Annotated in this window: 61 protein-coding genes and 1 tRNA gene (2 of these 62 only partly in view); 46 read left to right on the forward strand and 16 right to left on the reverse strand. The window is 43.9% G+C overall.

Annotated features, from left to right (window positions below):
* On the reverse strand, positions 1-647 hold the 5' portion of the coding sequence (locus tag NPE20_RS04995; protein WP_256537506.1) for an IS110 family transposase. Its footprint begins 415 nt before the window's first position; only the first 647 of its 1,062 coding nucleotides appear in the window; it begins with the start codon at positions 645-647; the stop codon falls past the left edge of the window.
* Between the two features lie 137 nt (positions 648-784).
* Between NPE20_RS04995 and NPE20_RS05000 the strand changes: the two genes are divergently transcribed.
* The 29 genes from NPE20_RS05000 to NPE20_RS05140 all read left to right on the forward strand — a co-directional run bounded on the left by NPE20_RS05000 (position 785) and on the right by NPE20_RS05140 (position 25,494).
* Positions 785-1,054, forward strand: coding sequence for a helix-turn-helix domain-containing protein (locus tag NPE20_RS05000; protein ID WP_256537507.1), 270 nt, complete (start codon positions 785-787; stop codon positions 1,052-1,054).
* Positions 1,055-1,286: 232 nt separating this feature from the next.
* Positions 1,287-1,784 carry a hypothetical protein gene (locus tag NPE20_RS05005; RefSeq protein ID WP_256537508.1) on the forward strand — a complete coding sequence of 166 codons (498 nt, stop codon included), beginning with the start codon at positions 1,287-1,289 and terminating at the stop codon, positions 1,782-1,784.
* Positions 1,785-1,794: 10 nt separating this feature from the next.
* Entirely contained in the window at positions 1,795-2,100 is a 306-nt protein-coding gene (locus tag NPE20_RS05010; RefSeq protein ID WP_256537509.1) for a DUF4134 domain-containing protein, read from the forward strand.
* On the forward strand, positions 2,097-2,405 hold the full coding sequence (locus NPE20_RS05015) for a DUF4133 domain-containing protein (protein ID WP_256537510.1): 309 nt from the start codon (positions 2,097-2,099) through the stop codon (positions 2,403-2,405). Before NPE20_RS05010 ends, NPE20_RS05015 begins: the two co-directional genes overlap by 4 nt.
* Entirely contained in the window at positions 2,392-4,851 is a 2,460-nt protein-coding gene (locus tag NPE20_RS05020; protein ID WP_256537511.1) for a TraG family conjugative transposon ATPase, read from the forward strand. The genes NPE20_RS05015 and NPE20_RS05020 overlap by 14 nt, the downstream gene beginning before the upstream one ends.
* A complete protein-coding gene (locus NPE20_RS05025; protein WP_256537512.1) occupies positions 4,848-5,159 on the forward strand; it encodes a hypothetical protein in 312 nt (103 codons plus the stop codon). The genes NPE20_RS05020 and NPE20_RS05025 overlap by 4 nt, the downstream gene beginning before the upstream one ends.
* Positions 5,159-5,827 (forward strand): conjugal transfer protein TraI, encoded by a 669-nt coding sequence (locus tag NPE20_RS05030; protein ID WP_256537513.1) that lies wholly within the window; start codon positions 5,159-5,161, stop codon positions 5,825-5,827. The genes NPE20_RS05025 and NPE20_RS05030 overlap by 1 nt, the downstream gene beginning before the upstream one ends.
* Positions 5,814-6,443, forward strand: a complete 630-nt coding sequence (locus tag NPE20_RS05035) for a hypothetical protein (protein ID WP_256537514.1) — start codon at positions 5,814-5,816, stop codon at positions 6,441-6,443. Before NPE20_RS05030 ends, NPE20_RS05035 begins: the two co-directional genes overlap by 14 nt.
* On the forward strand, positions 6,430-7,077 hold the full coding sequence (locus NPE20_RS05040) for a TerB family tellurite resistance protein (protein WP_256537515.1): 648 nt from the start codon (positions 6,430-6,432) through the stop codon (positions 7,075-7,077). Before NPE20_RS05035 ends, NPE20_RS05040 begins: the two co-directional genes overlap by 14 nt.
* Positions 7,078-7,088: 11 nt before the next feature.
* The gene (traJ, locus tag NPE20_RS05045) at positions 7,089-8,300 is read left to right on the forward strand and encodes a conjugative transposon protein TraJ (protein WP_256537516.1); all 1,212 of its coding nucleotides are present in this window, start codon (positions 7,089-7,091) and stop codon (positions 8,298-8,300) included.
* Positions 8,301-8,305: 5 nt separating this feature from the next.
* Positions 8,306-8,926, forward strand: coding sequence for a conjugative transposon protein TraK (gene traK, locus NPE20_RS05050; protein ID WP_256537517.1), 621 nt, complete (start codon positions 8,306-8,308; stop codon positions 8,924-8,926).
* Complete coding sequence (locus NPE20_RS05055) at positions 8,923-9,150, forward strand: hypothetical protein (RefSeq protein ID WP_256537518.1); 228 nt, start codon at positions 8,923-8,925, stop codon at positions 9,148-9,150. Before traK ends, NPE20_RS05055 begins: the two co-directional genes overlap by 4 nt.
* A gap of 1 nt (position 9,151) precedes the next feature.
* Positions 9,152-10,177, forward strand: coding sequence for a conjugative transposon protein TraM (locus NPE20_RS05060; protein ID WP_256537519.1), 1,026 nt, complete (start codon positions 9,152-9,154; stop codon positions 10,175-10,177).
* On the forward strand, positions 10,174-11,202 hold the full coding sequence (locus NPE20_RS05065) for a hypothetical protein (protein WP_256537520.1): 1,029 nt from the start codon (positions 10,174-10,176) through the stop codon (positions 11,200-11,202). Before NPE20_RS05060 ends, NPE20_RS05065 begins: the two co-directional genes overlap by 4 nt.
* A complete protein-coding gene (locus NPE20_RS05070) occupies positions 11,186-11,464 on the forward strand; it encodes a hypothetical protein (RefSeq protein WP_256537521.1) in 279 nt (92 codons plus the stop codon). The genes NPE20_RS05065 and NPE20_RS05070 overlap by 17 nt, the downstream gene beginning before the upstream one ends.
* Positions 11,465-11,605: 141 nt before the next feature.
* On the forward strand, positions 11,606-12,364 hold the full coding sequence (locus tag NPE20_RS05075; protein ID WP_256537522.1) for a hypothetical protein: 759 nt from the start codon (positions 11,606-11,608) through the stop codon (positions 12,362-12,364).
* 245 nt (positions 12,365-12,609) lie between these two features.
* Positions 12,610-13,212: an RNA polymerase sigma factor gene (locus NPE20_RS05080; RefSeq protein ID WP_256537523.1), complete on the forward strand. Its 603-nt coding sequence runs from the start codon at positions 12,610-12,612 to the stop codon at positions 13,210-13,212.
* 71 nt (positions 13,213-13,283) lie between these two features.
* On the forward strand, positions 13,284-14,255 hold the full coding sequence (locus NPE20_RS05085; RefSeq protein ID WP_256537524.1) for a FecR family protein: 972 nt from the start codon (positions 13,284-13,286) through the stop codon (positions 14,253-14,255).
* Between the two features lie 142 nt (positions 14,256-14,397).
* A complete protein-coding gene (locus NPE20_RS05090; RefSeq protein ID WP_256537525.1) occupies positions 14,398-17,862 on the forward strand; it encodes a SusC/RagA family TonB-linked outer membrane protein in 3,465 nt (1,154 codons plus the stop codon).
* Positions 17,863-17,875: 13 nt separating this feature from the next.
* A complete protein-coding gene (locus NPE20_RS05095) occupies positions 17,876-19,345 on the forward strand; it encodes a SusD/RagB family nutrient-binding outer membrane lipoprotein (protein ID WP_256537526.1) in 1,470 nt (489 codons plus the stop codon).
* A gap of 84 nt (positions 19,346-19,429) precedes the next feature.
* Complete coding sequence (locus tag NPE20_RS05100; protein ID WP_256537527.1) at positions 19,430-20,743, forward strand: purple acid phosphatase family protein; 1,314 nt, start codon at positions 19,430-19,432, stop codon at positions 20,741-20,743.
* Between the two features lie 9 nt (positions 20,744-20,752).
* Positions 20,753-21,730 carry a purple acid phosphatase family protein gene (locus tag NPE20_RS05105; RefSeq protein ID WP_256537528.1) on the forward strand — a complete coding sequence of 326 codons (978 nt, stop codon included), beginning with the start codon at positions 20,753-20,755 and terminating at the stop codon, positions 21,728-21,730.
* A 263-nt stretch (positions 21,731-21,993) separates the two neighbouring features.
* A complete protein-coding gene (locus NPE20_RS05110; RefSeq protein ID WP_256538671.1) occupies positions 21,994-22,296 on the forward strand; it encodes a DUF4134 domain-containing protein in 303 nt (100 codons plus the stop codon).
* A gap of 52 nt (positions 22,297-22,348) precedes the next feature.
* Positions 22,349-22,609, forward strand: coding sequence for a hypothetical protein (locus NPE20_RS05115; RefSeq protein ID WP_256537529.1), 261 nt, complete (start codon positions 22,349-22,351; stop codon positions 22,607-22,609).
* Entirely contained in the window at positions 22,606-23,100 is a 495-nt protein-coding gene (locus tag NPE20_RS05120) for a helix-hairpin-helix domain-containing protein (RefSeq protein ID WP_256537530.1), read from the forward strand. The genes NPE20_RS05115 and NPE20_RS05120 overlap by 4 nt, the downstream gene beginning before the upstream one ends.
* A 3-nt stretch (positions 23,101-23,103) precedes the next feature.
* Positions 23,104-23,712 carry an alpha-ketoglutarate-dependent dioxygenase AlkB family protein gene (locus NPE20_RS05125; RefSeq protein WP_256537531.1) on the forward strand — a complete coding sequence of 203 codons (609 nt, stop codon included), beginning with the start codon at positions 23,104-23,106 and terminating at the stop codon, positions 23,710-23,712.
* 51 nt (positions 23,713-23,763) lie between these two features.
* Positions 23,764-24,861 (forward strand): S1/P1 nuclease, encoded by a 1,098-nt coding sequence (locus tag NPE20_RS05130; protein WP_256537532.1) that lies wholly within the window; start codon positions 23,764-23,766, stop codon positions 24,859-24,861.
* 5 nt (positions 24,862-24,866) lie between these two features.
* Positions 24,867-25,103, forward strand: coding sequence for a hypothetical protein (locus NPE20_RS05135; RefSeq protein ID WP_256537533.1), 237 nt, complete (start codon positions 24,867-24,869; stop codon positions 25,101-25,103).
* Positions 25,104-25,209: 106 nt separating this feature from the next.
* Positions 25,210-25,494 (forward strand): helix-turn-helix domain-containing protein, encoded by a 285-nt coding sequence (locus NPE20_RS05140; RefSeq protein WP_256537534.1) that lies wholly within the window; start codon positions 25,210-25,212, stop codon positions 25,492-25,494.
* A 28-nt stretch (positions 25,495-25,522) separates the two neighbouring features.
* Here the strand turns inward: NPE20_RS05140 and mobC are convergent, their stop codons facing one another.
* The 12 genes from mobC to NPE20_RS05200 form a co-directional block, all read right to left on the reverse strand.
* Positions 25,523-27,421, reverse strand: a complete 1,899-nt coding sequence (gene mobC / locus NPE20_RS05145; protein ID WP_256537535.1) for a conjugal transfer protein MobC — start codon at positions 27,419-27,421, stop codon at positions 25,523-25,525.
* 4 nt (positions 27,422-27,425) lie between these two features.
* A complete protein-coding gene (locus NPE20_RS05150) occupies positions 27,426-28,640 on the reverse strand; it encodes a relaxase/mobilization nuclease domain-containing protein (protein ID WP_256537536.1) in 1,215 nt (404 codons plus the stop codon).
* Positions 28,607-29,017 carry a plasmid mobilization protein gene (locus NPE20_RS05155; protein ID WP_256537537.1) on the reverse strand — a complete coding sequence of 137 codons (411 nt, stop codon included), beginning with the start codon at positions 29,015-29,017 and terminating at the stop codon, positions 28,607-28,609. Before NPE20_RS05155 ends, NPE20_RS05150 begins: the two co-directional genes overlap by 34 nt.
* A 137-nt stretch (positions 29,018-29,154) precedes the next feature.
* Positions 29,155-29,418, reverse strand: coding sequence for a hypothetical protein (locus tag NPE20_RS05160; RefSeq protein WP_256537538.1), 264 nt, complete (start codon positions 29,416-29,418; stop codon positions 29,155-29,157).
* Positions 29,419-29,454: 36 nt separating this feature from the next.
* Positions 29,455-30,066 (reverse strand): AAA family ATPase, encoded by a 612-nt coding sequence (locus tag NPE20_RS05165; protein WP_256537539.1) that lies wholly within the window; start codon positions 30,064-30,066, stop codon positions 29,455-29,457.
* A gap of 25 nt (positions 30,067-30,091) precedes the next feature.
* Entirely contained in the window at positions 30,092-30,352 is a 261-nt protein-coding gene (locus NPE20_RS05170; protein ID WP_256537540.1) for a hypothetical protein, read from the reverse strand.
* Between the two features lie 159 nt (positions 30,353-30,511).
* Positions 30,512-31,036 (reverse strand): ORF6N domain-containing protein, encoded by a 525-nt coding sequence (locus NPE20_RS05175; protein WP_256537541.1) that lies wholly within the window; start codon positions 31,034-31,036, stop codon positions 30,512-30,514.
* Positions 31,036-31,341 (reverse strand): hypothetical protein, encoded by a 306-nt coding sequence (locus NPE20_RS05180; protein ID WP_256537542.1) that lies wholly within the window; start codon positions 31,339-31,341, stop codon positions 31,036-31,038. Before NPE20_RS05180 ends, NPE20_RS05175 begins: the two co-directional genes overlap by 1 nt.
* A gap of 3 nt (positions 31,342-31,344) precedes the next feature.
* Entirely contained in the window at positions 31,345-31,605 is a 261-nt protein-coding gene (locus NPE20_RS05185) for a helix-turn-helix domain-containing protein (protein ID WP_256537543.1), read from the reverse strand.
* A 116-nt stretch (positions 31,606-31,721) separates the two neighbouring features.
* Positions 31,722-32,996, reverse strand: a complete 1,275-nt coding sequence (locus NPE20_RS05190) for a site-specific integrase (RefSeq protein WP_256537544.1) — start codon at positions 32,994-32,996, stop codon at positions 31,722-31,724.
* 253 nt (positions 32,997-33,249) lie between these two features.
* Positions 33,250-33,336 (reverse strand) — tRNA-Ser (locus NPE20_RS05195).
* An 84-nt stretch (positions 33,337-33,420) separates the two neighbouring features.
* Positions 33,421-35,487, reverse strand: a complete 2,067-nt coding sequence (locus NPE20_RS05200; protein ID WP_256537545.1) for an HD family phosphohydrolase — start codon at positions 35,485-35,487, stop codon at positions 33,421-33,423.
* Positions 35,488-35,601: 114 nt separating this feature from the next.
* Here NPE20_RS05200 and NPE20_RS05205 point away from each other — a divergent pair, with 114 nt between their 5' ends.
* The 16 genes from NPE20_RS05205 (at position 35,602) to NPE20_RS05280 (ending at position 55,530) form a co-directional block, all read left to right on the forward strand.
* Positions 35,602-36,459 carry an SPFH domain-containing protein gene (locus NPE20_RS05205; protein WP_256537546.1) on the forward strand — a complete coding sequence of 286 codons (858 nt, stop codon included), beginning with the start codon at positions 35,602-35,604 and terminating at the stop codon, positions 36,457-36,459.
* Positions 36,460-36,461: 2 nt separating this feature from the next.
* A complete protein-coding gene (locus NPE20_RS05210) occupies positions 36,462-36,989 on the forward strand; it encodes a hypothetical protein (protein ID WP_256537547.1) in 528 nt (175 codons plus the stop codon).
* Positions 36,990-36,995: 6 nt separating this feature from the next.
* Complete coding sequence (locus tag NPE20_RS05215) at positions 36,996-37,166, forward strand: type II toxin-antitoxin system antitoxin (RefSeq protein ID WP_256537548.1); 171 nt, start codon at positions 36,996-36,998, stop codon at positions 37,164-37,166.
* A 111-nt stretch (positions 37,167-37,277) separates the two neighbouring features.
* A complete protein-coding gene (locus tag NPE20_RS05220) occupies positions 37,278-38,456 on the forward strand; it encodes an acetyl-CoA C-acyltransferase (protein WP_256537549.1) in 1,179 nt (392 codons plus the stop codon).
* A gap of 77 nt (positions 38,457-38,533) precedes the next feature.
* Positions 38,534-39,454 carry a hypothetical protein gene (locus tag NPE20_RS05225; RefSeq protein WP_256537550.1) on the forward strand — a complete coding sequence of 307 codons (921 nt, stop codon included), beginning with the start codon at positions 38,534-38,536 and terminating at the stop codon, positions 39,452-39,454.
* Positions 39,455-39,568: 114 nt separating this feature from the next.
* Positions 39,569-41,062, forward strand: a complete 1,494-nt coding sequence (locus tag NPE20_RS05230; protein ID WP_256537551.1) for a POT-type proton-dependent oligopeptide transporter — start codon at positions 39,569-39,571, stop codon at positions 41,060-41,062.
* A gap of 116 nt (positions 41,063-41,178) precedes the next feature.
* The gene (locus tag NPE20_RS05235) at positions 41,179-41,910 is read left to right on the forward strand and encodes a polyprenol monophosphomannose synthase (RefSeq protein WP_256537552.1); all 732 of its coding nucleotides are present in this window, start codon (positions 41,179-41,181) and stop codon (positions 41,908-41,910) included.
* Between the two features lie 107 nt (positions 41,911-42,017).
* The gene (gene ruvB / locus NPE20_RS05240) at positions 42,018-43,040 is read left to right on the forward strand and encodes a Holliday junction branch migration DNA helicase RuvB (protein ID WP_256537553.1); all 1,023 of its coding nucleotides are present in this window, start codon (positions 42,018-42,020) and stop codon (positions 43,038-43,040) included.
* Positions 43,041-43,203: 163 nt separating this feature from the next.
* Positions 43,204-43,800: an RNA polymerase sigma factor gene (locus tag NPE20_RS05245; protein ID WP_256537554.1), complete on the forward strand. Its 597-nt coding sequence runs from the start codon at positions 43,204-43,206 to the stop codon at positions 43,798-43,800.
* 91 nt (positions 43,801-43,891) lie between these two features.
* Positions 43,892-45,088 carry a FecR family protein gene (locus NPE20_RS05250; RefSeq protein WP_256537555.1) on the forward strand — a complete coding sequence of 399 codons (1,197 nt, stop codon included), beginning with the start codon at positions 43,892-43,894 and terminating at the stop codon, positions 45,086-45,088.
* A gap of 267 nt (positions 45,089-45,355) precedes the next feature.
* Positions 45,356-48,772, forward strand: coding sequence for a TonB-dependent receptor (locus NPE20_RS05255; protein WP_256537556.1), 3,417 nt, complete (start codon positions 45,356-45,358; stop codon positions 48,770-48,772).
* 74 nt (positions 48,773-48,846) lie between these two features.
* Positions 48,847-50,358 carry a RagB/SusD family nutrient uptake outer membrane protein gene (locus NPE20_RS05260; RefSeq protein WP_256537557.1) on the forward strand — a complete coding sequence of 504 codons (1,512 nt, stop codon included), beginning with the start codon at positions 48,847-48,849 and terminating at the stop codon, positions 50,356-50,358.
* A 176-nt stretch (positions 50,359-50,534) separates the two neighbouring features.
* Positions 50,535-52,817: a GH92 family glycosyl hydrolase gene (locus NPE20_RS05265; RefSeq protein WP_256537558.1), complete on the forward strand. Its 2,283-nt coding sequence runs from the start codon at positions 50,535-50,537 to the stop codon at positions 52,815-52,817.
* On the forward strand, positions 52,807-53,982 hold the full coding sequence (locus NPE20_RS05270) for a Gfo/Idh/MocA family protein (protein WP_256537559.1): 1,176 nt from the start codon (positions 52,807-52,809) through the stop codon (positions 53,980-53,982). The genes NPE20_RS05265 and NPE20_RS05270 overlap by 11 nt, the downstream gene beginning before the upstream one ends.
* A gap of 81 nt (positions 53,983-54,063) precedes the next feature.
* Positions 54,064-54,975: a polysaccharide deacetylase family protein gene (locus NPE20_RS05275; protein ID WP_256537560.1), complete on the forward strand. Its 912-nt coding sequence runs from the start codon at positions 54,064-54,066 to the stop codon at positions 54,973-54,975.
* 81 nt (positions 54,976-55,056) lie between these two features.
* Positions 55,057-55,530, forward strand: coding sequence for a nuclear transport factor 2 family protein (locus tag NPE20_RS05280; protein WP_256537561.1), 474 nt, complete (start codon positions 55,057-55,059; stop codon positions 55,528-55,530).
* Positions 55,531-55,567: 37 nt separating this feature from the next.
* On the opposite strand, the gene NPE20_RS05285 is transcribed toward NPE20_RS05280, so the two are convergent.
* Positions 55,568-55,810, reverse strand: a complete 243-nt coding sequence (locus tag NPE20_RS05285) for a hypothetical protein (RefSeq protein ID WP_256537562.1) — start codon at positions 55,808-55,810, stop codon at positions 55,568-55,570.
* A gap of 7 nt (positions 55,811-55,817) precedes the next feature.
* A complete protein-coding gene (locus NPE20_RS05290) occupies positions 55,818-56,210 on the reverse strand; it encodes a SpoIIAA family protein (RefSeq protein ID WP_256537563.1) in 393 nt (130 codons plus the stop codon).
* A 140-nt stretch (positions 56,211-56,350) separates the two neighbouring features.
* On the opposite strand from NPE20_RS05290, the gene queG reads away from it, so the two are divergent.
* Positions 56,351-57,289 carry a tRNA epoxyqueuosine(34) reductase QueG gene (gene queG, locus NPE20_RS05295; RefSeq protein ID WP_256537564.1) on the forward strand — a complete coding sequence of 313 codons (939 nt, stop codon included), beginning with the start codon at positions 56,351-56,353 and terminating at the stop codon, positions 57,287-57,289.
* A gap of 42 nt (positions 57,290-57,331) precedes the next feature.
* On the opposite strand, the gene NPE20_RS05300 is transcribed toward queG, so the two are convergent.
* On the reverse strand, positions 57,332-57,493 hold the 3' end of the coding sequence (locus NPE20_RS05300; protein ID WP_256537565.1) for a 3'-5' exonuclease. The gene runs 858 nt beyond the window's last position; only the last 162 of its 1,020 coding nucleotides appear in the window; its start codon lies beyond the right edge, outside the window; the stop codon is at positions 57,332-57,334.

Here is a 57,493-nt window from a genome sequence, read left to right on the forward strand (position 1 = left end):
AGCTCCATGAGTCTCCTGAGCCGTTCGTCGTCGCTCAATAAGAGTTCAATGGATTTTTCCAACTCAAGGATATCAAATTCAAGGGCTGCGATGCTTCTTTTACAGGCAATCAAATTATCCTTTTGAAGTGTTTTAGTAACAAAGCTTTGCTGCTCGTCTATCGGAGACTTCAATCCGATCTTCGCAGCCAGCAGCCTTTCCTTCATAGCGACAAGGCTCTTTAATTTGGTCATCACCGGTCTCTCAGCCACCCAGAGTTTCAGATCGTCGCAATTTTTTTGTGCGAACCTGGCGATTCGGATGGCATCGATCTTATCGTCCTTTCCCCGTATCAGCCCCATTGAGTTTTTGATATGAACGGCGTTTTCAACGACTAAATTAATTTTTGACTTCCTGAATACGTTAATTAAGTGATTACAGTAAAAGCCGGTATTTTCCATACAAAACAGGCCCTTCGACAGCTTAAACCCTTCCATAGCTTTCATTTTCCCGACAAAATCACCTATAGGCTGAGGTTCATTTTGTATTTTTTCGTGAAATAGCAATTCTCTGTTTTTAAGTACTGCGAAATCAAGTGTTTCCTTCGATACATCTATACCAACAAAATAGTTGAATTTTTTTCGTCTGGTCTTGCCAATAACTTCCATTGATCAAATAAATATGTCCGGTGTTCCATAAACCTTCGTCCCGAATGTTTGTCACCGATGCCGCTAAGATAAAATAATTTGAGAATGGTACATAATTATGTACCATTTATTTTTAAAACTAACTTGATATTTCACTGATGGAAATTAGTGACAATGAGTTTAAGGAATCCCTGGGTAAAAGAATCAAATCGATTCGCACCGGGCGAAATCTCGGTGTCCGTAAATTTTCACAGCTCGCTGATATTGAACACCATCAATTATTAAGAATTGAAAAAGGGCTGGTAGATATCAGGTTATCTACATTAAGAAAAATCGCCATTGCCTTAAATGTGAAAGAAAGTTATCTTTTAAATTTAGGCGGATCAAATATAACCGATAACGACAGCGATATCACTGAGAGGATATAACAGTTATAAAGTAATTCCTCCGGCTCAAACGTTCGTCGAGTCATGAATCCCTTGCCGCACGCCACATTCAGATTATCCTAGATTATTCTCTGGCTCTGTATTATACTGCCGTTTACTTTTTAATGAGTCAATAGATCCCCCCTGATGAAGGAGGGATGAACCCGGTGACTGGACGCCCGGTAATTTTGCTTTCACATCAACGCTTGGTGCGCTGATGACTAAACGAAAGCATATGTTGAACGCGATTTCCTGGCAGCAATACGTTACTGCCGTCCTTTTGTTCAGCCTCGCCTGGTACGCTTGTGTCGGCCTGCGCTATTACCGGACTCGCCTACCCGGTCTCCTCCGGACAAGAACTAAAAATGAATTACCGGAGGTAGCTTCCGCCGCTCCTTCCGTCATGGGCCTTGCCAAACCAGAGACGGGTACGTCGCTGTATGATCCTGAAGTATTTATTTTTAACGCTGCATCACCCGATGACATCAGCGGTCAGACCCTTCCCAAAGGACCATCTGACGATCTCCTTGAAGAAGCCAAAATGCTCGTAGACGCCTTCCGTGATAACGATAACAAAACTGAGTTCATTGCCCTATTCAAGCTGTTACTGAATCAGTATGAGGTGTTCCGGGACGAGATCAGCCTGCCCACAGTGATCCGGCCATTACGCGAATTCGCGGACAGCCACTTACCCTTCCGCCTGCAGGAAACCGAGTGGCCATTAACCTTTTAATTCCAGGATTATGAAAACGAAGTTAAAACGTATTTATACCGCATTTACACTACTCATCATGAGCATCAATGCCTTTGCGCAGGACGGCAATGCCGGCATCAACGAAGCGACCAACCAGGTAAAAAGTTATTTCGATACGGGCACCAACCTGATGTACGCCATCGGCGCGATCGTGGGCCTCGTCGGGGCGATCAAAGTTTATAAAAAGTGGAACGATGGTGAACATGATACCGGCAAAGTAGCTTCCAGTTGGTTCGGCAGTTGCATCTTTTTGGTCGTGGTAGCCACCGTGCTTAAATCATTCTTTGGCGTATGAGTTACCAGATCAATAAAGGGATCAACCGCCCCATAGAGTTCAAAGGGCTCAAAGCACAGTATATCGGCTATTTAGGCGGCGGACTGGTAGCCTTACTCGTATTGTTCGCCGTCCTGTATCTGATCGGCCTGGCTATTTATCTATGCCTGCTCATCATTGCAGCCCTGGGCAGCGGCCTTTTCTATAAAGTTTTTGAATTGAGCCACCGGTATGGCGAACACGGGCTGATGAAAAGGAACGCCCGGAGATATTTGCCCGACTATTTAAAATTCAGATCAAGGAGGTTATTTTATGAAAAACGCTGAGCAAATATTCCCGATCTATAAGGTCGAACATGACAGCCTGCTGTCCATGCAGGGTGATCTGAGCATCGCCTTTGAAGTGCAGTTGCCGGAACTATTCACCTTATCTAATGATGAATACCTGGCGTTTCATCAATCCTGGGTCAAAGCCATCAAGTTGCTGCCGAAGAACAGTATTTTCCATAAGCAGGACCGTTTCGTGGAAACGAACTACCAGGCCAGCTTCAGCGAGCAAACCTTTTTGAGCCATGCCAGCGAGCGTTTCTTTCACGAGCGTCCTTACCTGGCTCACCGCTGCCACATCATCCTGACCAAAAGGCCGGAGAACTTTAAACCGGTGATCAGCGCAGCCAGCAGCCTGATGCGTAAGCACCTCGCGCCGGCGATCAGCACGGACGAAGGCCAGTTCAGTGATTTTATGGATAGCGCGGGACAGTTCAAACGGATCATGGAAGACAGCGGCCTGGTGAAATTGCGTCGTCTGAATGACGAAGAACTGGCCGGAACGCTTTTAACGCCCGGTCTGCTGGAGCAATATTGTTTTCTGCTGAATCCTGAAGATCCGCCGGAGTTAAAGGATATCCATTTAAAAGATGAATTAAGGATCGGCGACAAGCGCTGCCAGTTGTATACGCTGGCCGAACCAGAAGACCTGCCGGCGCTTTGCGGACCAAGGATCACCTACGACCCCTATAGTACAGACAAAACGAAATTCAGTACCGGTTTTGCGAGCCCTGTAGGAGCCCTGCTCAACTGCGATCATATTTACAACCAGTATTTATTTATTGAAGACAGTGCCAAAACCCTGAAAAAACTGGAAGCCAAAAAGCTGCGCCTCCAATCACTATCAGCATACTCGCGCGAGAACGCAATAGGCCGTGATGCCACACAGGAGTTCCTGCATGAAGTGATCAGCCAGCAACGGCTTCCGGTCAAGGCACATTTCAACATCCTGGCCTGGACAGATAATAAGGAGAAACTGAAGGAGGTCAAAAACAAAGTAAGCTCGGCACTGGCCCAACTGGACGCGCAGCCCAAACAGGAAACGGATGGCGCTCCGCAGATCTGGTGGGCCGGCCTGCCCGGCAACAGCGGAAATTTCCCGCTGAATGACACCTTCGATACGTTCGTCGAACAGGCGGCCTGTTTTTTCAATTTGGAGACGAACTACCACAGCAGCCTTTCACCCTGCGGCATCCGCCTGGGTGACCGCTTATCCGGAAAGCCTCTGCATGTCGACCTGAGCGATGAACCGATGAAGAACGGTATCACGACCAACCGGAACAAGTTCATTTTAGGGCCTTCGGGCAGCGGCAAGTCCTTTTTTACCAATCATCTGCTGCGCAGTTATTACGAGCAGGGTGCCCATATCGTGCTGGTAGATGTCGGGCACAGCTATGAAGGGCTTTGTGAATTCGTGGACGGCTATTATTTCACGTACTCGGAAGACAACCCGATCAGTTTTAACCCGTTCTATGTTGGTGAAGGTGATACGCTGGATACGGAAAAGCGGGAAAGCATTAAAGCGATGATCCTGGCACTATGGAAAAAAGAAGACGAGGGCGTACTGCGTTCCGAATACATCGCCATATCCGATGCGCTTTATCATTACTATGGGAGCGAACCTGAATCCGCCTGCTTCAATAGCTTCTATGAATTTTTAAAAGGGCCTTTCTACGAAACCATGAAGCAAAGCAAGGTCAAGGATCAGTATTTTGACATCGACAATCTGCTATTTGTGCTTAGTCCGTATTATAAAGGCGGGGAATATGATTTCCTGCTAAACGCCAGGGAAAATCTCGATTTGCTGCAACATCGTTTTATAGTTTTCGAACTGGACAATATCAAAGACCATCCAATACTTTTCCCTGTAGTGACATTGATCATCATGGAAACATTTGTTTCCAAAATGCGGAAGTTACCGAAAGACGTGCGTAAAGTCATTCTGATTGAAGAGGCCTGGAAGGCTATTGCGCGCGAGGGAATGGCAGAGTATATTAGATATTTATGGAAAACTGTCCGGAAACACTTCGGTGAACCTTTAGTAGTAACGCAAGATGTCGAAGATGTGTTGAACTCACCAATCATCAAACAAGCGATTATCAATAACAGCGATTGCAAGATCCTGCTTGACCAGCGTAAGTACCAGAACGACTTCCCGAAAATACAGCAACTGTTAGGTATCACGGATAAGGAAACCGCGCTCATCATGAGTATGAACCGGGCCAACGACGAACGCTATAAATACAAGGAAGTATTCATCAGCCTGAACGGGCAGTTATCACGGGTCTACCGCACGGAAGTAAGCCGTGAGGAGTACTGGACGTATACGACAGAATCAGCCGAAAAAGCTAAGGTCAAAGCCTATAAGAAGAAATATGGCGACATCCGCAAAGCCATTGCGGTCATCGTACAGGAAGAACAACAATCTAAAAATAATGCCGCATGAAAAAACTATTGATCGGATGCCTTGTATCGTTTCCAGCTACATTATTTGTAGCCTGCGGAGGCCGAAGCCATAATGGAACCTATGTTGCCAATTGGAAGAATGAATATTCCGTTGCTGGCGACACCATCATTATAAAAGAGAATGTGGCCACGAAGCGTACCAGCTATCGAAAAATCAGGAAAGGTCAATTGAAACCAAAAGAGTGGAGTGTAAAAAGATGGATTTTAAACGACCCTAATGGCCCAATTATCGAATTGGGAGATCACCAGATCGTCCTCGGATCAACTATCTATAAGCAGGTCAAGTAATGAAAAAATTAATTATTATCATCGGCGTGATACTGGCGGGCTACAGTAGCCGGTCATATGCACAAATCGCAGCAGCGGAAGCAGTCAAACTGGTCGTTAAAAAAGTGATCAAAGCCATCGACCTGAAAGTGCAACGGATGCAGAACCAAACTATTTGGCTGCAAAACGCGCAGAAAACAATCGAGAACGAACTGTCCAAATTCAGGTTGAACGAGATCTCCAACTGGTCGGAAAAGCAGCGTTCGCTTTATGACAAGTACTACCAGGAATTATGGAAGGTCAAATCGACGATTACCTATTACCAGCGCATTAAGGATCTCACGCTAAAACAGGTGGCCCTGGTCGGCGAATATCAACAGGCCTGGAGGCTTTTCCAGTCAGATAAACATTTCCGGCCAGAGGAGATCAACGAGATGCAGCGGGTTTACCTGGGCATTCTCGACGCCAGCGCCAAGAATCTTGATCAGATCATGCTGGTTGTTAACCCCGGAAAAACACAGATGACCGACCAGCAAAGACTGGAAGCTATCAACCAGGCCGGGGACCGGCTGGATGAGAATTACGGTGACCTGAAACAGTATAATAACCAGAATATCATCCTGAGCCTGCACCGCAGCAAGGATCTGAATGAAGTAAAAACCATCAAAAACTATTATGGCCTGCATTAAATTAACCTGTGTGTTCCTGCTGCTCGGCGTTACGGCACAGGCACAAACCTTTTCGGAATGGTTTAAACAAAAGAGCACCCAAAAGAAGTATCTGTATCAGCAGATCGCTGCTTTACAAATATACAGCGGCTACCTTCAAAAAGGTTACAGCATCGCCAAAGGTGGATTGGGTTCCATTGGCAGCTATATCGGGAATGAATATGGATTGCACAGTAGTTATTATACCCACCTGAAAACCGTTAACGCCCCGGTTAAGAACAACCCACAGATCAATGATATTCTTCGCTGGCAACGGGACATTTTAACGCGGACTAATAAGCTAAAAATTCAAAACGGATTAACAGGTAATGAAACGAGGTGTGTGAGTAAGGTATGCGATGCCCTGCTAAGCGATTGTGATGCCCGGTTAAATGACCTGCAAATCATTCTTGCGGATCAAAAAACCGAAATGAGTGACGAAGAACGTATTCGCGAAATCGCAAGATTGCATCAGGCCATGCAGGACAATTATCGTTTTGTTGCCGGTTTCCGGTCGCAACTGCAACTCTACCTGCGCAGTAAGCAGCAGGAAGTTCAGGATATAATTACTTTAAACCATTTGTATGCAACTCATTAAAACACTCAGGCGCTATGGGGTTATGGCATTAGCCATCATCCTGCTTCCGGCCGCGCAGGCACATGCGCAAAGCACGGAACTACAGCAATTATTGCTGAATATCGAAAAACTGACCCAGTTCAAAGCGATCCTGTCCGATATGAAAAAGGGTTACCAGATCTACCAGCAGGGCTATGGTACTATTTCCAATCTGTCGAAAGGGAATTTTAACCTGCATAACATTTACCTGACCGGTTTAATGGCGGTTAATCCCGCGGTCCGGAATAACCCCAGGATCGGCCAGATCATTAACCAGCAAAACGATATCATCAATGAATACAAACGGTATGCTAACCTGTTCCGGCAAAGCGGTTCATTCAGCCCAAACGAACTCAACTATATGACCAATGTCTATAGCCAGTTGGTCAAACAGAGCAATGCCAATATAGATGACCTGGCCAGTGTCACGACCGCCGGGCAACTACGGATGTCGGATAATGACCGGTTAAGGGCCATCGACCGCATTTATACCGGCAGTACGGATCAACTGCAATTCCTGCGCTTTTTTAACCGGCAGGCGATGATGCTGAGTTTGCAGCGTAGTAAAGACCTGCATGACACCCAGACGCTCAAGCAGCTGTATGGCATAAACTAAAAGAAATTATCATGAAAAAGAAGCTATCACTAAGCGCCGTTTTGGCGCTGACGGGGATATTCATTCCCTTATTTTCCAGGGCCGACGGGCTGGCCAATGATATTCATGGGCTGCAAGGTGTATTGGATAACGTCTATTCAGAAATGCTCCCGATGTGCAGCGAGTTGATCGGAATAGCCCGCGGTATAGCCGGGTTCGGCGCGCTCTGGTATATCGCCGCCCGTGTGTGGCGGCACTTAGCCAGTGCCGAACCGGTCGACTTTTACCCATTATTAAGACCATTCGCTTTAGGCATGGCTATCCTGTTATTCCCCACGGTGGTCGCCGTGATCAACGGCATTATGAACCCTGTCGTAACCGCAACAGGCGGCATGGTGAAGAATTCGGATGCAGCCATTGCCAAATTGCTCGCGCAAAAACAGGCGGCTATTGAAAAAACAGATACCTGGCAAATGTATGTAGGCGATGATGGTGAGGGTAGTCGTGATAAATGGTATAAATACACACACCCGGATATTGAAGGAAACAGTGATAACGGAGAAGGTGTAGTTGAATCTATTGGCAATGACGTCAAATTCGCTATGGATAAGGCCAGCTATAAATTCCGTAACAGCGTGAAACAATGGATGTCCGAGGTCTTACAGGTCGTCTACGAAGCCGCCGCCCTTTGCATCAACACCATACGGACCTTTTACCTCATTGTTCTGGCTATCCTTGGCCCGCTGGTATTCGGCCTGTCCGTATTTGACGGTTTCCAGCATACGCTGACGACCTGGCTGGCCAAATACCTCAATGTTTTTCTATGGCTACCTGTCGCCAATATTTTCGGCAGCATTATCGGAAAAGTACAGGAAAACATGCTAAAACTGGATATCGCCCAGGTTAACCAGGCCGGTGATACCTTCTTCAGTTCTACCGATACGGCCTACCTCATTTTTCTATTGATCGGCATAGTCGGTTATTTCACTGTACCCGCCGTTGCCGGTTATATCATCAACCCCGGCGGCGGTAACGGCTTGCTCAATAAAGTCACTAATCTGACGTCTATCAGCCTGAGTTCGGTAAAGTCAGGCTCATATACTGCCGGCATGGTCGCGGGAAGTCGGATTGCTGAGGGCGCTAAAAATATCGTTAATGCGCCGGGGCATATCGCTGATGGTTACCGCTCGGCGGGTTCTAATGACGTACAGTTGGAAAAACTTAATGGTAACCCAAAAAAATAATCATCATGTTCACACACCTCAGAAATATCGAAACCGCTTTTCAGCAGAATAAACGCATTGTCGCGTTGGTCATTTTAACAAGCGCTATTATTTCCGTAGCGGCCATCTGGTTTGCTTTTGCCGCTTACCAAAAAGCGTCTGCACAGATCTACGTGCTGGCTAACGGGAAAGTACTGGAAGCACTTGCGGCAGACCGGAAGGATAACGTGCCCGTTGAAGCGCGTGACCACATCAAAATGTTCCACCATTACTTTTTCACGCTTGATCCGGACGAAAAGGTCATTCAGGAAAATATCAGCAAAGCTTTATATCTCGCAGACGAAAGCGCCCGCAACCAGTACAATGACCTCAAGGAAAAGAGCTATTACAATAACCTGATTTCCGGGAACATCAGCCAGACTTTAACCGTCGACAGCATTCAGCTGAACATGAACAGCTACCCCTATCCTTTTAAATGTTTTGCCACCGAAAAACTGATCCGCGCCACTTCGACCATTCATAAACTACTGGTTACCAGTGGCTATATGCGCAATGTCAGCCGTTCGGACAATAACCCCCACGGGTTCCTGATCGAACGTTGGGAAACACTGGTTAACCGCGACACCTTAATCAATAACCGGCCATGATACGGGAACTTGTAAACAGGTTCAGCCGCTGGTTTAATGACCTGCATGGTGACAGACCGGTCTATTTTTTTCTGGTTTTTTGTATCACGTTCCTTTCCCTGCTTTGGCTAAGCATCCGGTTTATCCGTTTTGATACGAAAATTTATACCATCAGCGTGCCGCAGCATATCGGCAAACCGTCCGGGCCGCAATTCACAGATTCATTAACCCTTAAAAAACACTAAAATGGAAAAGCAACGAAAGTTCCTATTGGTATTACCCTTATTGGTCATACCTTTTCTTACGATGGCCTTCTGGGCATTGGGCGGTGGCAAAGCGGGAACCCAGCCCATAACAAACAATAAAGGTCTGGATACCGATCTTCCCGAAGCGCAGTTCAAGGATAAAGAAAAAACCGATAAAATGGCCGTTTACCAGGCCATTCAGCATGATTCAGCACAGGATGGCGTAAGCCCGGCCTTTTTAAAGTCGATAGGCCTTGATAATACTCCGCCGCAAAAACTTGATCCTATAACAACTCCTGATGACCAGGCGCAAAAGATACAGGCCAAACTGGCGCAATTAAATAAACAGTTAAGCCAGCCGCAGCAAATTCACCAGCAGTCCGCCGGCTATGAACAACCGGAGCCACAGCAAATAAAGCAGCTCAAAAAAATGATGCGCGATATAGATGACAGCAATAATGCGCCGGATCCGGAAATGCAGCAACTGAACAGCATGCTGGATAAGATACAGGCGATCCAGAACCCGGCATCCGTGCAGCCCAAAACGGACGTAACAGAACCGGCCAAACCGTTCCGGGCGATACCCGCAATAATTGACGGCAAACAAAAAGTCGCTGACGGTGCTTCCGTCAAACTCAAACTTACCGATACAGCTACCATCAAAAACCAATTGTTACCAAAAGGCCAGGAAATCTATGGTTCCTGCCAGATCACTAACCAGCGGCTGCTGCTGACCATTCAAAATATTCGCCTTGAAAAGCAGATCATCCCGGTCAGCCTGACGGTTTTCAGTCTGGACGGTATGCCCGGCATACCGGCACCAGAAGCCGAACTTTCCGGTGCTGCCGGCGCCGGCGCAGATAATGCTATTCAAAGCATGCAATTCCTGAGTATGGACCAGAGTCTCGGTGCACAAGCGGCTGCGGGGGGCGTTAATGCCGCCAAAGGTCTGTTCAGTAAAAAGATCAGGAAAATCAAAGTCAGGTTACAGGACGAGTACCCGATACTATTAAAGATTAACCAATGAATGCAGCCACCAACGGCGTCCTCCTGGTTTTTAAAACCTGGGAAGATCAAAAAAAGGAAATAGAAGCGCTGCTTCCGTCCGGAGTTGTTGACGCTCAGGCGCTCCGCCGGCTGCAGTTACAACATTTTCGACAGGCAGCACTACGCCTGCGAGCAACAGCGCGGGAGGATGAGAAACCCTTTATGGCCTTACTGGCAAATCAGGTCGGTAAACTGGAACAGCAGCTTTATCCCAATGTCCTTGCCCGGCTATTCTATCGCATCAAAGACCACTTGCTTGACGGGCCCGCTTACCTCCGTCAACAGGCCCGTCAAAGAACCGTGAATATGGAAATGCTCAAACAGCAAATGCGGGAAACCGGTCTTGGTTCTGTCGCCCGTAAACTGGAAGAACACCTGGACCCGGAACTTCGGAGCGTCATTGTACCGCTGGCTTGCCAACTCGACTCTGAGAAAAGACTCACCTTCAACCTTCATTTTGAAAAGGACGCGCGTGGGGATTTCCAGTTGGATAGCCTGCATGCCGTATTAAGATACAATGGCGTAATTAGAACAGCTCACGATTTCCGGTTGAAAGACTGGCCGGGTTTACAGACTAACCATGCCCGGAGCCTGCTGGAAGGCCGTGCGTTGAAGCAAACTTTTACTGATGCCTCCGGCCACGAGAGCCAGCGCTGGGTTGAGATCGGTCCTTATGGCGTTCAGCGTTATGCCCCGGATCACGCATTTGATGTTAAAGCGGTGGTGGAAAGCATGCCGTCAATCATGGGTAGCAAACCTGAACTTATTCGTTACCTGGAAAACGGTCAACGTGCGCCGGCCCATTGGAAAAATGGCAAGCAATATCAAAGCATCTCAGTGCAGGCTGACCCGGCCAACCACACACTTAAATTTTTTGACGCAAGGAATAAACCGATTACACCGGCGAAACTAGATAAGAATGCACAACAGCAGGCCATCGTGAAAAGACCGGAGTTACCTGTACACAATGTGCGGAAAGGAGTAAAAAATGGACAACACATCTAAGGGCATGGGCATTAATTTCTATGAAATCAAAACCCAACTGCCCGACCTTGGATTTACCGAACCGCCTGTCGTCGATCAGTTACGCGAAGCCATGTTTACCGGATATGACTGCGCCGCGCTGCGTACCGACCGGGATAAGATCCGTATCCAGATCAACCTGGATAAAAACCTTTTGGAGACTTTGAATTCGAGCATTATGACGCCATCTTATATTCCGGGGGCAAATTGCGCGATCAGGTCTTCGCCTCCGACGTGCCCTTAGGCGAAGCTATCCAACTGCTGACAAGCCGCCTTACCCGGCTGGATGTCACCGCCGATATGGCGGGTGTCCCGATGAACCGCCGGCATGTGCGCGTCAGCCTGGGCCTGAATCCGAATATTAATCAATAAATTATATACAACTATGAACACAGAAAATTTAAGCTATCTGCAAAAGCAATTGCTGAACCTGGGGTTTGGCGAGCAGCTAAATGAAGAACTGGAAAAAAACATTAAATCCGGTAAAAAAGAATTTACCTTAACAACGGACCAGGAGTACAACAAACAAAACGTTGATTACACCCTGCACTATAAAGCAGGCGATAATAACGAAATGTATTTTTTCAATAAGTACGACGCTTCGCTAAGAGATAAAGAAATGCAGCAAACTTTTTATATCAACAAAGGCAGCAGCATCACCGCCAAGGAATCCTATAACCTGATGGAAGGACGGGCGGTTCACAAGCAGTTAGAGAACCTCGAAGGAGAGAAATACAATGCCTGGATTATCCTGGACAAGGAAAACAAGACCGAAAACGGCAACTTTAAGCTGCGTTCGTTTTCGGAGAACTGGAACTACAAACCAGAACGCGCTATAGACAAAATGGACATTGTCGGCATTAACGACGAGGGTGCCCGCGAAAAACTGATGAAGTCATTGGAAAAAGGCAACCGCCACCAGGTCACTGCTATGAAGGACGGCAAGGAGGTAAAGCTATACCTGGAAGCCAACCCCGCTGAACACCGCGTTAACCTCACGAACTGGAAAGGCGAGGCCCAGCAACTGGAACATTATAAAAAGCCCGAATTAAAGAATGACGTTAAAAAGGACCAGAAGCAAGCGCAGACTGCGGAGGATGCGCCTGAAAAAAAGCAACGCAAAAGCGCTAAAATGAAAGTATAGTTCTATATTGCCACCATAATGACCGGCCTTCTTGCCGGTTAATTGTGATAAGGTTTAGGTTGAAAGTCCCCGGCAGCGAGTGTTGGGGACTTTTATTTTTCAACAGCTTCCTGAATAAGCCCTTCCTGCATACTGATCAGAGATCTGAAGAGTCTGCACTACTCAGTTTACAATAACTTAAACATTCCTTATCATAGCATTGCAGCATTGTTTGATATTTTTGCCATCGTTAATATGCGGTATCAATGACCAAAGGGGATAAGATGATATTAGATGAGCAGCAGCTTTTACTTCGTTTGAAAAAACATGACCAGGAGGCTTTCACCGTCATCTACAATACCTATGCTAAAAAGCTGTTTCGGTACGCCGTTAAGATCATTAAATCAAGCGAAATTGCGGAAGATACCGTACATGATGTATTTGTTAAACTATGGAACGACGCGCCGTCGCTTAATATCGAATCTTCTATACAACCTTACTTATATAAAGTTACCCGTAACCATTTGCTTAACCTGATCACACGGGAGGGCGTACAGGACCGGTTCATAAATGAAATAGTGAGCACCACTAAGGACTTTACTCAAAATACCGAAGACACACTCGTTTACCGTGAAACACTCGAGAAAACCATGCAGGCCATTGATAAGTTGCCCGCCCAGCGAAAGCTGATCTTCGAGATGAGACGTAATAATGGTATGAGTCACAGCCAGATCGCCCGTGAACTTAACATTGCCGATAGCACGGTAAATAACCAGCTAGTTAAGGCGCTCAAATATATCAAAAACCACCTGCTGGCGAACGGCGCAATAGGGGTGCTCTTAACAGCATTACTACTCCTGAAAAATTAATTCAATTTTTTTTTCAAACCGGGTAGTTATCCGGTTCCTGTAAATTGTCTTATGTATGAAGCAAAGGCATAATGGATCAGGAAATCATATTATTATTAAAAAAATACGTTGCCAATAGTTGCCACAGGCAGGAACTGGAGCAGGCAAGGCAAGTTCTTGCATCCGGCAATTACGAAGAAGAATGGAAGGCTGTTCTGGAACAGGAAGCTATCGATGATATGGCCGATGATTCGGCAGTTACGGATTTTGATGCCGAGCGCGTTTTTTCAAGGGTACAGTCAACTATAAAACCGGTGCGGAAGATCAATATTTCCCGATGGTCGCTTGGTATAGCGGCAAGCCTCTTGCTGGTACTTTCAGCCGGGTACCTTTTTTGGAAAAGTACTTTAGCGCCTGTAAATGACGGGCCGCTTTTGAGCCTGGTTACAACAGCCGGTCAGCAAAAAAAAATCACCCTGTCTGATGGCACCGATGTAACATTGAATTGCGGAAGCACTTTACAGTACACAGCCGCATTTACCGGCGCTAAAAGAGAAGTATATCTGAACGGTGAGGCCTTTTTTAATGTAAAGCATGATACGAAGCGTCCCTTCTTAGTACATACCGGCCGCCTGCATGTGCAGGTACTGGGAACATCATTTAATGTAAACGCCTACCGCACGGATAAGCAGGCAGCCGTTAGTGTTGCCAGCGGCAAAGTTGGTGTTAACAACACCAAAGTGCCCCGCACTTATATGCTTTTACCCGGCGATCGTTTATCCTACAACAATGATAATACCGTCATAAAAAGTAAAATGAAAATAGAAGACATGCTGGCCTGGCAAAAAAGGACGCTTGTCTTTCAACTGGAAACTATCCGGGAGATCGCGCCCAAACTGGAACGGTATTATGGCGTGCGCATATTTATTAAGCCCAAAAGTGTTCCGTTTAAACAGGTTACGGCCAGTTTTACCCGCAGAACTTTGCCGCAGGTGTTAAATATCCTCTCGCAAACAGCCGGCTTTTCTTACACCATCAACAAAAATGAAGTACATATCAATTAACCCATAAGCAAGGAGGTACATACAGCATATTTTACAAAATAAGCGTCCTGTTGGAGCAGGACGCTTGGATATCAACTGAACTTGGAAATTCAATTAACAACATGCAGGCTTCAACAACCTGCGATAATTCAACACTAAAGTAATGAAAAAGATTTTAAGGCATCAACTTTTGATGCTTGTTTTTCTACTGTGCGCCATCTGGCAACGCGCCTCGGCTCAAAACACGGAGCGTATGCTCACCTTTAACAGTAATTCGGCAACACTGCAACAGTTTATTCAGCAGGTTAAATCACAACAAGGCCTGGAATTTACGTTCGATCAGGAGGTTAGTTCCCTGATGTCAAAAAAGATCACTGTCCGTAAAAAGAAAGTACCGGTTAGCGATGCCCTCAAATGGCTTACCGAGGATCTTGCTGTTAAGTATAAGGTTGTCGATAATTATATTATCCTTAGCCGTGATAGTAAGGGTAAACCCGCTTCATCTATTCAAAAAGGCCATATCTCGGGTAAAATAGTAGATGAAACCAGGGAGCCGCTACCAGGTGCTACCATTAAAGTCATAGAAGCCGGACAATCAACGACCGCCGCTAACGATGGCTCTTTCAGTATTCCGGTACCTGCCGGGGTATATACCCTTGAGGTTACGTTCCTATCGTTTCAAACCGAAACCATCAAAAATGTAACGGTGGAAGATGGCGGGCGAACCAGCACAACGGTTACTCTAAAAGCCCGCTCCAACTCGCTTAATGAAGTGGTTGTAACTGCACTGGGCATCAAAAAAAGGGAGAGATCATTGGGTTATGCCAGCGCACAGCTCAGCGCTTCCGATGTGAGCAATGTTCCGCAGCCTAATGTGCTGAACGCGCTCTCCGGCCGTATCGCGGGCGTTAATGTCAGGGCCACGGGCTCCGATCCCGGCTCAAGCGTGATGGTTACCATCCGTGGACAATCATCCCTTACCAAAGACAATCAGCCTTTATATGTGATTGATGGCGTACCCGTCGCACCGGCCCTGCAAAACCCAACGGCCGGTATAGATGGCAAACAAACCATTGATTATGGAAGCCCTATAGGTGACCTGAGCGCCGATGATATTGCCAGCATAACCGTATTGAAAGGTGCCAGTGCGGCCGCTTTATATGGCAGCCGGGCAGGCTCGGGCGTTATCCTGATCACCACCAAATCAGGCGCTGAAAAAAAAGGCCTCGGCATAAGCTTTAACTCAACCGCAATGTTCGATAAGGCTTATCTGTTTCCGCATTTTCAAAACGAATACGGATCAGGAGATTCACCGGTATCTGATAATACCCTTAGCACGGGCGCCTGGGGGCAGCGTTTAAATACAGGTACCAAACTGGTTCAATGGAACAGTCCGCTTGATGCCAATGGCAATGCCGTAGCAACCGATTGGATCGCTTACCCTAATCGTGTTAAAGACTTTTTCAATACCGGTCATACCTACACAAATAACATCGCGGTTTCCAAATCCGGCGAAGCCGGTGATTTCCGGATCTCTTATGCCAATATGCAAAATAAAGGCATCGTACCGAATACGGATATTAAACGTAACAACCTGAATTTTGCAGGCAACTACAACATCAAAAAATCAATCAGGTTAAGTACTAACCTGGCTTACACCAACAACCAAAGCGATAACCGCCCATCGGCCTACAGCGAAAGCGTTACCTCGCAGGTATATAAACTGACGCCTAATATCAATATCGATGAGCTGCGTAACTATTGGGTGCCGGGCAAGGAAGGTATCAAACAATATAACCCTTTATCGAGCGATGACAACCCATTCCTGATCGCCTATGAAGAAACAAATGGATTTAACCGTAACCGTTTAACCGGCCATGTTCAGCTCGCGGTCGATCTGATGCCCAACCTTACCTTGACCGGGCGTACCGGGCTTGATTATTACTCAACAGACCTGAATGAAAAGCGGCCGTTCAGTGCCAAGCGTAACCCAACCGGCGCCTATCTTACCGAAAATAACTACTTTAAAGAGCAGAACAGCGATTTCCTGTTAACCTATAAATCAAAAATAGGCGCACAGTGGTCATATTCAGTTTCGGCTGGTGGTAATCAGATGGACCAAAAAATGCGCTCTGTCAGAAATTACACCGGAACACTGACGCTGCCCGGCATTTATAACCTGTCGAACGCCGCCGCCGGCTCCATGATCTATGCGGAGGGCGCTTCACATAAGCGTATCAATAGTGTATATGGTTTAGGGGAGATCAGCTACAAACAGTCCGTGTTTTTAAACCTGACCGCGCGTAACGACTGGAGCAGTACTTTGCCTCCGGAAAACAACTCGTATTTCTATCCCTCAGCGTCGTTGAGTGTTATCGCATCTGACCTGCTCGGTATCAAATGGGATAAGCTTTCTTATTTGAAACTACGCGGAAACATATCGCAGGTAGGTTCAGACACGGACCCGTATCAATTGTACAATGTCATCCCTTTTGATTCTGACTGGGGTTCGGTAAAACGGGCATCACTTTCGTTCGATCAAAAGAACAGTCAGCTGAAACCTGAAATAGCCACCTCATATGAAACCGGTGCCGATATCAGTTTTTTTCAGGACAGGCTGGGCATGAGCTTTACCTGGTACAAAACCAATAACAAGAACCAGATCATCCAGGTGCCTACCACTATTGCTTCGGGTGCCAGTACCAAGCTGATCAACGCCGGTAATATTCAAAACTCGGGCATCGAGTTATCACTTAATGCCGTACCCGTCAAAGGTAAGTTCACCTGGCGAACCGACCTGAACTTTACCCGCAACCGCAACAAGGTAATTTCGCTTACACCCGGTATTACCAATTATTTACTGGGCAGTACGGACGGCAGCAATGTGCAATATCTTATTCGCGAAGGCACGCAGATGGGCGATTTCTATGCCCGCAGCTGGCAAAAAGTACCTGACGGAGCCTATGCCGGCCAGGCATTGCTGAACAGCAAAGGCCTGTTGCAGCAGGCAACCGATTTTGAAAAGGTAGGTAACTATAATCCCGATTTTATATTGGGTGCTAACAACAGTTTCAGCTATGGCCCGCTTACATTGAATGTGTTGGTTGACTGGCGCAAAGGCGGTCAGTATTATTCATACGTGGCCAAAAGCTTAATTGATGACGGCTTTCTGGAAACTACGGTGCCGGGCCGTGATGCCGCGCATGGTGGTTTAAGCTGGACCGACGGCGACGGTGCGAAACGAAATGACGGCATGATCATGCCCGGCGTAATCGCTAATGGCGATGGTACCTACAGGCAAAATGATGTGATCATCGCTGCCAGTGATTATTATGACAGCAAATACTGGAAGTATTATGAGAACGATACCTTCAGCGCGACCTATATAAAGCTGAAAGAGGTATCCCTCACCTATACCTTCAGTAAAAATACGATGCGTCACCTTCCGTTTATGAGTAACCTGTCGCTGTCTTTTATCGGCTATAACCTATATACCTGGACCAAGGCTAAAATGGGTTTCGACCCCGAAACAACCATGAGCTTATCCGGACTGCGCTACCAGGGCGTGGGGCACTGGACATTGCCCGGCACACGCTCTTATGGTATTAAACTGAGTTGCAATTTTTAATCAACCAAAAAACATGAAAGCTTATTCTTTCCTATTCTTAATATTGGCAGCAGTGGCATTTACCTCCTGCACCAAAGATTTTCAAGAGATCAATACCAATACGAACAGCCCGTCAACCACAAGGCCAGAGTATCATTTTACCGAAGCTATTACCCAAACGGCTTATGCTTACCAGGAAAATGCTTTTGACCGCCGACCTGCGGCGCTCGGAAGGTATATTACACTGGTAAGGAACAATGACTACGAAACCTTCCGCTGGACATCCGTGGACTGGAACGATATTTACCAGCGCGCTATGATCATTAAAACCATGCAGCAGGAAGCTGTCACTACCGCGCAGCCGGTATATGAGGCTACCGGTAATATTCTTATGGCATTCAACATGGCCTACCTCACTGATCTTTATGGTGATGCGCCTTATTCACAGGCATTGCAATCTGTAAGTACAGGTAATATCAAGCCAGCCTATGATAAACAGGAGGCCATTTATATGAGTTTATTGCAGCTGCTAAAAGATGCCAATGAGCAACTAAGGACCAACGGCGCCGGTATTGACGCGGCAGCCGACGCGCTATATGCAGGTAAAGCGTTGCAGTGGCGTAAACTGGCCAACTCGCTTCGTTTGCGGATGTTGCTGCGCTGCTCGAAAGTTTACACCAGGGCATTTTCAGATATGCAGGAAATCATTGACAACAGCGAGCGGTACCCCATTTTTACCGGTAATGCCGATAATGCCGAGGTGGTATATCAGGGGGTTAAAAAGGACGACAGCTGGCCGGGCGGTGCGAAAAACATGATCGACGCTGATTTTGCCAAAACAAAAGTAAGCAAGGAACTGGTGGATGCATTGGTTGCACGTAATGATCCGCGATTGGCAGTATGGGTGGCGCCGGTTGCTGCTACTGCCGGTTCAACGGTCGATCATCATCAATACGTAGGCGTGCCTCATGCCTTAGCCAATCCGGCCGATTATAACGGCGGCGAAAAACATCAGTCTGTATTCTCATCGTTTTTCAGACAGGATAAAGCCACCGGGCTGAAAGCGAGCTTGATGCTTTACAGCGAGGTTTGTTTTATCCTGGCCGAGGCCGCGCAAACAGGTAAAGTAACCGTTCCGTCTAAAACAGCGGCATCGCTTTACCACGATGGTATCGAAGCCTCCATGGATTATTATGGGGTTAAGGCGGAGGCAGTAAGCGGGGCTTATTATGATTCGCCACTGGTAAAATACGATGGTACGCAAAAGCAACTGATCATTCAAAAATGGCTGGCCATGCTGTTCCGCGGTTCTGAAGGCTGGTTTGATTTCCGCCGTACAGGTTATCCCGAATTTGTGGCCGGCCCCATGGCTTTTCAACCGCAGTTCCCGGTAAGATATGGCTGGCCAACCAGCGAGCCCAATGTTAATAATGATAGCTATCGTGCCGCAATCGCGGTATTCGGGCCCGATGATATCAATACCAAAATGTGGTATCTCAAATAGGTAATAAACAATCAATTGAAGCAAAGACAGGGCGCCGGAGCCTGGAGCCCGGCCCCCATCTTTTTTAACTATAAAACTCTTCTGATGAATAAAATAGCAAGACGGCACTTCCTGGGGCAAACCCTAAAAATGAGCGCGCTTATGCCCGTTATCGGTTCACCTGCCCGGCTATTGCTTAGCAATGATAACCATCATGCGGCAGCTGATATGCCCGACAGGGTTATTCTTACGGTTACGCCTGATACTGCTACCAGCATTACCATCAACTGGCGGACTGCAAATACTACTGAAGCAGGTTATGCCGAGTACGCCGTCGCGGATGCACATCCCGAATTTGTTGCTAACCTGACCAGGGTAAATGCGACGGGGCGCCCTTTTAAATTTAATGATACCGCTTTCATTAACCACAGGGTTAGCCTTAACGGCCTAAAGCCGGGTACTTTATATGCCTATCGCGTTGGCAGGCAGAATAATTGGAGCGAGTGGTTTCAGTTTAGTACGGCCAAAGGCGATATGGCTGCGGCCAAACTTTCTTTTATTTACCTGGGCGATGCACAAGTCGGTATAAGGCCTCTATGGAGCCGGGTGATCAGGAAGGCCTATGCGGCAATGCCCGGTGCGCAATTGGTTATCCACGCGGGCGATTTGGTTAACCGCGCCAATGAAGACAATGAATGGGATGACTGGTTTGCTGCCGGAGGGTACATACATGCAAGCACACCGGCTTTAATGACACCCGGTAACCACGAATATACGCACGAAGATGGCAAGCCGCATTTGTCGGTCTACTGGAATGAACAATTCGGCCTTCCGGATAACGGCCCGTCAGATGATCTGCTGAAAGGCAGCTGTTATTACACCGACATACAGGGTGTACGGATCATATCCCTCAATACTCAAATGATTGAAGAGGCGTCAACGCAGGAGTGCATCAACCGGCAGGTGGCGTGGTTGCGACAGGTACTCAGGCAAAACACCCGGCAATGGACTTGTGTAGTGATGCACCACCCTATTTATTCGACCAAGAAAGGAAGGGATAACAAAAAGACGCGTGAGTTTTTAAAGCCTGTTTTTGATGCGTACGACGTTGACCTGGTATTGCAGGGACACGATCATGCCTATGCGCGCGGGATGAACAAAATAGCGCTTACAAACGGTCCTGCCGGATCACGGTCCGGTACCGTATACGTGGTATCCGTTAGTGGCTCAAAAATGTACGAGACAGAGCCCATGGAATGGGCCGATATCATTGCCAGCCATGTACAGGTTTACCACACCATTGATATCGATAATAATAAACTATCCTTCAGGGCTTACCTGGCAACAGGCGAACTGTTAGATGCCTTTGATTTAGTAAAAAACAAAGGCAAACAGAATAAATTAATTGACAAAAGATAGATCAGCTATATGAAAAGAAGAGATTTTGTGATCAATACAGCACTAACGGCTTTGGGTGCTTCGCTTAGTAACCCGCTTGAAACAATTGCCGGTACTTCCGAAACCCACCTGGAAAGCGATGATGTATCGCCAAGGGCTGCTTTGGCGGATGATTTTCCATTGAATTTCGTGGCTATCGGCGACTGGGGCCGCAACGGCGAGTACCATCAGAACGAGGTAGCTAAACAAATGGGCGAATGGGCAGCTACACATCCCAATAAGTTTATCATTTCGGTAGGAGATAATTTTTATCCGAAAGGGGTTGTCAGTGAAAATGATCCGCTTTGGCATTACTCCTACGAGAATGTATATACCGCGCATTCCCTGCAGGATGACTGGTACCCGGTGCTGGGGAACCACGATTACGGCACCGACCCGGATGCGCAGGTGCGCTACAGTAAAGTAAGCCGCCGCTGGAATATGCCCTCACTTTATTACGCCAAAGAAGTAAATATTGGAAGGGAAACAGGAAAAGTGCTTTTTATATTTATTGATACACAGCCTATTGTTTACGATTTAAAGGAGCGGGAACCCGAAAAGCAACTGGCCTGGATAGATAAAACACTTCAGGACGCTTCGGCTGACGTGAAATGGAAGATCGTTGTAGGTCATCACCCGGGTTATACGGTTGGGCCGAGAATAAAAAACTATGATACGCTCACTATCCGTAAAGCGTTGAGCGGCCTGTTCGAAAAGCACAAGGTGGACGTATACCTGTCGGGCCATGAGCATTCGCTTCAGCATTTAAAACCGGCAGGCGGTTATCCCCATCAGTTTATATCAGGTGCCGGATCAGAACTTACCGAAGTAAGCACCGGGATCCCTTATTGCCGATTCCAGGCATCCGAGCATGGCTTTATGTATTTTTCTATCAATTCAAAAACACTGCGCGTTAATGCGATCAATGATACCGGTAAGGTTTTATACCAAACAGAAATCACCAAATAAGATGTGAAATCGTCCTAATGCTTTTTTGCTATGTAATTTATTAGATTATCTTCAGAAAGACAATGCCTTTTGAGAATGTTCCCCCCGCGTTCTATGATATTCAGGTGAATGTTTTAATTCAAATGAATATACGCCGCCAGCGATGCAGTGGAAGTGAATGCCCGGCAACGTACAATCCTGTTGCTATCACCATCATAAAACACCTCAGCGTAAAAGTTCGGATGACTGTATAAGGCAACCTTCAGACCTTCTTCCCTACGCAGATCGCCATTGTACTGCTACTAATTAGTGCAAGCGCCTTTTCACAGGATGGCAATGCGGGTATCAACAAAGCCACCAACCAGGTTAAAAGTTATTTCGCTACCGTTACCAACTCGATGTATGCGATAGGCGCAATTGTCGGCCTGGTTGGTGCGATCAAAGTTTATAAAAAGTGGAATGACGGCGAACATGATACCGGTAAGGTTGCTTCGGGCTGGTTCTGGTACCACCGGCATATTTTCAAGTTCAATTTCCATATTAATGGTACCATAGCAATCAAATTTGGGACTATAAAAAAATACTAATATTTTTAGTATTTTTTTATACGATTTTACATTTTTTCCCACTTTTGTTTTCATGAGAAGTAAGTTGTTCGAGGAGAGGCCTAAAATGGCAAAAACCTGTACCGAAAGATGGGTGTGGATCATGCCGGATAAAGGCGACGGCTACCAGCTTTATGATGCGCTGCAGGATCGCCTTATCGGCCGCATCCTGTTCGACGCAGATGATAACTGGATATATGACGGTGAAGTACTGAACTTAGATGAACAGAATGAAATGGCGGGGTTTATCAGCGGCAATCATAAAGAAATGGATAATTTGATCAGGGGCTTATGAAAAAGAAGATCGATTTTGAACTGAGCACAGCAGAAAAGCAAAAGCTAAAGGAACAGAAAGTCAGCCAAAAGATGCTGGGCGACTACGCACCGGATGAGATCGCGGCCATGCTGGGCGCTTCGCCTCAACGGGCCAAAGAATTGGCGGCATTGGCGGAATTTCAAAGCATTCCCTCACTGGGCCCGGGCTTTGCCAAAGAACTTATCGCACAAGGCTATTATTCGCTGGAACAACTAAAGGGAAAAAGCGCGGTAGAATTATTTGACGCCTATGAAAAACATTGCGGTTGCTGGGCGGACCCCTGTGTAGAAGACTCGTACCGCCTGCTCGTTCATTATATCGGGCATAGGGATGAAAGCAAGCGCTGGTGGAATTTCACCGGTGAGCGTAAAGCATACCGCGAACAATCCGGCTTCCCGGCCGACCGCCCGACAAAAGCCTGGTACGAAACCGAAAAATTCCCAAAGATGAAAACGCATAAAGAAAGATAAGAGATGGAGCAATTATGTTTTTTCCCTGAGGCAGGGCAAAGTAAGGGCCTGCCCACCGATTTCCTGGAATATTTTCCCGGTTTTTTTAGCCCGGAGGAAGGTGATTTCTTCCTGCAAAAATTTATCGCGGAAGCGCACTGGAAACAAACGATACAAAAGCTGTATGATAAAGAAGTGGTTACGCCGCGGCTAACGGCCTGGTATGGTGATCTGGGTACCGATTATTCACATCCCGGCAGAATATCCAACCCGGCGCCATGGACGCCGGAACTGCTGGCGATCAAAGCAATCGTGGACCCATTGGCAGGCACCAGCTTTAATAGTGTCCTGTTAAATTATTACCGCGATGGCAATGATTCTGTTGCCTGGCACAGTGATAAGGAAAGCATTCTGGGCAAACATCCGGTGATCGCCTCGGTTAGCTTTGGCCAGGTCCGCAGTTTTGATATCCGCAATAAAACCAACCACCGCGAGAAGTATTCGGTTCGCCTGGAACACGGTTCCTTCCTGCTGATGAAAAGCGGTTTGCAGGAACATTGGGAGCACCGCATCGCCAAATCCGTTAAGCCGATGAAAGCTCGCGTTAACCTCACCTTCCGGGTTGTGATCTGATATTTACCAACACTATTTTTTTTATAAAACACCTCCATATATATTCGCAGCATGAAGAAACTGTTTAATTTTTGCCTGATCGGCCTTTCCATAGCATTGATCTCCTGGGGTTTCAAAGGGCACCGCGCTATAGCGACCATCGCACAAAAACACCTGACCAGTAATACCGCTTATGTGGTTTCAGCATATCTTAAAGGCGAAGGCATGGCCGATGTGGCCACCTGGGCAGATGAAAACAGAAACAATAAAACGGCACCCTGGCATTTTTTGAACCTGCCATTGGGATTGACGCATGACCAGTTCGTTAAGCTGGTAACGGAAAGTGACAATAACGTTTACAGTGCCATCCTGAAAACAGAAGCCAGTCTAAAGGATAAAAATCTGACACCTGACCAAAAGAACGAGGCATTGAAATACCTGATCCATTTAGTAGGCGACGCACATCAGCCGATGCACGTTAGCCGCAAGGAAGATAAAGGAGGCAATACGATCCAGGTGCGTTTTGATAATAAGGGCACGAACTTACACAGTTTGTGGGACAGCAAACTCATCGATCGCGAAGGTTTGCGTGAAGCCGACATTGTAAAAACCTATGATGCAGCTACACCCGCGCAGATCAAACAATGGCAATCTGACAGCCCCATGGAATGGATATGGGAAAGCTACCAGATCAGCAGTGAATTGTACGCGCAGGTCAAAGCCGGCCAGCGGATAGACGAAGCTTATTATCAGAAATATATCCCCGTCATCCGTAAACGCGTCGATCAGGCGGGTATCCGTCTGGCAGGTGAACTCAATAAATTATTTAATAACGAGCAGGTAAAAATCACCACTGTAACGCCCGCTCCGCCCCCGCCGCCAAATACACAAATCGTAACCGCGGTAAAACTGGAGGACATTAAGCAGGCAACCGGCAAAACGGTAAGCGTGCAGGGCAAAGTATACAGCAGCAAGGATATCGGCAGCATGGTATTGATCAATTTAGGTGCAGCCTACCCCAATCAATTACTGACCGTCGCCCTGAAAGGCAAAGCAAAAGACCTGGGCAATCAAATAGATACCAAAACAATCACTGTTGAAGGAGAAGTCATAGATTATAAAGGTAAACCGGAGATCATTATAACAGACCCCGCAAAGATCAAATTCTAAAGCTAATGAACGAGCCATTTATCATAGCCGTGGTTTACCAGGGAACGGAACATGAGTTCAAAGCGCGTTTCGAGCGGTGGGGTTATACCCACCGTATTGCGGTGCTGATTGATGAGGTCACCGTTTTCTTTGAACCGGATGAAGAAGGAGGTTACCGGGCACTGAACGAAGGGCTGACAGCTACGGTCAACCTGAATCTGTTACAAACGGTAGCCGAAAAGCTTATCAAACTTACCCACTGATTCTGCCCAACTGTAAACTGGCTATTAACTGACCGTTAAGTTTTCAACAACTTGTCGAGATAAAAGCTAAGTTTCTTATCTTGTAATACTACTTTAATACTACGCTATGAAAACAGGAAACGGTTTGACCTTTTTAGGTCGTCTTTTAGACAAAGTATGCGCTGCTGATCTGCTGCAAAGTGAACACCGGCAGGCTTTAAGTGCCCGCATCGAGCATTTGCTTGCTGAAACCGGCTTGAACCGTTTGCAATTCGGCGATCATATCCGGGTGGAAATGAATGAATTGCGGGTCTGGTTATCAGGCACACGTGACCTGACACTGGAAACGCTGACGGAAATCTGCCATTTATTTCATATCAGTATTGGTGATTTAGTAACCGAACAGGCTTAAATATACTCAAAATGGGTGCCTTCTACTGTTAACTTTCAGCACTGATGGCTTCTGTTAATACTTTGATATCTTCTTTAATGCGCTGATAGCTCATTAAGATTTCGTTTTGATTAATACTCCTGGCTCTGGGTATATCCTGATAGGCTAATTCTTCCTGCCAGATAGCGTCGTGGTCGTTTTGAATCTGACAGTGAAAGGTTTTTAGTTCAATCTTATTAGTCGGGTCATCGGCCACCATACCAACAAATTCCCCGGATGACAGACCTGCAATTTTTGACGCAGGAATAGCGTAATCCAGTTGAGTGGAACGGCTTACGGAGGTATCACTGCTATTAATCGATATGCTTTCCTTTTGCTGGTTGATCTTACCGAATCGTTCGGATAGTTGCTTCGATGTATCGCCGCTTACCTGTCCGCAAATAATATTTCCGACAATATTCATGATTACCTCGGCCTGTTCACGGCCATAATCCTTTTTGAGCTGGCTAGAGTCCTGAACCGCCAACGTTACTGCTACTTTATTGGAACGTGCTGTGGCGATCAGGTTGTCGATCCCGTTAAAATAGATGGTGGGGAATTCGTCGAAAATCAAGCTGCACTTTTGTTGGTTCTTACGGTTAACCAGTTTATTAATACGGTTCACATATAAAGATAAAACAGCACCGTAAACCTGCGATTTTTGAGGGTTATTGGCCAGACAAACGATCTTGGGATCATCCGGATTATTAATATCAAGCGAGAAGTCGTTACCACTCAAAACATAATAGAGCTGCGGTGAAGACAAACGTGCAAGGCTGATCTTGGCGCTGGCAATCTGGCCCTCCAATTGCTCATAGGCTTCATTTTTCCAGGCGGAGATAAAAGGATTAATTAATACTTCGATCTCCGGTTCGCTACTGAGTACGGCGAACAACTCTTTATAATCTATCAGCGATAATTCGATCACATGTGGCAAGGTGCAGTATTTACCGCCTTTGTATCTTTTCAGGAACCAGATCAGTGCGGTTACAAAGTTTATGGGTGACTCCACGAAAAAGTCGCCTTGCTTTTTGATCCACTCGCGGTTTAACCCCAGCATGATCGTGCGGGCGGATTCAATAGCATCGGTAATATCCAGCATCGTATCAGGTTCCAGCGGATTGCTGCGGTGCATGATATTTTCAAAATTGATAACGTAAAAAGATCGGCCACCATGCTCACGCAGGGCATTAAAAGCGATCCTGGACAAATCATCGTATTTAAAATCGTAGATCAGCATACTAAAGCCTTTGCTGATATGCTGCGTGATGATGTGCCGGATCACGAAATAGGATTTACCCGCGCCGGGACTGCCGCCAACCAGGATTCCGCGAAACGGATTGATGATATTGATCCAGCTGTTTCGCTCTTTCCCTTTTAATTGGTATTTGGCCGGTAAATTAATGGAGTATTCATTTTCCAGCAGCCGCTCTTCCTGCGGAAAAGTTTCATTTTCTTTATTGAAAATATCGTCCCCTAGTTTGAGTTTGAGCATCCGGAAGAGCAAGCCGCCACCGGTCAGGAATAACATATAACCAAATGCTGTTGCACCAATATACAGCCACGGACGAGTTAAGAGGAGACTACTACAGAAATAGATAAGCAGACCGGTCAGGCAATAGGTGATAATAGTTTTCGGCCGGATCTTTTCGTCTCGCCTACCTTTACTGCCAATAAGGGAAACAATAAGCAAAAGCAGCGCGCTTAGTTTTGCGGTGAATACTGTTTTGAAGATTGACATTCTCGAAATTGGCAACAACACATGGTCAACTATTTTGTGCGTCAGCCTTATTTCCAGAAATGCCGGATAACAGCACAGGTAAAAATGGATGATCAATATGGTAATGCTTAGCAGCCTGGTGAAATCAATGATCTTCCGCAGCGCCTGTTCGTTTTCTCCGGTTTGCATGATGTTAAAGATTAAGTCCTTTTCGTTTCCTCTTCTTAAATTTGTTAAGCGCTGCCAGATCTTCCCGCTCGACGGCAAATAAAACATCAAGCATTTCGTCACCGGCGGTTGATGTCAGACCGAATGTACCCTGGTCGGGAGTTTTTTGATATTGACCGGCCGTTTTGGTTAACGGATCAGGAAGTAATTGAGCACTGAGTTGATTAGCGCTATATGCTTTGCCCAAATCACTGCCATTAAATACGGTTTTATTTTTTTGATCAATAAACGTTACGCCATAAATCCGGCCTGCATCGTTTTGGCGCAGGATAGAGGGGATGCCTTTCGCCCTAAGCGCAGATTGAAAGCCTCTTTTGGTTTGTGGTTTAGCCAGAACCTCATCCAGTATTTTGATCAGGTTCTCTTTAAATGGTTTACGTAGTTGCGCGTTAAGCCCGAATTTTTCCTCCAATTTTTTCAGTGTCGGTTTATCATAAATGCTGCTGGCTTTGATCGGTATACCAATTTTATCGCCTTGCTTATCCAGTATCCAGTAAACTAGTCCTTCGCGGGCATACATTCTTGAATCTTTGGAACCACGGTCAGCCCGGATGTTGTATTGTTCTAAAACGGCGTTGAGTTCAGGAAAGCTGGTGAATTTGTAGGCTCTTAACACATATCCGAGGATGTTGGTGACCGTACGCTTGGTTTCGGCTTTACCGTATTCAACGGCTGAAACATCCGCTTTCAGGTCAGGTTTTTGTTTTGGCTGTTCATCTGCCCTGGTCAGGTTGAATTTTATCTCGATGCCTTTCCTGGCCTTCTCAGATTCATTTTGCCCGAGGTAATGCAGATTGATCCGTTCGCCATCCCTTTTTATATTGGTGGTTACGATATGAACATGCGGGTGCCCGGCATCCTCGTGCCGGTAAACCAGATAAGGCTGGGTTTGAAATCCTATGCCCAGCATATAATCTTTGACGATGTCTCTTAATGTGTCATCACGCAGCACTTCCCCGTTCGGGAAATTCAGTGAAATATGTACTGTATTGGTTTTCGCGCGTTGGTTCATGGCAGCCAGATCGGCCAGCCGGAATAGCTTGTCATTAAAGGATAAATCTCCTGCATCCTTGAAATAGCCGGATGTTTCTATCAATGTAGCTTTGCCCTGTTTCACTTTGTTCTCGTTATAGTTAAGCGCGCCGTTCAGGCTTTTGCCGGTCTTAATTTTTGCGACCATATATCCGCGTATTCGTTCATCCGTTCTTTGATCTGGCTGATAGAAGGCTCCAGTTTGCTATTAATGATGCTCATTAAATTCATCCATAATCGGGTATCAGCATTGCCATGAGCGCTGTTGATACCGCGCACGGCCTGGTTTAAATTATTGCCGATAGCATTGAGTTCCTGCCTTAACAGGATCAGTTCATCCAGTATATCATCCATCGCTCTGTCCCGGTAGGTGACTGTAATTTTTCTTTCCAGCAGCACATCCCGGGTGTACTCACTCAATTTTCTGAATAATGTTTTTTTAAAACGCTTTTCCAGCAATTCGTACTCTGCCGGTTTAAAGCGAACGATGACTCTACGGCTGCGATTTTCTTCCTGCTTTTCCATTTCCTTAGTTTAAAAAAATGCGACTTCGGAGCATTTTTACTGGGACCGCGGCTGACTCCGGAGGGCGGGGCAAGATTCGTTTGTCAGACAAACGTACATCTTGCTGACTGCTCCGAAGAGGCGGTCTGCTCCTGCTGTCAGTGTTTTTCATTGGTTTTTACTTTGGCTTCCAGATAGGATTTCAGCGCTTCGATAGTGATATCCTTTTGGGAGAGATCGTTAGCTACCCCGTAGTTCTTGATGTCTCTCATCAAGCCTTTGGGTATCCAGGTATTGAGCTGCACTTCCGCTTCTTTGAGAGGTCTTGTTTTGACCGGCTGTATCTGCTGAATAGGTGTTCGTGGCTTTTCCTGTTTAAGTTTCCCGGCCAGGTTGCTGAGTTTATTTTTGTAATCTTCCATCAGTCTATTATTATGTATTTATAGAATTATAGATTTCTATATTTCTACCGTCAGGTAGTTAACGACTTCTTCTGCCAGTGCCATGATCTCAGCTTTTGCTTTGGGGTCGGTTCCATTTATAATTCCGGCGGTTATCGCCGATCTGGTAATGCTGACGCGGTCATGAACGACGGTCTTTAAAAGCGGAGTTTCCATGCCTTCCAGCAATGCCGTCACGTCTTTAGTGAGACCTGTACGCGGCTTGACCATATTAAGAATAATAGCGGCTTTTATGTGATTATTCCTGGACCGCGCTTGCTGGATAAGCGACAGCGTTGAACGGATTGCCATGACGTCGAAAAAGCCGGCCTTGGTTGGTACCAATATGAAATCAGAGTGCAGGAACAATTCAGGCAAATGGTTCGACAGATATGGCGGCGTATCAACGATCACCAACTCGTAAGGAAGTTGCTGAATGTTTTTGAAACCCTCCGTACCGATAATCGTCACGCCCTTAAAATCTTCTTTTAGATGATAAAGGCTACCCTGCATATCGGTGTCAACAAGCGCCACTTTGAGTTGATCCTGGAAACATAAGGCGAGATTGAGGGCGAGGGTACTTTTGCCGACGCCGCCTTTTTGATGGGCGATGGTAATGATCTTTGCCATGATATAGATTTTTAGAATTATAGATTTATGTATTGATGATATTGGATATCCAGCGGACGGCGAGCACTTTCCAGTTACGGTATGGTCTGCCACGTGGACCGCACCAATCTGTCCTGTCATAAAACTTGAAAAAAAGGGTCCCTTCCTTCTCCATCCCTTGTTGCTCAAAATAAATTTGTACCAGTGCCTGCTCGGGCGGCATTTCGTGCCCAAAGCCTCTTTGGGTTATTGGCCCTGTTGCTTTATGGATCGGTTTGGTGATCCGTTTGGCTTTACGTTTGATCATGGAACAAATTTCCCAAGCTGGGCTAAGCCAATTTCAACACTATAGCCGAAGGGTGGTTATATAATTATAGATTTGTAGAATACTGGAATTATAGAAGTCTATAACATAAAAAGGCACCGAAAAATGCGATACCTTCAGTAACAAGGCATATAGCTTGAATTAGCTTTTTATTTTGAACCCTATCGGTTCGCGCGGCTCACTTTCCTGCTGTATCAACTGCTTTAAGGTTTGAAAGATCACATGGATGTCGTCATCATGCTGAATAATCAGTTTTTCCAGTTGTTCGAACTTAAGCAGCAAGTCCTTTTGTGAGATCAGCATTTCCCGGAATTTAATGAAGACCTCTATGATCTTAATGCTCATTGCGATAGCTTGCTGGCTTTTGATAACATTGGCTAACATCAGTATTCCATGTTCGCTGAATACGTAAGGCAAAGCGCCACCCAGTGATTGCCGGGAAGGTATCACATTTTGTGATACCATATCGCCAACCTCCTGTTCATTCAGTTGAAACATGAAATGTTCAGGAAAACGCTCTTTATTTCGGCTGACTTGTTGCCTCAGCCGTATCGGAATGGTACCGTACATTTCAGCGAGGTCCTTATCCAACATGACTTTGATACCTCGTATCAGATAAATTTTTTCAACGATCCGTTGGTTGTCTGTCTGATTGAAGTCTTCCATTATTTTAGTGGTTTCTGATTAATGTCTGCCAGGTAGATGAGACTGCCCCGGTAATAATTATAAGATGGTACATAACCTATAATACCCATGTCGCTTAGATCTTTGATGCATTTATGATAAGTGGCGATAGAATTGATATGAGCCAGCACCATCAGCTCCTTACGGTAAACGGCGAACGGTTCGCAGAAGTTGTTTTGTTTCCAGCTCCAAAACAGCGCGAGATAGAGGCTGATATGAGTGGGTAAAATCCCGGTATTTTTGGCCGCCTGGATCATAAAGCGCGCCAAAGCATTCAATTGTTTCATAAGCTATTGATTACCTGCCAGCATTTGATTGATATCGTCGTTATTGTAATACATGATACCGCCCAAACGCGTGAACTTGATAATCCCGTTGACCCGCAAACTGGTCAAGGTGTTAGGCGATATATTGAGCATCTTTCTGACCTGCGCACTTCTCAGCCATTTACGTGGTTGGTCCGTAGATTGAGCCATCATTTTTTTAATCTTGTCCAAAAGGCGGTCTTCAAATTCGACGAGATCTTCTTTAGTGATAATTTCTGCTGCCATACTGTTGAGATTAATCCATCAAAAACCCCGCATGAAAATTATGCGGGATTCAAATTTGATGAAGTCGTCTAAAAGAAATTCAACCCTTGTGTCGAGGTGGGTGTTTTTTAGCAGATTTAAACAATTCTCATTTTTGGCTTTTCCTCATTCAAAATAGGCGAATCAGCCATAAACTTAATCTTTGTAAGCCGTTTATTTAAGTTGGCCATGTCCTCGGTAACTTTAATAGCAAGTACTTTGGCGTAATGCTGGGTTTGACGCAGGCTTTTATGTCCCATCATTTTGCTGATGGTTTCCATCGGTACGTTATTGGCCAGGGTGATCGTAGTACCAAAAGTATTACGGGCGATCTTCGAACTCAATTCGATTTCTACACCACACATATCCCCCAGTTCTTTAAGATAACTGTTGTACTTCTGGTTACTCAATACTGGCAACAGCATGTCCTTAACAATGCAATATTCATCGTGCTCATATTTCTTTAAGATTCCTTTAGCCATAGGCAACAGCGGGATAACTGCGGGTGTGCCCGTTTTCTGCCGATTTTTATAAATGCGCAATTCCCCGTTGGTTGTTGACACTTCGGAGCGTTTTAATTGCTTCATGTCAATAAAGGACAAACCTGTAAAGCAGGAGAAGATAAATAGGTCTCTAACCCGGCTCAGGCGAGGGTTAGTAATTTTTTTGTTCGCGATAGCCTGAACCTGCTCTTTAGTCAAATAAACAGTATCGACTTCATCCCTGGTCATTTCAAACTTTGCAAAAGGGTCGGCCACCAACCAGCCGTTGTCAACACAATCCAGTACGATCTTTTTCATGTTGGCGATATTCTTCAGCGCTGAATTATGATTTAGATCTTTGACCGTTCTGAACCAGTTATACAGCTTTTTAATAAATTCAAGGTCGAGAGACAAGATATTAATATCGTCCACTTTGTACTTTGATTTCAGGAACTTGGAAACGTGCTTATAGGAAGTCTCAAAATTAGTATGAGTACCTTTCGCCACACCCTTACCAATCATTGCTTCCAAACCATTGTTATGCGTCTTGAAAAGCGTCAGCAGCATCCATTGGCGTTGGTCTTCTCCCGATATTATATTCCTGATGGCTAATGCGGTCACGATCTTGCCCCGGTCTATCAAATGTGTCCGCGCGTCATAGGCCTTATTTTGCAGCACATCCAAATAGGTGTTGAGGTTTTTGCTTTCCTCTTTGTTACCGATTGCCCGATTGGCTTTCGCGTTCCACTTCTCCGGGTCCCAAAAACGTTTGGTGGACATTTCTTTACGGACACCATCAACAGTGATTCTTAAATAAATAGACACAAGTCCTTCTACATAATCCTGCGGTTTTTTAAGGAAAAACATTAAACCTAAACTCTTTTCTAACATAATCTCTTACAATATTAGGGTGAATAAATATCGGTCTGAGATACTCGAATGTCAAGATGTTCATCTATTAAACATCTAATTTTCAGATAATTAAGGCACTTTTGGTGCGCTTTTTCCCTGATTTTGGTGCGCACTACACGAATAGCGCACCAGAGTTATGAGTTTCGGCGTTTTTTTTGGTTTTGCGTTAAAACAAAAAAACCTGTAAATCAACGATTTACAGGTTTTTGCGAGCATTTGAGCTACTAATTTGCGGTGAGGGAGGGATTCGAACCCTCGGTACAGTTTCCCGTACGTCAGTTTAGCAAACTGATCCTTTCGGCCTCTCAGGCACCTCACCATTTATTTTCAAGAATATTTCCCTTTTTTCAGGGATTGCAAATATAGTAATTAGCTTAAGCTGACAAAAAAATAAATCAGATTTTTAATAATCTATTCTTACGTGGTAAATACTCATCAGCATTCGCTTAAAAATCTGTTTTATAGTTTCCAGATCTTTCAATGTTATGTTACTGTCATTCAATTGGTTTTGATCAAGCTTGTACTTCACAATACGGTCAACCAGTATGCTGATGGATTCTTCGTCGGGCTCTTTTAAAGAGCGTGAAGCGGCCTCTACAGAGTCGGCAAGCATCAAAACACCCGCTTCTTTTGAGAATGGAATAGGCCCTGGATAGCGAAAAATGTTCTCGTTGATGAATTTTTCCGGAAAATTTTTCAAAAATGACTGATAAAAATAATCCACCCGGGTATTACCATGATGGGTGCGTATAAAATCGATAACTATCTCGGGCAGGTTGGCTTTACGCGCCATTTCAATGCCCTTGCTTACGTGGCGGATGATGATCTGGGCGCTTTCCTCATAGGGTAACTTATCGTGCGGATTAAAGCCCGAGCTTTGGTTCTCGATAAAAAACAGCGGATTTTCCATTTTACCAATATCGTGGTATAATGCCCCTGCCCTAACCAGCAACGCATTACCCCCAATTGTATAAATCGCATTCTCGGCCAGGTTAGCCACCTGTAACGAGTGTTGGAAAGTACCCGGCGCACTAAAGGCCATTTCGCGCAGCAAAGGCGCGTTGGTATTGGTTAACTCTATTAAGGTGATATCTGATGTAATGGCAAATACCTTTTCGAATAAATAAATAAGCGGATATGCCAGTAAAGTAAGTAGCACACTTACAGCAAAAGGTATAAAATCGACCCAGTCAATTGTGGTGAAAGTTCCTTCTCTTATTAGCGAGATCCCCAGGAACGCAACAAAATATGTAAAAGTAATGATAAGCGCTGATATCAGGAATTGCTCGCGGCGGATAAGGTTTTTGATGCTGTAAATAGATACCATCCCCGCAGTTATCTCAAAAAAAGCAAATTCAAAGCTGTTCGGTACAAAAAAGCCCGCTATCAATACTACCAGCAAGTGAATGTTTAGTGCCAAACGCGTATCAAATAAAATGCGGATGATGATAGGCACTATACAATATGGTATATAGTAAAAGTTGGGGAGCTCCAGTTTTATGGCTAATGATAGCGTTGCCAACATAGCGGTTATTACCAGCAATATGAGGCTTACTAAGCGGTTATCATCATAAATATCACGCCTAAACAGGTATAGGAATACCATTAGCAACGTTAGGGTAATACCCACCAGCAAAAACTGCCCTAATAAAACCAGGCTATGATTGCCATTGGTACGCGCATTATCTTCAAATGCTTTTTTATACGATGCCAGCTTTTGATATGCCTCGTCATTTATTACAGAACCTTTACCTATAATAGTTTCGCCTTTTTGAACCATCCCGCGTGTTATGGATAAGTTTTCGGTAACCTCTTTCTCTAATCGTGCGGTTAGTTTGGCATCATAAGTCAAATTATTTTGTAGCCTGTCTTGTACCAGGTTCAATAAAAAAGCTTTGTCAAGGCCCGGCACCTTACCTATCTCAAAATCGCAATAAGCAATTGCCCGTTCGCGTGTAAATAAATCGGCGGTATTTTTATCAGTGGCCACATTACCGCTTAAAATGGTTATCTGGTAGTTTTTGCCGGCCTGCTGATATTTTGGATTTAGTTTTAGTATCCCCCTGTCATAACATGCTTTTAAAATATTAAAGCCGGTTTGCAGGTAAGTATCTTTTTGTCGTTCGTTTAACCCTGCCGAGTGCCATTTTATTTCAAGATCGGTTTTAAAACCGTCCTGCTGCTGCTGGCTCATCTCATCATTCTTTTGATATATAGGTGTTACGGCACTCAGCGCGGCTCTTTGATCGGCCTCAATCTCGGCATTGGTTTTTAATATGGCAAAATTATAAGGCGATACCAGGTCTTTCTGATTCCATATCCGACCCTTTTCATACTCGTAGCCAAATTTGGCTTGTTTGGGCAAGGCATATACGATGACAGCTACGCTCACCAGCATCATAAAAAACTTAACATTTAGGGCGTATTTACGCAGTAATGCCTTTTGCCGGGACGATGATAGTTTTGCCATAGACGAGTATATCCAATCAAAAATAATATAAGTTTCGGTTATCTGTGATTTTTCTTGTTTTTATCAAAACAAAGTTGATATCTTTATGATATCATTTTAAAATCAAACAAAACCATGCAAACCGAAAAAGTCACCACAGCACCATCCGGCTATTTAGCCTTTGTTTTAGTACTTGTGCTTATTGCCGCTGCAGCCTATTCTTTTTACCTCGAACAACCTTTAATAGGCGCTATTATATGCTTAGTAAACTTTGTTTTTATTTTACCCGGCCTGGCCATTGTAAACCCTAACGAATCTAAGGTGCTTACCTTGTTTGGTAAATACCAGGGCACGGTTAAACAAGATGGATTTTTTTGGGTGAACCCCTTCACCGTTAAAAAGAAGGTATCACTAAAAGCCTTTAATCTTAACGGGCAACAATTAAAGGTGAATGATAGCGTAGGTAACCCTATAGAGATTGCCGCCGTTATAGTATGGCAAATAAAGGACACTGCAAAGGCGGTTTTCGCGGTAGAAAACTACCTGCAATATGTAAATATACAAAGCGAGGCTGCGGTAAGGCATCTGGCCAATTCATTCCCTTATGACCATATCGAGGATGAGAATGCAAGCATTACCCTGCGTGGCGGCTCGGAACAGGTTGGGATACTTTTGGTACAGGAATTAAATGAACGGTTAGAACGCGCAGGCATAGAGGTTTTGGAGGCCCGTATCTCTCACCTGGCTTATGCGCCAGAGATTGCCCATGCCATGTTACAGCGCCAGCAGGCATCAGCCATAATATCTGCCCGCAGACTTATTGTTGAAGGTGCCGTAGGAATGGTTGAAATGGCTTTACAGAAGATGGAAGAGAAGAACATTATTGAGTTGGATGAAGAACGCAAGGCAGCCATGGTAAGCAACCTGCTGGTTGTATTGTGTGGCGACAGAAGTGTATCTCCAATTGTTAATACCGGCACTTTATATCATTAATAATGGGCGATTATAGAAATATTGACCAGCTACGAACAAACGAATTAGCCGTTGTAAAAAAAGGCTTCTGGAAGCCTGAATTTGAACTTACCGACGGCCAATTTGTGTATGCGAAGCTAAGATACCGGTCAAACTTTAAGCGTGATGCCATTATAGAAACGCCGCAGGTAACTTACACCATTAAACGCAAAGGCTGGTTTAACCGAACCATTTTGGTGAACAAGGGCGAAGATGAAACCATTGGCACACTTGTACCCGAAACATGGAAAAGAGATTTTAATCTTAAAATGGATAACGGCTTTGAAGCGACATATCTGTATAAAAAGCTGTTCTCGAAATCGCTTAGTTTAACTAATGATACCCAGGGTGATATTTTACAGATAACCCAAAAAGCCTTTAATTTTAAGCAGCCTTATACAGTTATTATAGACCAGGTTACGCAACAGGCCAATACGCCGCCATTGCCCCTCCTGGCATTTATGGGGCTGGTTATCATTATGCTGCGTCAACAACAAGCTGCAACCCAATAATATAATATGGCAGAGAAAAAAGCATTTATATTAAGGATAAACCCCGATGTTCTCAAGGAAATAGAGGTATGGGGTGCCGATGAGTTTCGCAGCACAAACGGGCAAATAGAGTATTTGCTGCAGGAAGCTTTAAAGGCGAGGAAGAAAAGCGTCCGTAAGAAAAAGGCTTCGGAGTAATTGTATCACAAATATAAAATACTATGCATGCATAATATTTTATGATTCTATCGTTATCTATCAGTAAGAAATCCTAAATTTGCCACACCATTATAAAAAGGCATTTTTCTTATGAAAGAAGTATATATAGTATCCGCCACACGCACAGCTATTGGTAGTTTTGGCGGCAGCTTAGCATCGTTATCGGCAACGCAATTGGGCGCTGTAGTTATTAAATCGGCTATTGAAAAAGCAGGTTTACAGCCATCTGATATTCAGGAAGTATACATGGGCAATGTGCTATCGGCCAATTTAGGGCAGGCACCGGCAACCCAGGCGGCAATATTTGCCGGTTTACCTTATTTACCTGCTACTACAGTTAATAAAGTATGCGCATCTGGCATGAAGGCTATTATGCTGGCAGCTCAAAGCATTGCCAATGGCGATAATGATATTGTTTTGGCCGGTGGTATGGAAAGCATGAGCAACGTACCCTATTATCTTGATAAAGCCCGTAATGGCTATCGCTTAGGAAACGGACAAATTATAGATGGCCTTGTAAAAGATGGCCTTTGGGATGTATATAACGATTACCATATGGGATCGGCAGCGGAGCTTTGCGCGGTTGACTGTAATGTTACCCGCGAGGAACAGGATGCCTTCGCTATAGAATCATACAAACGCGCACAGCAATCACAGGCCAATGGTAAGTTTAAAGCAGAAATTACCCCTGTTGAACTAAAAGATAAAAAAGGCGAGGTTACTTTATTTGCTGATGATGAAGAACCACAAACCGTAAAGTTTGATAAGATCCCTACCCTTAAGCCTGTATTTAAAAAAGAAGGTACAGTTACGGCCGCCAATGCGTCCACCCTTAATGATGGTGCTGCCGCATTAGTTTTAATGAGCAAAGAAAAAGCCGAAGCAATGGGCATTAAGCCGTTAGCCCGGATAGTTTCTTTCGCTGATGCACAACAGGCCCCTGAATATTTCACTACTGCCCCATCAAAAGCAATCCCCCTGGCTTTGCATAAAGCCGGTATATCATCAGATAATATTGACTTCTTTGAGATAAACGAAGCTTTTTCGGTAGTGTCTGTTGCTAATAATAAATTATTAAACCTCGATCCTGCTAAAGTTAATGTTAATGGCGGTGCAGTTGCTATTGGTCACCCGCTGGGTGCATCGGGCGCACGTATCATTGTAACATTGATACATGTTTTACAGCAAAATGGCGGTAAACTGGGTGCTGCGGGTGTTTGTAATGGTGGTGGCGGTGCCAGCGCAATGGTTATTGAAAACTTGTCATAACATCAATATTTCTTTTTAATAATTTAGCAGCCGTTACTACGTTAGTATCTGCAATATATTTATCATAATAATCTTTGATGAAAGGTTTCCTTTTAGCCCTCTTCCTGTTATTCGTTTTCACCACCTCCTTTTCGCAGCATTCTGACGAAAGCAAGAACCTGAAGGAGTTAAGTATCTATCAGGATAGTTTGAAAATGCTTGGCAAAAAGTTTATAAATGACCCGGATGATTTGGAGCGTAAAAATGCTAACTACAAATTTATCAAATTATTGGTTGGTGCGCTAAAAGTGCCCCACTCTTTTAACTATCCTTTTGATTCGGTAAAAAGTATAAGTATCATTAATTCACCCGATAACCGCTTCCGTATACTTAGCTGGCATATTATGAACCAGGATGGCAGCTACCGTTTTTATGGCACTGTACAAATGAATACAGGCAGCAACTTGCTTATGTATCCGCTGGAGGACTATTCCCCTTTATTAAAAAATCCTGAAGACTCAGTTACCAACAATCGTAAATGGTACGGGGCACAGTATTATAAAATAATAAGGATAGCGGCGGCAAATCCATATTACGTTTTGTTGGGATGGAAAGGCAACACAATAAAATCTACCAAAAAAGTAATTGAGGTGCTTTCTTTTGATAAAGATGATAAGCCAAACTTAGGTATGGCTGTATTTGATGGTAATGGCAAAAATCGCAAAAGGGTGATATTTGAATATACCAGGCAGGCATCTATGCTGCTACGTTATGTGCCCGATCAAAACTTAATTGTATTTGACCACCTGGCGCCTCCCGATCAAAAGTTAAAAGACAAGCCTGATACCTTTGGCCCCGACCTTACTTATGACGGATACAAGCTTAAAAATGGCAAATGGCAATACATAGAGAACCTGGATATGCGCAACATCCCCGAAGACAGAGATGCTGAGTATGTTGACCCTAAAGCACAGGCAGTTATTGACAGGAGTGCTGTACCCATCAAAAAAAAGAATTAAAGCTGTATTATCTCTCACTAATCAAAACATTACAACCTTGTTTGTAATAATCTCGGTATAAAATTTCGGATCAATTTAATTATAGTATTTTAGGCAAAAATAGTTCAGAAAAGTATGGCAGAAAACCTACAGGCTTCGGCTCCGGCAAAACCAAAATCCAGATTTCCAAGGGCAGTCCCGTATATTATCGGGAACGAAGCCGCAGAGCGCTTTAGCTTTTATGGCATGCGTTCCGTGCTCACACTATTTTTAGTGAATCAATTTTTTAACCCGACGGACAATCCGGCGTTAACCGACCAGGCTAATGCGCACGCTAATAAGCTGCACCATCTGTTTGTGATGGTGGCCTATGCGCTGCCCTTTGTAGGCGGTATGATTGCAGATTGGTTTACCGGCAAATACAAGCTTATCCTGTATGTATCGATAATTTACTGTATAGGGCATTTAATGCTGGCCACGTTCGATGGTGGCCTCACTGGTTTCCAGTTAGGTTTGTTGGTGGTTGCAATTGGCGCCGGCGGTATCAAATCCTGCGTATCGGCCAACGTTGGCGATCAGTTTGATGCCAGCAACCAAGACCTGCTTTCGAAAGTTTACGGCTGGTTTTATTTCAGTATCAATTCCGGCTCTATGATCTCAACCATTGCCATTCCATGGACTTATGAGCACTTTGGGCCTAAATGGGCGTTCGGTATCCCCGGGCTGCTGATGGCGCTGGCTACCATCATATTCTTTTCGGGCCGCAAAAAATATGTAAAGGTCCCTCCACAGGGCGTAAACCGTAATAACCTGGTGTTTATAACGTGGTATGCATTAACGCATTTAAGCCAGCGCAAACCGGGGCAATCTATGCTTGATGTTGCCAAAGGGCCTTATGACCCCGAACGCGTTGAAGGCGTTAAAGCAGTATACCGGGTTATGGCAGTATTCTTTTTCGCGCTGGCATTTTGGGCCGTTTGGGACCAGTGTTTATCTGAATGGACGCTTTACGCCGAAAAAATGGACCGTGTAATTAACCTTGGTTTTACCAAATTCACTATATATCCCGGTCAGTTGTCAACTTTTAACACTGTATTCCTGCTCCTTTTTATCCCATTTTTTAACTATGTAGTATATCCATGGCTCGATAAAAAGGGACTAAAAACAACACCACTGCGCAGGCTGGGAACGGGCCTTGTGTTAACCGCTATATCATTTGTAGTAATAGGCGTTATACATACCAGCCTTGATCATGGCGGTTCACCATCTATTTGGTGGCAGGTGTTAGCATTTTTAATACTTTCGGCAGCCGAAGTACTGGTATCTATCACCGGATTGGAGTATGCTTACACACATTCGCCAAAATCAATGAAGAGTACCATGACGGGGATCTGGTTCCTGGTGGTATCATTCGGAAACCTGATCACTGCTATGGTTAACGGTGCAATAGAAGGTGGCGGCTGGTGGGCCACAAATTTAAAGGGTGCTAATTACGAATGGTTTTTTGTAGCATTTATATGTGTGTTTATAATTGCATTTTTAATTATTTCTCCGCGCCTGAAAGAACGAAATTATATTACCGACCCTGTTAGTATTAACCAGATAGCTTCTGAAACCGAACGCCTGTAAACAAAATATTACTTTTAAAAACAGGGAAGCTCACCACTTTCCTGTTTTTTATTTTAATGCCGTATAAAATTAAATTATTTTAGCGGCGTTCTTTACAAAACCAAATCTGCAGCTACGTGCCCGATAGTATTGTCATCATTCCCACTTATAACGAGAAAGAGAATATCGAACGGATGATCCGCAAGGTGTTTACTCTTCCTCATGATTTCCATGTCCTTATTATTGATGATGGATCGCCCGATGGTACAGCAAAGATTGTAAAACAATTACAGCAAGAGTACCAGGGAAAGCTTTTCATTGAAGAACGATCTGGAAAGCAGGGCTTAGGCACTGCGTATATTCACGGTTTTAAGTGGTCAATTGAGCATCATTACGATTTTATTTTTGAAATGGACGCCGATTTTTCTCACAATCCCGATGACCTGCTTAGATTAAGACAAGCTTGTATAGATGGTGCGGATGCAGCTATTGGCTCGCGATATATTAAAGGTGTAAATGTAGTTAACTGGCCAATGAGCCGTGTTTTAATGAGTTTCTTCGCATCGGTATATGTGCGTTTTATTACAGGGATTGATGTGCAGGATGCTACCGCCGGCTTTATGTGCTATAAGCGAAAAGTATTGGAAACGCTAAATCTTGATAAGATAAAATTTGTAGGTTATGCCTTCCAGATAGAGATGAAGTATACTTCTATCAAACATGGTTTTATTGTAACCGAAGTACCTATCATATTTACAGATCGCACTGCTGGTACATCTAAAATGTCATCAGGTATATTTAAGGAAGCCTTTTTCGGTGTTATCCAAATGAAGATCAACAGCGTTTTTAGAAAATACCCGGAAGGGTAGATTTGAGATATGAGACTTGAGATATGAGAGAAACAACAATAAATCCTTGTCTCAAATCTCACATCTAATGTCTCACATCTCAGTAAAAAATACTAATTTCGTTGGCAATGAATGAAAATCTTGATCCGGATAGCGAACGCCTCTCTCCTGCCGAACGTGATATAGAAAAAGTTTTACGTCCGCAGGTATTTGAAGATTTTACCGGTCAGCATAAAATACTGGCTAACCTGCGCATATTTGTACAGGCTGCCCGCCAGCGTGGCGAAGCGCTTGATCATGTGTTGCTGCACGGCCCTCCCGGTTTAGGCAAAACTACCCTATCGCACATTATAGCTAATGAAATGGGGGTGGGTATCAAGATAACATCGGGCCCTGTGCTGGATAAACCTGGTGATTTAGCCGGCCTTCTTACCGGCCTTGAGACCGGCGATATATTATTCATTGATGAAATACACCGTTTAAGTCCACTGGTAGAAGAATACCTGTATTCGGCTATGGAAGATTTTAAGATAGATATTATGCTGGAGAGTGGTCCAAACGCCCGTTCCGTACAGATCTCGCTTAATCCCTTTACCCTTGTAGGTGCTACCACACGGTCTGGTCTGCTAACCGCCCCACTGCGTGCCAGGTTTGGCATTAACAGCCGTTTAGAATATTATGATGCTAAGCTGTTAACCACTATTGTACTGCGCTCGGCAACCATCTTACGTACACCAATAAATGACGAGGGCGCTTATGAAATTGCCCGCCGTAGCCGTGGTACCCCACGTATAGCCAATGCTTTGCTACGCCGTACCCGGGATTTTGCCCAGATAAAAGGCGACGGTAATATTGATACCGCTATTGCCAAATATGCCCTTAACGCCCTCAATGTTGATGAGCATGGCTTGGATGAAATGGATAATAAGATCTTATCTACCATTATTGACAAGTTTAAAGGTGGCCCTGTAGGTTTAAAAACCATTGCCACCGCTGTAGGTGAAGAAGAAGGTACTATTGAAGAAGTGTATGAACCATTTTTGATACAGGAAGGCTTTTTAATGCGTACAGCCCGGGGCCGCGAGGCTACCGAAAGTGCTTATAAGCATCTTGGCAAGATAAAAATGGGCGGCAATCCATCCTTATTCTAATAGTAAATAACTGCCTCATACCTTTCAATACCGTTAATTATTTAACGATTAGGCAATTACAATGTGTCCAACTTACGCATTGTGATACTTTTTTAACATTAAAACATTATTTGGTTGCAACTGTAGTAAATTTTTTATTATTTGCTTATACCAATAACTACCTATGGTTGACCAGGTATTACCATGTGAAAAAGAGTTACTTTTAAGGGTGGCCTGTGGGGATGAACATGCATTTAGCGAGTTGTTCAATACCTATCACCAGCTTTTGGGTACACATATTTACCGCATAACCGACTCAGTTGAGCTGGCCGAGGAAGTGGTACAGGATGTGTTTTTAAAAATATGGATGAGCCGGGAAACATTAACCGCTGTACAAAATTTCAGGGCTTATTTATTTGTTATCTCAAAAAATCACGCGCTAAATTGCTTGCGTAAATTAGCTAAAGAACGCATCCATCAAAAAACACTTGAAGAAAATGTTACGGCAATGGTGCCCGAAGATACCTCGGGTTTAGATACTTATTATAGCTTATTAGACCAGGCAATTGACCACCTGCCGCCACAGCAGCAAAAAGTTTATTTATTAAGCCGCCACAATCGCTTAAAGTATGATGAAATAGCCCATCAAATGGGTCTATCCCGCGAAACGGTAAAAAAATATTTACAGGGCGCCACTCACTCAATAACCAGTTTTGTACAGTCGAATATTGATATTTCGGTTATGATCTTAATAGTATCCATACTTTTTAAAAAAAGTTAGAAACCAATACCCCCTTTTTATTCCCTTTTGGTGTCTTCTAATCATAGAGCTTCCCGGCTTTTACACTACCCAATTATTGAAAAAACATTTAATGAAGATATCCAGCTTAAGGTTAAGGTACCTTTTTGATCGTTATTATAACAAAACAGCTACTCCGCAAGAGCAGGATGAGCTATTTGCTATAATTGATGCCGGCGCCGGCAATGAGGAGCTTTCCTTGCTTATTCGCCAGGTTTGGGATGACCTTAAACCGGATGCCGCTCCCCTATTCAATTCAGATAAAACCAATGCCATACTCAAAAACATATTAGGATCTGATGGATCGGGCACAGACAAAAAAACTCACAACAATATATTTCTCTGGGCTAAAATCGCTTCTGCTGCCATTGTTTTGTTCTTTGTTAGCTTTGGTCTCCACTTATATTTCCAACCTAACAAAGTTTCACAAAATCAGATAGTAAAAGCAAAAAGCAAGTTACATGATGCGCTGCCAGGTGGCAATAAAGCCGTACTTACTTTGGCAAATGGCAAAACTATTATTCTTGACAATGCCCAAAATGGCACTCTTGCCCGGCAAGGTAACACACTTATTAAAAAAGCGGCAGATGGCCAATTGATATACAATGTTTCAGCCCTGGCTAATGCTAACTCCGCTCCTTCTATCAATACCATTTCAACTCCTCGTGGCGGGCAATACCAGGTTATCTTGCCCGATGGAACAAAGGTTTGGCTAAATTCTGCTTCATCATTACGGTTTCCTACCCGTTTCACAGGCGTATCAAGGCAAGTTGAAATTATAGGCGAAGCTTATTTTGAAGTGACCAAAAACCCGGCTATGCCGTTTAGGGTTAAAACCAATCGTGCCGAAATTGAAGTTTTAGGTACCCATTTTAACGTAATGGCCTACGATGATGAGAAAACCATGAAAACCACCCTGCTGGAAGGCGCGGTTAATATAAAAAGTGGAACATTTAGCGCAAGGCTTAAACCCGGGCAACAGGCGCAAATAAACACAACCGGACAAAGCAAGGTGGTTGGCGATGTTGATTTAGAAGACGAGATCGCCTGGAAGAACGGCATTTTTCAGTTCAGGGATGCTGGGATAGATGTGATATTACGCCAGGCCGCACGTTGGTACGATGTAGATGTTTCTTACAAGAGCAAGGTACCCACAAAAGAATTTACTGGTCGTATATCGCGCAATGTGAAAGCATCGGAGTTATTAAATATGTTGAAATACGCAGGTATCAACCTCGATATTGAGGGGAAAAACATTATTGTATTTTAATACACCTTAAACAAGCCAAAAAACAATACCAATATATAAAATCAATTTATTCACCCTACAAAATTACTTATGATGAAAGAAATACACTTAGCAAGCTAGCTCAAAAATGATGGGCCTGTTATACCAATGCTAAGCAATGGCATAAAATCGGCATACAAAAAAACCGGGAAGTGTTTCGACCCACTTTCCCGGCTAAATGCCTGGGCCCCCATAATCATTGCAATCGACGAATTGAAACTTAATGTTTAACCCAAACACAACAAACTTATGAATTTTAATTCTAAGGCTGTGCCTTTGGCATGGTCTAAACTATCCAAAATAATATTGGTTATGAAACTTACTGCTATTTTAATAATTGCAGCTCTTACCAATGTGAGCGCCAAAACATTCAGTCAAACTGTATCGTTGCGCCAAAAGAACGCTTCTGTAGAGAAAGTTTTACGCCTGATAGAGAAGCAAACGGGCTATCATTTCATGTATGATAAACAAGATGTATCAAAAGCCGGTGGTATAAATATCGACGTAGAAAAAGTCACTATTGACCAGGCGCTTAATGAAGCATTTAAAGACCAGCCGCTTACCTACAAAATTTTCCAGGAGACTATTGTGGTAAAAAAGAAGGATGCTGATAATAATCCTGTTGAATTTAAGGCAATAGATATAACAGGTACGGTAACAGATGCCAAAGGCCCGCTGCCGGGTGTAAATGTAAAACTAAAGGGTACTGCCACCGGCACCAGTACCGATGCCAACGGTAAATACAAATTAACCGTACCCGATGGCAGCGGCACATTGGTATTTAGCTTTATTGGTTACAACAGTCAGGAAGTAGCCATAAGCAACCGCCAAAACATTGATGTGGTGATGGTTGAACAGGCGAAAGACTTGAATGAGGTTGTGGTAATTGGTTATGGTACAGCAAGAAAATCTGACCTTACCGGAGCTGTAACCACAGTTAAGGCCGAGCAATTATTGGATAAACCCGTTCCAAACTTATCGCAGGCCTTACAAGGCAAGGTTGCCGGTGTTGATGTAAGTGTTAACAGTAATGCGCCTGGTGCAGCAGCAAAGGTACGTATAAGGGGTATTGGTTCTATCAATTCAAATCTTGATCCACTATATGTGGTTGATGGTGTTGTTGGAGTTGATGCTAACTCTATCAATCCCAATGATGTTGCTTCGATTGAGGTTTTAAAAGATGCATCATCAACAGCCATATATGGGGTGCGCGGTGCTAACGGGGTAATTATGGTAACTACCAAGCGCGGTAGAAAAGGCCCGGCCACTATTAGCTATGAGGCGAATGCCAATATAAGCCAGTTGTACAGGCATTTACCAACCCTTAACTCAGAGCAATTTGTCGATATCTATAACCAGTCATTTGCTAACGGGGCAAAGTTTGACCCAACGGGAACGGTACAAACTCCGCCCAAGGCGTTAAACCACGCTAATTTCCCTTTGTTGTTTGATACTAATGACAAACCTCTTTATAACACCAACTGGGAAAAAGAAACTTATAAACCAGCTTTTTCACAAAGCCATCAATTAAATATTCAGGGCGGTAGCGAAAAATCTGTTTATAGTTTATCGTTAGGTTATTTAAACCAAAATGGTTTAACTCCAACATCAAACTTTAAACGCTACTCCATTAAAATGACGATGGATAACGATGTTAAGGATTGGTTAAAAATAGGCGGTAGCATTAATGCAATAGCCAGCAGGCAACGGTTGGTAACTGATGGTAATGGTAGCTTAAACGTACCACGTGCCGTAACCGAAGAGGTACCAATTGTTCCAATTAAATATCCGGACGGAAGCTGGGCAGGGAATTTTGATATAGCCGGACTTGAAGGAGCGCCAAATCCAATACAAATTGCCAACGAGCGTTATACCATTAATAACACCCAGCAAATGGTAGGTAACGTATACCTCTTGTTTAAAATCTCAAAAGAGTTGGAGTTTAAAACAGATCTGGGGTATGATGTGCGAAGCCAAAAAAACAACTTTTACTCGTCTCTTTCTTTGCAGCATTTATCTGCCGACCAGGGTGGTGTAGCTAATATAAATGCTAATACAAATTATTATTGGCAAAGTGAAAACTACCTGACCTGGAATAAAAAGATCAATGACCGTCAAAAATTGACTGCACTGTTAGGTATATCTTTTAGCCAGGACGTGTACGAAAGGGTAAGAGCAGAAACACAAAATTTCATCGATGATTTTTACCAATATAATAATTTAGGTGCCGGTTCTGTTAAAAGCGCTTCAGAATCTGACATCGTGCCCAATTCACCAGGCGGATATCAGCCGGGGAAGTTAAATTCTTATTATGGTCGTATCAGCTATAATCTTGATGAAAAATATTTATTTACCGCAACGGGCCGCTACGATGGTTCATCAAGGTTTAGTGACAAAAATAAGTACGCTTTTTTCCCATCGGCAGGTATTGCATGGCGTGTATCTCAGGAAAATTTCCTGAAAGACAGTAAAACCGTATCCAACTTAAAGGTAAGAACCAGTTATGGCGTAACAGGTAATCAGGAAATTGGTCCCTTTCGCGCACTCCCTCAATTATCAACCAGTCAAACCGCTATAGGTGGTGCTGCAGCAATAACATTGTTGCCAGGATATTTGGGCAATCCCGATTTGAAATGGGAAAGAACCAAAATGTTTGATGCAGGTTTAGAATTAGGCTTATTTGGCGATAGGGTAAATTTCACTGCGGATTTTTATGTTAAAAACACCAGCGATATTTTATTGCAAACTCCAATTCCATGGACAGCCGGTTTTACAACCGCTAATGTTTATAAAAACGTTGGTTCCTTAAGAAATACAGGTATTGAGCTTAGTTTAAACACGGTGAATATTAAAACCGATAATTTTCAATGGTCAACAAGTTTATTATTTGCCAGCAATAAAAACGAGGTAACCAAGTTAAATGACGGCAATGCAGATATATTTCCAGGCCCGAACTTTTTAGGGCAAAACTATGTAATACGTGTTGGCGAACCAATCGGCTCATTTTATGGTATGACAAGGGTTGGTACCTACAGCGATTCGCCTGCTGATATTGCTGAAGCAGCCACGCATGGTTTAAAAGCCGGCGACCGTAAATACATCTACAATCCAGATGGCAGCAACTATTATAGCATCATTGGTCAATCAACTCCAAAATGGACCGGTAATTTTAACAGTTCCATGAAATACAAAAACTGGGACTTTTCATTTGACATTCGTATTGTACAGGGCGTAAATACTGCGGCCAACTTTAAACACTCCGCTGAAGACAGGCAAACCATTTCAAACAGTTTAGCTACTGTGTTAAACGGATGGACACCTAACAATCAAAATACCATGATATCCCAGGTGCGCAATTATAAATACGCACAGGATTCGCATTTTGATACCTGGTGGGTTGAAGATGGTTCATTTATACGCGGTCAAAATTTTGTGTTAGGATACAGTTTCCCATCACAAACGCTTACTAAATTAGGCATGAGCCGTTTGCGCGTTTATACAAGTGTTCAAAATTTGTTTGTGATCACAGATTACACCGGTTATGACCCTGAAGTTGATACATTTAATCAGTCTTATGGTAATAACTCGGCGCTTTCACAAAACATTGACTTCTTTGCCAACCCTCGTCCACGTATATGGAACCTTGGTGTGCAGGTAGGGTTTTAAAACTTGTGATACGACAAAAATGCATAGCAAAACAGTAGTGAAAGATTTAACCATAATCATATAAACGTATTAAAATGAAAACATTAAAAAATATATTAATAGTGGCGTGTTTATTACTTACATGCTCCTGCAAAAAATTCCTGGAAGAAAAGCCCGAAAGTTTTTTAACGCCTGATGCTAATTTGTCAAGTGCAAAAGTGGCAAGGGCGTTAGCTAATGGATCATATCAAAATTTGTCGGGATTACTTACGGGTCAGCCCTCTTCATATGGTGGTAACACCTGGAATTTGATGGAATTTATGACAGGTAAAGCAAACAGCGACCTCGGGCAAACAGGATTTGTGAATTTTCAAACCCTGATTTACAATAACACTTCTTTTTACATGGACACCTGGTGGCAGCAAATGTACTTAGGTATTGGTGCAACAAACCTGGCTATACAAAAAATACCTACCATTACTGCCCCGGGCCTAAATGATGCCGACAAGACCAATATGATAGCCGAAGCACGCACGCTACGCGCCTTATATTATTTTTACCTGGTGCGTATGTTTGGTGCAGTACCTAAAGTAACTGAACCGGCTAAAGACCTGAATTTACAGATTCCGCGTACACCGGCAAAGCAAATTTATGACGAAATTATTATACCTGATCTGCTTGAGGCCGAAAAATCAACCCTGCCCTGGAAAGATGCTACAGGAAAAGTATCCATGGGTGCAGTAAAATCATTATTAGCCGATGTGTATTTAACCTACGCCGGAGCTGCCATTAATGGCGGTGACCAATATTACGCCGAATCAGCCAAACGCTCGCTTGACGTAATTCAAAATGGTGGATACACCTTATTCCCAGAGTATACTGATATGATTGTTCCGGCTAATAAAAACAGCAGGGAGTTTATTTTTCAGGTACAGTATGCGGCTTCTATTCCAATAACAAATCCGCTTACTGCTCTTACCATCCCTAACTATGCAGGCATATCTTCTTATTCTGACGAATATGGATCGGTTTACCCGACAGACCAGTTTATTGCCTCATTCCCGGCTGGTGATAAACGCGTGGCCGAAAAACAATTCTTTTATACCAGTTACCCAAATTTCAAAACGCCATCTGAAACGGTTACATTTAAAAATCATTACATCTACAAATGGTTTGATCGAACCGCGGTTCTTACTACCACAAAATCTGATTTAAACTTTACCATTTATCGTTTAGCTGATGTAATGTTAATGTATGCTGAAGCATCAAATAGGGCTGAAGGTGCGCCAAACGCTAATGCAATTGAGTACGTTAGACAAATACGTGCAAGGGCTAACCTGGCGCCTATTGGAGCATTATCGCAGGATGCATTTGAGAAAGAAGTATGGCTGCAACGCTATTTTGAGCTTTGTTTCGAAAACAAAATGTGGTTTGATATGCTTCGCACCCGTAAGGTGCATAATGATGTTACCGGTAACTGGGACAATTTTGTAGGCCATAAAACAGTTTTTGGCGCTACATTTACTGAAAAGCAATTGCTGTTCCCTCTACCAAAACAGGAAACCGATGTTAACCCTACGTTGTTACCCAATAACCCCGGTTTTTAATAAAACAGGATAAACTGAGTTAAGTAGATAGTAAGGGATTATTTCCCTTACTATCCCCTATCAAACTTAAACAAAAAGCCGGGTGGCAATAATTTTACAATATAAAAGACTGGCAATACCCGCCAGTCTTTTATATTTACAGCCGGTTTACATCTCTACTACTATTAACTTACATAATGAAAAAAAGATTCCTTCTTTTAATTACGCTATTATTTTCGGCTGTAGCATTTGCACAACAAGTTACAAAGGTTACTGATCCGGTTGAATGGATAAACCCATTAATGGGTACACAATCAAAATACGATCTGAGTAATGGCAACACCTACCCTGCCATAGCTTTGCCATGGGGCATGAACTTCTGGACCCCACAAACCGGTAAAATGGGCGATGGCTGGCAATACACTTACGATTCCTACAAAATAAACGGCTTCAAACAAACCCACCAGCCATCTCCATGGATGAACGATTATGGCCAATTTGCTATAATGCCCGTAACTGGTAAAATAAAAGTATCACAAAATCAGCGTCAAAGCTGGTTCTCGCACAAGGCCGAGATAGCTAAGCCATATTACTACAGCGTTTACCTTGCCGACCATGACGTTACTACAGAAATAACCCCTACCGAACGTAGTGCGCAATTTAGGTTCACCTATCCCAAAACAGATAGCTCTTATATTGTTATAGATGCTTTTGACAGAGGATCGTACATTAAGATAATCCCCGGCGAAAAAAAGATAGTTGGTTACTCTACCAAATATGCCCGCGGGCCGTTGAAAAACTTTAAAAACTACTTTGTTATTTATGTAGATAAGCCAATTACCCTGGCACAGGTTTACAGTGATAGTACTTTAAACGACGGGTTGGAGCTTTCTGCCAAACATGCAAGCGCTGTTATTGGTTTTAAAACCGCTAAAGGCGAAAAGGTAAACCTGCGTGTGGCTTCTTCATTCATCAGCATTGAGCAAGCCGAGATAAGCCTGAACAGAGAAATTGGTAAAGATAACTTCGATATCACCAAACAAAAGGCAAAAGCCGTTTGGAACAAAACATTAAGCAAATTAGCCGTTGAAGGTGGCTCCGTAGAACAGGTAAAAACATTTTACTCTTGCCTGTACCGCATGCTTTTCTTCCCCAACAAAATGTACGAGCTTGATGCTAAAAACCAACCCGTACACTACAGTGCGCAAAATGGCCAGATACTACCGGGTTACAAGTTTGCAGGCACAGGTTTCTGGGATACCTTCAGGGCGTTATACCCGTTCCTGAACCTGGTCTATCCATCTATCAACAAAGAGATGCAGGAAGGCCTTATAAACGATTACAAAGAAGGTGGCTGGTTGCCCGAGTGGAGCAGCCCCGGTTATTCAGATGTAATGGTAGGCAATAATTCTGCATCTGTAGTCGCCGATGCTTATTTGAAAGGTGGCCGTGGTTATGATATCGGTACACTTTATCAAGCTTTGTTGCATGGCGCTAACAATGATGGCCCCGCTGCTACCGGCCGCGATGGTGTAGAGTATTATAAAACTTTAGGATATGTACCCTACGATGTTAAAATAAATGAAAACGCTGCGCGTACTTTAGAATACGCTTATGACGATTTCACCATTTATAAATTAGGTAAAGCATTGGGCAGGCCTGCATCCGAAACCGAGATATACCGAAAACGCAGTATGAACTATAAAAACCTGTTTGACCCGCAAACCGGTTTAATGCGTGGTAAAAACAAGGATGGAAAATTCCAGTCCCCGTTCAATCCGTTTAAATGGGGCGATGCCTTTACAGAGGGCAACAGCTGGCACTATACCTGGAGCGTTTTCCATGATGTGCAAGGGCTTATTGACCTGATGGGTGGTAAACAGAGATTCACTACTAAGTTGGATTCTGTATTCTCGCTCCCTCCTATTTTTGACGATAGCTATTACGGCGAAGTAATACATGAGATCCGAGAAATGCAAATTGCAGGCATGGGCCAGTATGCACATGGCAACCAACCCATACAACACATGACCTACCTGTACAATTATGCGGGCGAGCCATGGAAGACCCAGCTGCATGTACGCGATGTAATGAACAAAATGTACCACTCTGCACCCGATGGTTATTGTGGTGATGAAGATAACGGGCAAACATCTGCCTGGTATGTATTTTCGGCAATGGGCTTTTACCCGGTATGCCCTGCTACAGACCAGTATGTGTTAGGTGCACCATTATTTAAGAAAATAACACTCACCCTGGAGAATGGTAAAGTAGTTACAATAAATGCACCAAAAAACAGTGCCGAAAACAGGTATGTAACTACTTTAACTGTTGATGGCAAGCCTTATACCAATACTTGGTTAAGCCATAAAGCCTTACAAAAAGGAGAGGTTATTAATTTTAACATGTCGGCAACGCCTAATAAGGCGAGAGGTACAAAAGCAACAGATGTGCCTTATTCATTATCAAATGAAAAATAGTTTCACCATGAAAGTTGTAAAGTTTTTAATGTGCCTGATCATCGTATCAGGCACATCTATACCTATTTTATTGGCACAGGTAACACCTGCGGCTAAACCAGCTGTAACAACTCCGGTTGCTCCGGTTAACGTAACGCCGGTGCTGTTAAGCACCCAAAAACTGGCAATAGCTGGTTTATCGCATGATCATGTACACAACATTTTAGGCGATTACCGCGATGGAAAAGTAATTATTGTTGGTATAGCTGAAGCTGATAAACAACTAAGGGACAGATATCAAAAACAATACAACCTGCCAGATTCTATCTTATTTGATGATCTTAAAAAAATGGTCACTACTAAAAAGCCCGAAGTAGTGCTGGGTTATAACCCGGTTGCCAGGCATATTGATATTGTTGAAGTATGCGCCCCGTTGGGCATATCTGTAATGGTTGAAAAACCCCTGGCAGCTACACTTGCACAAGCCAGCCGCATGGAATTTCTGGCCTTAAAATATTATATTAAGCTGCTTACCAATTACGAAACAACATGGTACCCATCTTACCAGCACGTATATGATGTTGCTGCTAAAGATAGTCTTGGGCAGATCAGAAAGATGGTAGTGCACGATGGGCACCAGGGGCCTAAAGAAATTGGTTGCAGCAAAGATTTCACCAACTGGCTTACCGACCCCGAATTAAACGGTGCCGGTGCCCTAAACGATTTTGGCTGCTACGGTGCTAACCTGATGACCTGGTTAATGAACGGACAGAAACCTATTGCGGTTACAGCTGTTGCACGTCATTTTAAACGGCAAACCTACCCCAAGGTAGAGGATGATGCCAGTATTTTTGTGGAATATCCAACCGCAACCGGTATTATTGAGGCATCATGGAATTGGCCTTTCTCTATAAAAGATCTGGAAGTTTTTGGCGATGAGGGTTATATACACGCATTAGATAAGGATAATGTTGTTACACGAATAAATAACAGCCCGGCAGTTACACGTATAGCAACTCCTTTAACTGCCCCTAATGATAATCCCGTTTCGTACCTGCAACTGGTTACGCGAAATCGCCTTAAAGGCATAACCGATAGGTCATCTTTAAAGTACAATATGATAGTGATGCAGATACTAGATGCCGCCAAAAGATCTATTGCCGAGGGTAAGCGGATAGTCCTGTAAAATGAAATAATATTTATTAACAGTTAATATAACCCTGCATAATTATATTATTTTAGCGGCAAAATAAATCATCATCCGCATATGTTAAAGCGATTTTCGGCTTTATTGCCACTTTGTATTTTGTGCCTGGTATCCTGCCAGTCTAAATCATCATCATTAGATAAAGCCGAAGCTGATAAAAAGCCGGCAACTGAAGCAAGTGCATCCTCGCCTGTGACAAAACTGGCAACCGGCCCTGTTGATAAGGCTGCTGTTATGGCCCGCAAACAAGTACCAATAGTTTGTTATCACCAAATACGCGATTGGAAAGCTACCGATTCTAAAAACGCTAAAGATTATATTGTACAAGTGGCCGCTTTTAAAGAGCACATAAAAATGCTTGCCGATAGTGGTTACCACACCATCCTGCCCGATCAGTTGTATAATTATCTTACAACCGGTGCACCATTGCCTAAAAAGCCTGTCATGCTTACGTTTGATGACACTGATCTTGATCAGTATACCATTGCTGCCCCGGAAATGAAGAAATATGGCTTTAAAGGCGTTTTCTTTGTGATGACCGTATCTATAGGCCGCCCGAACTACATGACTGCAGATATGATCAAAAAATTATCTGATGATGGTAATGTAATTTCCAGCCACACATGGGACCATCACCGTGTAGATAAATATTCCCATAACTCTAACCTGGTGATCAAAGGCTTAAATGGAAAAATAACCAACAGGCCGGTTGATGATTGGGTTACTCAAATTGATAAGCCAACAAAAAAACTGGAAGAAATTACCGGTAAAAAGATCCAATATTTCGCATACCCTTTTGGCATCTGGAAGAAACCTGTTTTACCCGAGCTTGATAAAAGAGGCTTTAAAATGGCATTCCAATTAGCTGATAAGCGCGATCCGGATTACCCATTATTAACTGTACGCAGGATATTGGATAGCGGTTACTGGAGCACCAAAACATTTGGCAATAGCGTACGCAATAGCTTCTAAGCTAAGCGCCTGTATTTTAAACCCTCTTTTGTTATTCAAAAGAGGGTTTCTTTTTGATATAATCTTAACTACTTTTAAACCATGACTATCACTCGTCACCCTATCCTATTTGGTTTATTTGCAGCCATATTATTTGTTGCATGCAATAACAAACCCGAAACACCAGCCATTAGCCAAACAGATGCATCCAAACAACTTATTGACGAGCATTTTCGCTACCTGAACGATCATGACCTGAAAAGCCTGATTGGCCAATACGCTGATAAAGCGAAAATCACTACTACCGATTGGGACGGCGAATCATTCGGCCCGCAGGGTGCCGACCAGATATTTCATCAACTATTCTATGTATCGCCGGATGCCAGGTACCTGGTAGATAATATGATCAATACCGATTCTACAGTGGTGGTTGAATATGATGTGGTGGGGTTAAAAGAAAAAGCCGGTAGCCCGGTACGTTACGATATCCGTAACTGCAGTGTTTTCAAGATCAAAAATAATAAGATAACCGCCGAGGCAACTTATTCAAATTCAAGATTGTATCATAACAGATAAAAGAAGAGGGCACCTTTGGTGAAGATGCCCTTTCCTTTTACAAATTCTCGCCCGCCGGCCCTTGCCCTTTGTTTGATGAGGTTTGATCTGTTGGGGTTTCCAATTCAGGATTATCATTAGGAATTGTTTCAGGTGTAACGGTTGGCACCTTTTTGGCAAGATCTTTATCGTCGACATCTTTTTTTAGCATATCGTTACCTACGTTGGCAACATTTCCAATTATATCATGGTTCTGACCCTGGCCATTGGCCCTGTCAAATCCTTCGGGTTTATTTTCCATATGTGTGTTATTTAGATTGTTCTATTGTTTCATTTTCTTTGGCAGTAACCCATTCTACTGCTTCACTAAGTTCGCTCAATGCAAAGCCCTTTGATTTACCCGGCACAAAAAACCTAAATGCATCTGTAAACCACTGAACTCCTTTCTGATTGCTCACAACGGCAATTTTATTCCACTTGGTAAAGTTCTTCAGGCCCATTTTAATATCATCCCACCAGGCGCCGGCTGTCCAGTTTTGTACATCTGTTTCCAACACCAACAGATAATTAATTTCTCCCTGCCGCGCTACCAGTTCATCAATTCGTGGCATTAAAACGGTTTCCACATCTTGTTTGGTCACCTCGCCTGTGGCATGTATACCTACTACATGAGGTTCCAGGTCGTTTATAAATTGTAGCATGTTATTTAGTTTATAATAACACCACCAAAAGCCATACCATTGTTTAAAAAGAAACTTATTTGCTGTATATTTTAATTTTTTTCAGCACCCACTTATACAGCCTTTAAATAAAAACATTGGTTTATAGTATCTTTGTATAAATGCAGCAAAATCTGTCGGCATATTCTCAACTAATAAAAACCGAGGCTAAAAACCTGGGCTTTTTGTTTTGTGGCATAGCCAAAGCAGAGTTTTTGGAAGAAGAAGCACCGCGACTGGAAGCATGGCTTAACAAAGGCATGCATGGCGAAATGCGCTACATGGAAAACTACTTTGATAAACGCCTGGATCCGTGTTTGCTGGTAGATGGTGCAAAATCGGTTATATCATTAGGTTTAAATTACTATACTGATACCATACAGCTTGACCCATCAGCCCCCAAAATATCTAAATACGCTTATGGCTCTGATTATCATTCGGTTATTAAAGAAAAGCTAAAGCAATTATTGGACATAATTAACCAAAAAATTGGCGAAGTTGGCGGCCGCGCATTTGTAGATTCGGCACCGGTACTGGACAAAGCCTGGGCAAAAAAAGCAGGGATGGGATGGGTTGGCAAAAACACAAACCTTATCAGCAAAAAAGCCGGTTCTTTTTTCTTTTTAGCCGAGCTGATAGTAGACATAGAGCTGGAATACGATATTGAACCCACTGCCGACCATTGCGGTAGTTGTACCCGCTGCATTGATGCCTGCCCTACTGATGCAATTGTTGGCCCTTATGTAGTTGATGGTAGCCGGTGTATCTCATACCTTACTATCGAACTTAAAAATGAGATACCGCAGGAGTTTAAAGGCAAAATGGATAACTGGATGTTTGGCTGCGATGTTTGCCAGGATGTATGCCCCTGGAACCGTTTCTCGGTGATCCATAGCGAGCCCGCCTTTACTCCACATCCGGAGCTTCAGGGCTTAAACAAGCAGGATTGGGAGGATATTACTACCGATGTGTTTCAAAAGGTATTTAAAAACTCTGCAGTGAAGCGAACAAAATTTGAAGGATTAAAAAGAAATATTCAGTTTCTGCGAAACAGTGATTAGAGATTAGGAAACAACTAACCTCTAATCACAAATCTCTAATCGCTACCCTTTCTTAAATTTCATGGCCAGTTGCTGTAACATATCTTCGTTAACAGGTTTTGCTGGTTCTTCCTTCTTTTTAAAAGGCTGGTTATTGTTTAATTGCGGCGTGCTTTTAGGGCTATTGTTTTGGAAAGCCGGCCTTGGTACTTCTGTTTTATCCGC

The organism is Mucilaginibacter aquariorum (assembly GCF_024498135.1).
Lineage (GTDB): Bacteria > Bacteroidota > Bacteroidia > Sphingobacteriales > Sphingobacteriaceae > Mucilaginibacter > Mucilaginibacter aquariorum.

Excerpts from the sequence above, each read along its gene's own strand:
- NPE20_RS05035 (WP_256537514.1), top strand. The coding sequence starts at position 5,814 with ATGGCCTGCATTAAATTAACCTGTGTGTTCCTGCTGCTCGGCGTTACG.
- NPE20_RS05010 (WP_256537509.1), top strand. The coding sequence starts at position 1,795 with ATGAAAACGAAGTTAAAACGTATTTATACCGCATTTACACTACTCATC.
- NPE20_RS05135 (WP_256537533.1), top strand. The coding sequence starts at position 24,867 with ATGAACGAGCCATTTATCATAGCCGTGGTTTACCAGGGAACGGAACAT.
- NPE20_RS05120 (WP_256537530.1), top strand. The coding sequence starts at position 22,606 with ATGAAAAAGAAGATCGATTTTGAACTGAGCACAGCAGAAAAGCAAAAG.
- NPE20_RS05065 (WP_256537520.1), top strand. The coding sequence starts at position 10,174 with ATGAATGCAGCCACCAACGGCGTCCTCCTGGTTTTTAAAACCTGGGAA.
- NPE20_RS05025 (WP_256537512.1), top strand. The coding sequence starts at position 4,848 with ATGAAAAAACTATTGATCGGATGCCTTGTATCGTTTCCAGCTACATTA.
- NPE20_RS05160 (WP_256537538.1), bottom strand. The coding sequence starts at position 29,418 with ATGGAAGATTACAAAAATAAACTCAGCAACCTGGCCGGGAAACTTAAA.
- NPE20_RS05285 (WP_256537562.1), bottom strand. The coding sequence starts at position 55,810 with ATGGAAAATAAACCCGAAGGATTTGACAGGGCCAATGGCCAGGGTCAG.
- NPE20_RS05205 (WP_256537546.1), top strand. The coding sequence starts at position 35,602 with ATGCAAACCGAAAAAGTCACCACAGCACCATCCGGCTATTTAGCCTTT.
- NPE20_RS05220 (WP_256537549.1), top strand. The coding sequence starts at position 37,278 with ATGAAAGAAGTATATATAGTATCCGCCACACGCACAGCTATTGGTAGT.
- NPE20_RS05150 (WP_256537536.1), bottom strand. The coding sequence starts at position 28,640 with ATGGTCGCAAAAATTAAGACCGGCAAAAGCCTGAACGGCGCGCTTAAC.
- NPE20_RS05005 (WP_256537508.1), top strand. The coding sequence starts at position 1,287 with ATGTTGAACGCGATTTCCTGGCAGCAATACGTTACTGCCGTCCTTTTG.
- NPE20_RS05055 (WP_256537518.1), top strand. The coding sequence starts at position 8,923 with ATGATACGGGAACTTGTAAACAGGTTCAGCCGCTGGTTTAATGACCTG.
- NPE20_RS05260 (WP_256537557.1), top strand. The coding sequence starts at position 48,847 with ATGAAAACATTAAAAAATATATTAATAGTGGCGTGTTTATTACTTACA.
- NPE20_RS05185 (WP_256537543.1), bottom strand. The coding sequence starts at position 31,605 with ATGGCAGCAGAAATTATCACTAAAGAAGATCTCGTCGAATTTGAAGAC.
- ruvB (WP_256537553.1), top strand. The coding sequence starts at position 42,018 with ATGAATGAAAATCTTGATCCGGATAGCGAACGCCTCTCTCCTGCCGAA.
- NPE20_RS05190 (WP_256537544.1), bottom strand. The coding sequence starts at position 32,996 with ATGTTAGAAAAGAGTTTAGGTTTAATGTTTTTCCTTAAAAAACCGCAG.
- NPE20_RS05020 (WP_256537511.1), top strand. The coding sequence starts at position 2,392 with ATGAAAAACGCTGAGCAAATATTCCCGATCTATAAGGTCGAACATGAC.
- NPE20_RS05000 (WP_256537507.1), top strand. The coding sequence starts at position 785 with ATGGAAATTAGTGACAATGAGTTTAAGGAATCCCTGGGTAAAAGAATC.
- NPE20_RS05170 (WP_256537540.1), bottom strand. The coding sequence starts at position 30,352 with ATGATCAAACGTAAAGCCAAACGGATCACCAAACCGATCCATAAAGCA.
- NPE20_RS05215 (WP_256537548.1), top strand. The coding sequence starts at position 36,996 with ATGGCAGAGAAAAAAGCATTTATATTAAGGATAAACCCCGATGTTCTC.
- NPE20_RS05250 (WP_256537555.1), top strand. The coding sequence starts at position 43,892 with ATGAAGATATCCAGCTTAAGGTTAAGGTACCTTTTTGATCGTTATTAT.
- NPE20_RS05180 (WP_256537542.1), bottom strand. The coding sequence starts at position 31,341 with ATGAAACAATTGAATGCTTTGGCGCGCTTTATGATCCAGGCGGCCAAA.
- NPE20_RS05090 (WP_256537525.1), top strand. The coding sequence starts at position 14,398 with ATGAAAAAGATTTTAAGGCATCAACTTTTGATGCTTGTTTTTCTACTG.
- NPE20_RS05280 (WP_256537561.1), top strand. The coding sequence starts at position 55,057 with ATGACTATCACTCGTCACCCTATCCTATTTGGTTTATTTGCAGCCATA.
- NPE20_RS05225 (WP_256537550.1), top strand. The coding sequence starts at position 38,534 with ATGAAAGGTTTCCTTTTAGCCCTCTTCCTGTTATTCGTTTTCACCACC.
- NPE20_RS05155 (WP_256537537.1), bottom strand. The coding sequence starts at position 29,017 with ATGGAAAAGCAGGAAGAAAATCGCAGCCGTAGAGTCATCGTTCGCTTT.
- NPE20_RS05060 (WP_256537519.1), top strand. The coding sequence starts at position 9,152 with ATGGAAAAGCAACGAAAGTTCCTATTGGTATTACCCTTATTGGTCATA.
- NPE20_RS05275 (WP_256537560.1), top strand. The coding sequence starts at position 54,064 with ATGTTAAAGCGATTTTCGGCTTTATTGCCACTTTGTATTTTGTGCCTG.
- NPE20_RS05030 (WP_256537513.1), top strand. The coding sequence starts at position 5,159 with ATGAAAAAATTAATTATTATCATCGGCGTGATACTGGCGGGCTACAGT.
- traJ (WP_256537516.1), top strand. The coding sequence starts at position 7,089 with ATGAAAAAGAAGCTATCACTAAGCGCCGTTTTGGCGCTGACGGGGATA.
- NPE20_RS05080 (WP_256537523.1), top strand. The coding sequence starts at position 12,610 with ATGACCAAAGGGGATAAGATGATATTAGATGAGCAGCAGCTTTTACTT.
- NPE20_RS05290 (WP_256537563.1), bottom strand. The coding sequence starts at position 56,210 with ATGCTACAATTTATAAACGACCTGGAACCTCATGTAGTAGGTATACAT.
- NPE20_RS05095 (WP_256537526.1), top strand. The coding sequence starts at position 17,876 with ATGAAAGCTTATTCTTTCCTATTCTTAATATTGGCAGCAGTGGCATTT.
- NPE20_RS05085 (WP_256537524.1), top strand. The coding sequence starts at position 13,284 with ATGGATCAGGAAATCATATTATTATTAAAAAAATACGTTGCCAATAGT.
- NPE20_RS05210 (WP_256537547.1), top strand. The coding sequence starts at position 36,462 with ATGGGCGATTATAGAAATATTGACCAGCTACGAACAAACGAATTAGCC.
- traK (WP_256537517.1), top strand. The coding sequence starts at position 8,306 with ATGTTCACACACCTCAGAAATATCGAAACCGCTTTTCAGCAGAATAAA.
- NPE20_RS05130 (WP_256537532.1), top strand. The coding sequence starts at position 23,764 with ATGAAGAAACTGTTTAATTTTTGCCTGATCGGCCTTTCCATAGCATTG.
- NPE20_RS05115 (WP_256537529.1), top strand. The coding sequence starts at position 22,349 with ATGAGAAGTAAGTTGTTCGAGGAGAGGCCTAAAATGGCAAAAACCTGT.
- NPE20_RS05105 (WP_256537528.1), top strand. The coding sequence starts at position 20,753 with ATGAAAAGAAGAGATTTTGTGATCAATACAGCACTAACGGCTTTGGGT.
- NPE20_RS05175 (WP_256537541.1), bottom strand. The coding sequence starts at position 31,036 with ATGGAAGACTTCAATCAGACAGACAACCAACGGATCGTTGAAAAAATT.
- NPE20_RS05230 (WP_256537551.1), top strand. The coding sequence starts at position 39,569 with ATGGCAGAAAACCTACAGGCTTCGGCTCCGGCAAAACCAAAATCCAGA.
- NPE20_RS05075 (WP_256537522.1), top strand. The coding sequence starts at position 11,606 with ATGAACACAGAAAATTTAAGCTATCTGCAAAAGCAATTGCTGAACCTG.
- NPE20_RS05140 (WP_256537534.1), top strand. The coding sequence starts at position 25,210 with ATGAAAACAGGAAACGGTTTGACCTTTTTAGGTCGTCTTTTAGACAAA.
- NPE20_RS05125 (WP_256537531.1), top strand. The coding sequence starts at position 23,104 with ATGGAGCAATTATGTTTTTTCCCTGAGGCAGGGCAAAGTAAGGGCCTG.
- NPE20_RS05040 (WP_256537515.1), top strand. The coding sequence starts at position 6,430 with ATGCAACTCATTAAAACACTCAGGCGCTATGGGGTTATGGCATTAGCC.
- NPE20_RS05015 (WP_256537510.1), top strand. The coding sequence starts at position 2,097 with ATGAGTTACCAGATCAATAAAGGGATCAACCGCCCCATAGAGTTCAAA.
- NPE20_RS05165 (WP_256537539.1), bottom strand. The coding sequence starts at position 30,066 with ATGGCAAAGATCATTACCATCGCCCATCAAAAAGGCGGCGTCGGCAAA.
- NPE20_RS05270 (WP_256537559.1), top strand. The coding sequence starts at position 52,807 with ATGAAAAATAGTTTCACCATGAAAGTTGTAAAGTTTTTAATGTGCCTG.
- queG (WP_256537564.1), top strand. The coding sequence starts at position 56,351 with ATGCAGCAAAATCTGTCGGCATATTCTCAACTAATAAAAACCGAGGCT.
- NPE20_RS05070 (WP_256537521.1), top strand. The coding sequence starts at position 11,186 with ATGGACAACACATCTAAGGGCATGGGCATTAATTTCTATGAAATCAAA.
- NPE20_RS05265 (WP_256537558.1), top strand. The coding sequence starts at position 50,535 with ATGAAAAAAAGATTCCTTCTTTTAATTACGCTATTATTTTCGGCTGTA.
- mobC (WP_256537535.1), bottom strand. The coding sequence starts at position 27,421 with ATGCAAACCGGAGAAAACGAACAGGCGCTGCGGAAGATCATTGATTTC.
- NPE20_RS05100 (WP_256537527.1), top strand. The coding sequence starts at position 19,430 with ATGAATAAAATAGCAAGACGGCACTTCCTGGGGCAAACCCTAAAAATG.
- NPE20_RS05245 (WP_256537554.1), top strand. The coding sequence starts at position 43,204 with ATGGTTGACCAGGTATTACCATGTGAAAAAGAGTTACTTTTAAGGGTG.
- NPE20_RS05200 (WP_256537545.1), bottom strand. The coding sequence starts at position 35,487 with ATGGCAAAACTATCATCGTCCCGGCAAAAGGCATTACTGCGTAAATAC.
- NPE20_RS05255 (WP_256537556.1), top strand. The coding sequence starts at position 45,356 with ATGAATTTTAATTCTAAGGCTGTGCCTTTGGCATGGTCTAAACTATCC.